Genomic DNA, 57671 nt, shown 5'->3' with positions numbered 1-57671 from the left:
TGATACAGGATGAGCCTTACGGACCTAGATGACGCTATTCGCGTGTTTTTAGCGATTAGGGCATAGTTTCGGACTCCAGTGCAGCTATTCATTAGAAAAAGGCATATCTATGGTGCTTTTTGTGCCAATAGCGACGATGGAGTCCTTTAGTAGTCCAAATGTGCGATTATACTGCGAATAAGGTCATCTGGGTCCGATAGCTACTGCAACCCCATCCGCTGCAAATCCATCTGTTGCACACCTAGTTGCTGCACACCTAACTGCTGCACACCTAGTTGCTGCACACCTAGTTACTGCATACCTAACTGCTACACACCTAACTGTTGCACCCCATCTGCTACGTTCGCATACCGCAAACATTGGAACATCGCTGATCTGTATCTTGTTTTTGGGTACCTGCTTCAGCGGATTTTCATATCCATTGATATACGCTGAGCCTAACGGACCCAGATGACGCTATTCGCGTGTTTTTAGCGATTAGGGCATAGTTTCGGACTCCAGTGCAGCTATTCATTAGAAAAAGGCATATCTATGGTGCTTTTTGTGCCAATAGCGACGGTGGAGTCCGATAGTATCGTGAAATTGGCATTTTTCTGCGAATAAGGTCATCTGGGTCCGATAGAAGCTACGTCCGTGCAAATATGATCTAATCGCTCGAAGTTTGATGTTCATCCCGTCAAGTAGCCTCTTGCACACAAAAATGATCTAATCCCTGGAAGTTTGATGTTCATCCCCGTCAAGTAGCTTCATGCACACAAAAATGACCTAATCGCTCGAAGTTTGATGTTCATCCCCATCAAGTAGCTTCATGCACACAAATATGATCTAATCGCTCGAAGTCTGATGTTCATCCCCGTCAAGTAGCTTTATGCACACAAAAATGACCTAATCGCTCGAAGTCTGATAATCATCACTGCCCAGTAATCAGCATTTCTGAGCCTGAGTTAGCTTGCGAACCCAGCGACGTTATTTGCAAATTTATTGCGATTGGAGCACAGTTCGGGCCCAGTGCAGTTATTCGTTAGAAATAGGCCCATATGGGATGTTTTTTTAAGACAATAGTAATTATGTAGTTCGATAGCGGCTGCATCCGTTACCTAATCATTCGGAGTTTGGAGTTTGGATAAAGGGGGAAGGAACAACAAACAACAAACAAGGGATGCTTCAGTAGCCATATGATGGCTATTGAGGCATCCCTTATTTGTTTATAAAAATGAACTTAGATACCTGAGGAAAGGGAAGAGAGGCGAAGGGGAACTTTGGGACTGTAGGAGCGATAGCAACCGCTGCTAAGATTTCCATGGGAAAGCCATCTTCGTAAGCATAAGCTTCTCCGTATCTCAGCCGTCATAAACGGTAGCTGGAAATCCAAATATTCATCGCAGCTGCGACTGACCCTTAACTCTAAAACCCTCAAGTTCAATTTATATTATTGTGCCGCGCTAGACGAATAAGAGGCGGAGCCAGTTACAGGTTGAGCGATAGCTTTGTATCCATCTGGCAGATAAGTGGCAACAGATGCTTTTGTGATCACCTGCGCGTACATTTTCCCTGGTTCAGGAGCAGTCACGTTAAAGTAAATCACAGCTGTATTGTCTTTACCAAATTCGATTCGCTCAATCACCAGCCCATACCCGGGGTTAGGTAGATTATTAACGGTAAGGGTGGCTTTATTTACGCCTTCACCCGCTTTGGTCAACGTAAACTCTGTTTCGTAGGTTGGAGTAGTGGGACTGCCATTAGATACAATTACACGTTTAGCAAAAGCGGCTGCATCATAGATCAGAGCGGCTGCTTCAGAGCGGGTAATAGCATCATTCGGCCGGAAACTACCGTTCTTATCGAGTGTGGCAATATGTGTATTCAGCAGGATCTGGAGACTATTTATAACCTCTGTAGAGAGTTTATCGCCATCCTTAATGTCTACATACATCAGCGTAACAGGGAAGTTACCTTTACTTTGCAACGCTTGCGTCAATAAGTGCGCGAACTGAGCACGGGTGATAGTTCCATTAGGATCCACTGTCCGGTCGAGTGAAAGGCCATTTTGCTTGGCAGTCAGGAAAGCCGAAGCATACCAGGCCTTGTCGTTCACTTTATCAAAATAATCACTGGCTTTGGAAGAACTACTACCTGCCGCTGGTTGCGGAGTCAGATTCAGACCCCCAACGATGAATTGTATCCCTTGCGCAAAGCTTACTTTAGATTTAGGAGCAAACTTATCTTTTTCTACTCCGTTTATAATCCCCTCTTTATGCAAAGAGTTGATTTTTGCTTCCGCAGGATCACCTTTCAAATCTGAAAAAGCAAAAGCGGATGCCCCAAAAGACACACTCGCTGCCAAAATGCCGCAGGCTATAGTCATTTTTTTAGCGTTATTTATGAATAATGGTTTTTTCATTTGCGTCACCTCCATACTCTTAGATGGTAGATTAGACCAAAATGTTGCATAGAATTTAAAATATTATAACGGTTCAAGTAAAATATTATCCACGCAGTAGCGATTCGGCACCATCTACATAAATTTCAGTTCCCGTCACATGAAAAGATTCATCCGATGCGAGAAATAATACCAGATTGGCAACCTGCTCAGGCTTACCCGGTGCATTTTCCAGCGGATGATTACCTTCCGGAAACTCCACAGGAATCTTCACTTCTTGAAGATCATCGCTTTTATACGTATTATCTCCAATTTGTGTATCGATTGATCCAGGACAGATGGCATTTACACGGATGCCGTATTGCGCCAGCTCTAGTGCAGCCATTTTCATAAAAGCAACTTGTCCTGCCTTGGAAGATGAGTAAGCGGAAGCGCCAATGTTCGAGAATACTCGGTTGCCGTTAATGGAGCTGGTGATAATGATGCTGCCGCCATTTTCTTTCATGTGGGGGATGGCGTATTTTACTGTGGCAAAGGTGCTGCGTAGGTTGGTATCCAGTGTCTGGTCCCAATCTTCGATTTCTAGTGTTTCGATGGGAGACCATGTACCATTAATGCCAGCATTGGCAAAAACAATATCAATCTTCTCGGCCGCCTCTCCAACCTTACGAATACTTTCTTCGACCAGACCTGGATTGGAGACATCGCATTCAATTACTGTTGCTGTACCGCCAATAGATTCAATCTCACGTTTAGTTTCATAGGAATCCTCGGGAGTGCGGTCAAGCATATATACCTTAGCTCCCTGTTGGGCAAACCGTATCGCTGTAGCTTTTCCAATACCGGAACCAGCACCTGTAACCACTGCAACTTTATCCTGTAAACGTTTATCTGTCATGATGAATTTCCTCCTCGGCGTTAAATTTCTTATATTAGTAATTACATACCCGGCATAGCTGAATCTAACCATTTGAACTGGAGGGTGGAACAACGTGGATGGATATATTACTATGGAACATAAGGATGTAAATAATATAAATTCAGATAAATTTAGATAAATCTAGCTCATGATAGGGGAACTATAGATGATTCAGCAGCAGGGAGCAGAACGGATTAATGTGGGGATATTTGCCCATGTGGACGCCGGGAAGACAACAACAACGGAGCATATTTTGTATGAAAGCGGTCGCATTCGAGCGCTTGGCAGCGTAGATACGGGGACGGCATTGACGGATTCTATGGATGTGGAGCGGCAGCGGGGGATCTCCGTACGGGCGGCATTGGCTTCTTTTGCTTGGAAAGGTGTGCAGATTAATCTGGTCGATACCCCGGGGCACGTCGATTTTCTGTCCGAAGTTGAGCGGTCTTTGCGGGTGATGGATTGTGCGGTGCTTGTTCTTTCAGCCGTGGAGGGTGTGCAGGCCCAAAGCGAGATGATCTGGAACGCGCTGCGCAAGCTGGGAATCCCCACACTTATTTTTGTGAACAAAATGGATCGTGTAGGTGCTGACCCTGAAGCTGTGCTGGCAGAGGCGCGAAATTATTTGTCTAGTGATATTATTCCAGTTCAGCAACCCATCGGCAAAGAGAAGGAGTACATAGGAGCAAGAGATTTATGGGAGAATGAAGCTGATGCTAACAAGCGAACAGAATTATTAGAGGCTTTAGCTGAACGGGACGAAGAGCTGTTGGAGAAGTATATGTCAGGTAGTCCGATTGATTTGGCTGAATGGAAAAAATATATGAAAACAGCTTCCTCATCAGGTCGCTTTTTTCCGATGGTTTATGGCGTCGCCGCCAAGGGGCTTGGGATTAATGCCTTGCTGGATGCGATGGTTGAGTATTTTCCGCGCGCTGGTGGGAATGTGGAGGGTCCGGTGTCAGGCATCGTATACAATATTCAACGTGATAAAAGTATGGGACGGATGGCGTTTGTCCGCCTTTATGAAGGGACGATTCGTAACCGCGATACGCTGTTGAATTATACGCAGGATATTCAGGGAAAAGTGACCCAGATCCGCAAGGTCGAAGGTGGTCGGACCGAGGATGTTGGAGCGCTTGAAGCGGGAGATATTGCTGTTATCTATGGTCTTTCCGGGGTGCGCATCGGAGATGTGCTCGGCCATCCGGGGGCCATTCCGGAGGAGGCGAAGCTGGCTGTACCGCTGCTAACGGTGCGTGTATTCTGGGAGCCAGATATGGATGACCATAAGGTTATCGGGGCGCTGCAGGAGCTGGCGGATGAAGATCCGCTTTTGGATGCGCAGTGGCTGCAGGATGAGCGGGAGCTGCATATCAAAGTAATGGGACCGATTCAGCTGGAGATTCTGAACAGTGTTCTGGAGGAGCGATATGCGCTGAAGGTTACTTTCGGTCAGCCTTCTGTCATTTATAAAGAAACGCCAGCCCGTGCAGGGGAAGGTTTTATCGCCTACACGATGCCGAAACCGTGCTGGGCGATTTTGCGGTTTCAGATTGAGCCTGGACCTCCGGGCAGTGGTTTAGTCTACGATTCGATAGTGCGGAGTTCCGATCTGCTGCCGCAATACCAGAGCGAAACCGCACGTCGTGTCCCGGAAGCCTTGCAGCAGGGTTTGTATGGCTGGGAGGTTACCGACCTTAAAGTGACCTTGACCGAGGGACAGCATCATGTATGGCATACCCATCCGCTGGATTTTGCTGTGGCGACTCCGATGGGAATTATGGACGGACTCGCTCGGGTAGGCACTAAGCTTCTGGAGCCGATTCTGCAGGTTCGCATCGTGGTCCCTGAGGAGAATGGCGGCCGGGTGATGAACGACCTCGTGCAGATGCGCGGCACGTTCGAGCCTCCCGTGCTGCAAGGCGAACGGATGATTATCGAAGGACGTCTGCCGCTGGCAACGTCACTCGATTATCCTGTCAGCTTAAGCTCCTACACGAAGGGGCGCAGCACGTTTACTTCTTTTTTTGCCGGCTATGAAGAATGTCCACCAGACGTATCTGCTGAGCGCACCCGCCGGGGCGTGAACCCACTTGATCAGGCGAAATATATATTAAGCGTGCGAAAGGCACTGCAAGGGTAAATTGAGGTAGAAGGACTATTGAGACTAATAGGCAGGGTGAAGACAAAGGAGCGTGTCAGCGATGTTAGTACTAAGATATACTCAGAAATTATTAAAAGATATGAAAGTAGCTCCAGTAGAAGTAGAAGACATCTCCTCCTTTTTTAGTTGGCACGTGAATATTATGCAACTCAGAAAAAAACATATTTTATTTGTACATGATGCAAGCCGGTTATGTATATTATTGGATGGAATAAGAAGTGGTCAAGCTGATAAATTGGTTGAAAAGTTCAGAATAGAACTTAAGGAGTATTTATTGCAGGAGGGTTTTAAGAAGCAGCTCATAAATCAGTATTTACTAGAGGCCGGAGAAATCACTATATCCCGTACAAATAATAAAAGTGTACTTGGAACAATGAATGAAATAACACTATACAATTCGGTAGCTCAAAGTGATTTCAGCTTGCTTGAGAGGAATAAGTGGTTGAACACTATTATATATAAACCTATTGATTATAAAGAGCCCATTAATGTCTTTAGAGAATCCTTAAATAGTTACTATTCATAAGCAAGTACTGTCAATCTTGGACTAGCTGAAGCTTTTATCGGAAATCTGAGGGGGAAATAAATTGAAGATTAGAGAAGCAACAGCTAGTGAAATAGACGGGATCGCTTTTGTCCACGCTGCGAGTTGGAAAACCACGTACAGAGGGCTAATTTCGGACGAGTTTCTCGATAAAATCACAGTGGAAGCAAGAAGAAAGCTCTGGATTCGGAATTTTGAAAACCCCAATAAAGACGAGGTTATGTATGTGGCCGAAGATGGGGCTGGGACGATTATTGGTTTTGCAAATGGAGGAGCGCGAAGAGGGTCAGATCTCTCTGATCTCTATGATGCGGAGCTATATGCACTCTATTTGCTTAAGGAACAGCAAGGAAAGGGTCTTGGAAGGCAACTCATAAGAAGCGTAGCACAGAATTTATTGGAGAAAAATTATAGCTCGTTCATGACTTGGGTGGTAACAGGAAATCCCGCGATTCATTTCTACCACAAAGTGGGTGGGCAATCTGTTGCGACAAAAGAAGTGAAGATTGGGAATGAGATTGTTGAAGAGATCATGATCGGGTGGAGGGATATTGGGGTTGTTGGGGATTAAGAGCCAAGGGGAGCGATGTGCAGAAGCTTTTAACTGTATTTTGTACAACTATAATCCTGCAAATAACCCGCCAAAGGATATAACTGTATTTCGTACATCTATTTTTGTGATTTAATACTCTATGGGCACATTTTATAGTTTTTAAGTGTACAGAATACAATTAAAGTCCTGATGATCCCCTTTGGATGCGGAATAAGTGTATGAAATGCAGTTATTTTACGAGTTCATTAAGCTCCGTGCACAAAACTATCTAGAGAAGGCCAGGTTTTTTTCGCTAAAAAATAGGATGAGTTAAAGGTTGTGAGAAAGTGAGCGATAAACAAGCACGGCTATTACGTATGGAGCAACTGAAAAAAAGAGTGAAAATAGAAAACCCACTAGGTTCTCTTTACAGTGAGTGTATCGAAGCTTTAGGTCCCAACACAAGAATATATAGTTTAGAAAAGTCGTCCGAGATTGTATCTATGATGGAGAGTATAGTTAATTTCACACAGTGGGCGCGGATTGACTGGGAATCTATTGATCAAAAGAAATCCTTTAAGACGCCGGAAGAATTGAAAGACATAGAATCTATTTTATTGCGTGATAACTATTTTATTGTGTGGAATGAGATCAATCTTCCGGTAGTGGAAACTAATTTAAATAATATTATAAATAACTTCAATGATGTTATTGCTGTTGGATTTGATACATGGATTATAAATATGGATAAAGGAATTATCATTGAAAGCTATCACGAGGGGGATCTGACAGTGGGTTGGATCACGCCTCCCTCACTACCAGCTTAACCATAGGCTCTAATGGATGCATAGAGAGTGAAAAATGTACGTAATTCACACTGCGCTAATAACCTCAAGTTTATTCTTCCTACACGGAACAAGCTTACATTAAGTATAAGAGTTTTAATATAAAGTATTAGCCTATAGACTCTATTCCCCCTCAGACTCAGCCTTCTTCCGCGCCCGGAAGCGCCGCACCTTCATAAGGTTGCCACAAGCTTTGTCATCGCAGTACCGCTTGGAGCGGTTGCGTGTATCATCGTAATAGACCCAGAGGCAATCGGGATTCTCGCAGATGCGGAATCTGGTGGGTTCTTTTTCAAGCAATGCCTCGGCAAAAGACGCCGCAATCTCCGCCATCACCTGTTCCCAACCGCTATGGAGTGGCAACAGCTTTATTTCCGCTTGCTCGTCGCTTTTCCATACAATTCGCCGTGTAACAGGACCCTTGTCCAAATAGATATTGAGCTGTTCAAGCATTTCTCCATACACCGTGTTTCCTTGCACAATAGCCTGTACCCAGTTCCATAGTAGTGAGCGAAGCTTTTTAAGCTGCGCCATTTCTATCGTGTTCGGCATCTGTGTTTCTAAAAGAGAATACTCCTTCAGCCATTTAAAAACCCATTCTTCTTCATCGAGCCTGTCCCGATCTTTATTCTTATCACCTGTTCGCCAATCCCGCCAGTAGCTGTTAATGAAATCCTCCCACAACACGGTCTGTTCATCCTTTCCGATTCAACGCTCATTACAAATCATTGTAACAGTTAAAAATAAGTTTAGCTAGTTACTTGAATACAATCTGGAAATATGCTACATTTCTTTTGTAACCACTATATTATGGTTTAAGTCGTTACATATTAGTTCGCTTTGAAGTAGTTCTTTTTGAAGCTACACCATGAAGTTTATGTTTACACAAATTTTTAGGAGGTTGAACATGCAAAATAAAATCAGTGAGGTCTTGCTCCAAAATTGGGATTATTGCATGGATATCGAGGATTGGGCTCCGCCGCTTAGCGATGCGCTGGAAGGTGTGGATAGCAAACAGGCTCTCTGGAAGCCAGAGGGTGGGGCGGCCAATTCTATCTGGGAAACGGTTAACCATCTAACTTATTATAAGGTGCGTTTGCTGCGAAAGCTAAAAGGGTTGCCCAAACAACCCGATGCTGAAAGCAACGATGATACCTTTACTGTAACAGCTGAAGGAGAAGAAGCATGGGCGAAAGCCGTTGCAGACCTGAAGGACGTGCATGCTGCTCTTAGAGAAATCATTGAAGCGTTGGAAGAAGGCGCGTATGATTGGGGCGGTTCGGGTCATGCGCCAGGGGAAGAGGTAATGAGCCTTATCTTACACGATTCTTACCATACTGGACAAATTATTATGCTGCGTAAATTGCAGGGTTCATGGGTGTCCAACCGTAGTTTTAATTAGAACCTCCACATTTAAAAATACAAGCCGTACACTGCTATTCCGGTATAACCGGGTCAGCGGAGGTACGGTTTTTTTGTGTGCAACTCTGGTAGGCACGAGTATATATTCTATATTGTTTTTTTTGGTTGATTTGGATAAATTAAAACGCGATATGGATATGGGCTCAGAAACTAATCACTGATATCATATAATCCACAGGCTGAATTAACAAATAACTAGAGCTGCAGATGATTCCTGAAGATTTAAGGGTCATCTTTTTTGATGAGGAATCAAGTTTATCAGGCGGAAGGGAGTGTAAAGATTGACGAGGTTTGGACAGTTAAACACATTGCGTAATCAAATTTTCCTGGGTTTCATGTTTGTCATGGTGATCGTGCTCGCCACGGTTGGTTTTTTTATGTACGGGCAAGTTTCGGTTCTATTACGCAATAGTGCGGAGAAGCACATTGAACAGACTGCAGTTCAGGCAACGGGCAAATTGGATGTACTGATCCGGCAGATTAATACGTTGACGGCGCAAGTGGCAACCAACGCCTCCATTCAGCGATTGCTCGCTCAAGAGGCTGAAGGAAAGCCGATCAGTTTCGCCGAACGTCAAACCATCCAGCAGGAAGTACGTAAATATGAGGCGTATGCGACAGGGATTCGTTCCATTGAGCTGTATGCAGGTGATTATCAGAAATTACTTTCGGTTGATGACGCCAGCCTGAACAATCGAGTATCCGAAGAATGGATCAGCCGGGTGGACGAGGGCAAAGGACGTCTCGTATGGTTTGGACTTGACCCGCGGAATTCGGATATCGTCATTGCGATTCGTAATATTAGGCTGATTGATCATTCATTCACGAAAGCTGGCTATATTATGGTTCAAATTGAGAAAAGTTACTTCCAGCTTACGGATGAGGTGGACAGCTCACAGGCGGAAACGCGTGAATTAATGAGATTATTTGATGAAGCGGGACGGCAAATTTCTTCCGATTTTTCCGTAAATGTCAATGCAAATAAGATACTGGATCATGGAGGAGAAAAGGTTGAGGTTGGCGGAGAAGACTACATTGTAATTCAGAAGCAGTCCAAGGCAACAGGTTGGAGGCTAGTAATCCTCACTCCAGTTGACTATACGACAGAGGGGATATCTGTCCTTCGTACAGCGATCATCGTATCCGGTGTTGTTGGCAGTTTATTGTTTCTCATCTTTACTTTTATTTTATCCACGATGATTACAAGGCCCATACTGAATTTGATAAAAGTGATGCGCGGTTCGCGATTTGGAACCTTGAAACCGATTTCAGTCACTTCTACCACTATGGAGATCAATGAGCTCAATAATACTTACAACCAGATGGTTCACTCTCTGAATGAACTAATTGAAGTCGTCTATCAGAAGGAGATCGTCCAGAGTCGCACAGAATTAAAGGCACTTCAGGCTCAAATCAATCCGCACTTTCTATTTAACACATTAGAAGCATTCTACTGGGCCCTCGATGAAAAGGGTGAGGAGGAATTAGCTCAAATTGTGGTTGATATGTCGGGGCTTTTTCGTTATGTCATCAATCGAACTGATGATGATGAATGGGTGACTATCGGCGATGAGCTCGACCATGCCGAAAGATATTTGAAGATTATGGAGATGCGTATGCTCGACAGGTTATCCTGGCGGATTGAGTCAGATGAAGCTTGCCGAAGTGTCCCGCTACCGAAGCTGTTAATCCAGCCTCTTGTCGAAAATGCGATTCTTCATGGCGTAGAGCAAAGGGTTGGACCGGGGACAGTCATGCTAATTGTCAGACCTTCAAGTCGTCCGGGATATACATTGGTTACGGTAACTGACGATGGTCCAGGGATGGATGCAGCAAAGATATCGTCTATCTATCACACCATGGAGAAGGGGAGCATGAGGTCTTCCAAAGGGACTGGGATTGGTATTGCTAATATAGAGCGGAGACTGAAACTCAGTTACGTAGACAATACGGACGGGCTTGAAATACGAAGTGAAGAAGGTTATGGAACTAGCATCTCTTTTGAAATACCGAATGAACCTGGAGAGGGGAAAAACACGTGAAAACTATACTCATCGTAGATGATGAACCGAGAACAAGAGAAGGGGTTCGTAAAACATTAGAAGCCTGGTCATCCGGTCAATATCGCATCGAAACCGCAGCAAGCGGTGTTGAGGCACTGGCATGGCTGCAAAATAACGAAGTTAATCTGCTTATTACCGATGTGCGCATGCCTGAGATTGGAGGGCTAGAATTAGTTGAAAAGCTGAACGAAATGCCTCATCCTCCAGTGGTTATTGTGATCTCCGGCCATCCTGAATTTGACTATGCACAGAAAGCCTTGCAGTTTGGTGTAGTTGAATATTTACTGAAGCCACTCGACAAAACGAAGCTGGTCCGAGCAGTGGAATTAGCATTGAAACGCAAGGATGATATTTATCGAATCGAACGAATGGAGAAGCTGATCGATCCCAAGCTTATGGAAACGGTACAGCAGGAGAAAGTGTATAGCACTCAAGTGCGTGAGGCACTCCAATACTTAGACGAACATCTTCACGAATCGATATCCATGCGTGATATAGCGGATCAATTACACATGAATGCCAGCTATTTCAGCGTCCTTTTCAAAGAGCAGACGGGACTGACTTACAGTGAATATGTAACGAGAAGGAGAGTACAACGAGCCAAAGAACTACTGGTGAGCACCCGGTTGTCTATTGCTGAAATCGCGGAACAAGTAGGCTATCAAACAGCCAAATATTTTGTGAAGGTATTTCGTGCACTCGAAAATGTTAGTCCAGGGCAATACCGCCAGAACGTCATGACCACGGAGGAAAGAATCCAATAATAGTGGTATTAGTCCCAATCCTTATGACCTTACGACATCATGGGATCCAAGCTACAATTTAGTTAAGCGGTTACAAGGCCGCTAGACAACAATAGAAAAGGGGTTGTAAGCGTGCGCAATAAAAAATGGACAATATTGTTCTTAACGATGTGCCTCGTTCTTGTCACAGCTGGTTGTGGTCAAAAAGATAACAATGCAGGTGAATCTAAAGGTAGTGCAAATGGGGGAAGCGACAAAGTCACCGTTAACTTCATGCATTTATGGCCAGAAGGTGTTTCTGCCGGACAAAATAAAATTGTTAATCAAATCATTAAAGAATATCAAACAGAGCATCCCAATGTTGTAATCAAGCAAGAGGTTCTGGACAACGAGCAATACAAAAATAAGCTGAAGGTATTATCTGCTTCTAACGAATTGCCAGACGTTGGGGTAACTTGGGCCGCTGGCTTTTTACAGCCTTACGTTGAAGGAAATCTGTTCGCACCTGTAGATGACTTGTTGAATGGTGAATTAAAAGACAAGTTCGTCGCAGGAACTACAGAAGCTTATGCTATTAACGATAAAACGTATGCGCTTCCACTTGAGTTTAACATCGCACCTATCTACTACAATAAAGCTATTTTTGAAAAGTATAATCTTGAGGTTCCACAAACCTACGATCAGTTTAAGCAAGTTGTAAAAACACTATCTGATGGGGGCATTGCACCGATTGCTCTCGGCAATAAGGATCGCTGGACAGGATCGCTTTGGTATATGTATCTGGCTGATCGGATCGCAGGCCAACAGGCACTTGCAGGTGCGATCAGTGGATCAGGCTCATTTATGGATGAAGGATTAGTAAAGGCGGCATCAGAGGTCCAATCACTTGTAGACAGCAATGCATTTGTTAAGGGATTCAACGGTTTATCAAATGAAGAGGCAAAATCAGAGTTCGTAAATGGCAAGGCGGCAATGTACATGATGGGATCATGGGATCTGCCAAACTTCACAACGAATGAAGAAATTCCACTGGAATTCCGTAATAGTGTTGGTTTCTTCAAATTCCCGACAGTTGAAGGCGGGAAGGGAGACATTAACAGCTGGGTAGGTGGACCAGGTGTAGGATTATTTGTTGCTGAGAACTCTGAGGTAAAAGAAGAAGCAAAATTATTCGTCGAGTATTTCGTATCCAAATGGGGAGAGCAATCCGTAACTGGAGCAGGCGTTATTCCAGCTACGAAGGTGGACACCGCCACACTGGATCTACCACAGCTCTACATCGATTTGTTTAACGAAATGAACAAAGCTAGCAGCATCACTTTATTCGCAGATGTTCAAATGCGTGCCAATGCAGCAGAAACGCATCTGAATATGATCCAGGCTCTTTTTGGCAAAGCGGTGACGCCAGAGAAGTATTCCGAGGAGCATGACGCGGCCATCTCTAAAGGCAACTAAAGCTTCGACAACTAGGCGAAGGGGACAATTAGCTTATCCGGCAGCGTGATGCCGGATAAGCCTTTCCTCAAACGGTTTATGAAGGAAAGGAGTAGGACACTTTGGATAAAGTGATGTCTAACAAAAAAATAATCGCGTTATATGTATTTCCCGCCTTGCTTCTCATTCTGGCTATTGTATATATTCCGATTGTTCTAACGGGTTATTATGGACTGAATAAATGGAATGGCATAGGTGCTCTGACTTTTATCGGATTTGATAACTATAAAGCTTTGCTAACAGACCAAACCTTCTGGAATAGTGCTTGGCATTCTCTGCAGTTAGCGTTGTTTTCTACCCTAAGTCTCATTATTTATTTGGCAATTGCTATGGTATTAGCCGCCCGGATCAAGGGAGCTAACTTGTTTCGCAAAATATATCTGATTCCGATGCTGCTATCGTCCGTTGCGATTGCGCAGCTTTGGCTAAGAATTTATCATCCGACGAACGGAATTGTGAACAGCTTATTAGTATCCATTGGTTTTGCTAATCCTCCTGCATGGCTTGCAGAGCCTACATTAGTTTTGTTTGCTTTATTTATTCCCATTCTGTGGCAATATGCTGGTTTCTATATTCTGATCTATTACGCAGCACTCAAGAATATCCCGACCTCTCTGGAAGAGGCAGCAAAGATTGACGGAGCCTCTGCCTTACAAATCGCTTGGAAAATAAAGCTTCCACTCGCAATGGAAGTCATTAAAGTTACGATTGTTCTGGCCGTTGTAGGTTCTCTGAAGTATTTTGACTTAATCTTTGTTATGACGGATGGAGGTCCTAATGGCTCTAGTGAAGTGATGGCGTCTTATATGTATCATCAGGCTTTTCGGGCTTATGATTTTGGCTACGGGAGCGCAATTGGTTTCTTCCTGCTCGTCATCTGTCTCGTCATTACTTGGGTCATTCGCAAATTAACTGCTACGAAAGATTCGATCCAATACTCATAAGGAGGGGCGCTTCATGATGTCTGGAACTGCAGGAAGGCTAGAAATCGGGCCAAAGACAGGCGGCGCTGGCACGGAGATCACACGTAAATTAGGCTACTCATTGCTATATATCGTGTTGATTGCCGTTGCTGCTCTGCAATTGTTTCCGCTTGTATGGCTGCTGTTTTTCTCATTAAAAAATAATCAGGAAGTGTTCAACCTTCCTGCTCTATCGTTGCCGATGAATCCTCATTGGGAGAATTACGCGAAGGTCTGGAATGTAGGGAACATCAACGTGTATTTCTTCAACAGCGTATGGATTACCATCGTGGCTACGGTGTTAACGGTTATCTTCGGGAGCTTGGTTACGTATGCAGTTACCAGAATGAAATGGAAGGGAAGCTCGTTCGTACTGGGATTGTTTATGGTAGCGATGATGATTCCTGTTCACTCCACGCTTATTCCGTTATTTAGTATATTCAATAAGATTGGCTTAACGGATCACCCTTTGTCACTTATTTTGTCTTATGTCGCTTTTAACATGCCGATAACGATTATGATTTTGCTGGGTTTCTATTACGCACTGCCACGCGAAGTGGAAGAGGCTGCAGTAATTGATGGTTGTTCCGTGAACAGAATGTTTTTTAGAATTATACTTCCTATGACAAGCTCGGTGATCGCGACTACAGCCATTATTAATATGATCTATAACTGGAACGAATTTATTTTTGTAAACACATTTATTAGTTCTGATTCTTACAAGACGCTGACCGTGGGGGTGCAAAACTTCATTGGTCAATATACGACGGATTGGGGTGCGATCGGGGCAACGCTTATGATCAGTATTTTGCCTATTCTGATTACATTCCTGTTCCTCAGTAACCGTATCGTTGAGGGAATTGCGGCGGGTTCGGTTAAAGGGTAAGTAGAAAGAAGACCTGAATTTCTCAGCTCGAAAAGCTGAAGAGAATTCCGGTCTTTTTTTAATCCAATCTAGAATTTTGATTCAATCTTGAAAGCCTCGGGTTAATGGAGGCTATCAAAGATGAACATTCGAAAGGAGAGATTGCTGATGGAACCGGGCTATAAGGATAGAAGTGTTGAAGTGGAGCATAGGGAGGTACAACGGAAATCGGATTCCAGCGTTGTCGCATCTACCTTTATTAAATATGCTGCTTACATTATTATATTTTTTGGTTTTCTGTTCTTTTTGGTTAAATATGTATTTCCTAAGTTTTAATAAGGATTGATTCTTAAGGCGGAGTCTTATTGTTTCTCTGCGATGATCTTTTTTATTACTGCTATAGTTTCTGGTGCAGCATTCTCCAGCATAAACTCAATTGCAGCGAACTGCCGCATAACGTACCTGTGCTCAAGCTTTTCTAAAGGGTTGAAAAAGCCTTCCGGATAATCGATAATCTCCAGATCCCGCTCCGTGACCTGTCCTATGTATTCAAAGGCGTATTCGAATGTACCTTCCGAAATATATAAATCGACGATTTCTTCAATTCGCTTGCGATCAATATGATCCACGACAGTTAGATAATTAGGTGCACTCCAGTAGGCCCCATTTAGACAAGCACCACTTTGGATGTAGTCTTGTCGGATCGCTTCGATGTTCTTGAAGGTGTAGAAATCCGATGCCCAGCGGGAGCGGTCAGGGAATGTGACTATGACATAGAGATTATAATTGTCCTCTTCCTCAGTCCCACTTTCCGGAGACAGCTGTATATGTCTTGTTCTACTGATCATAATTATAAGTCCCCTTTCTTAACAAAAACGGCTACCGTCTTTTTAAAAGACGGTAGCCGCTGCTTTAAATATGTCCTAGATCTTAATCATCCGAGGCTATAACTTCATCTCATTACTCGATTCCGCAGAATTACGATAAAAGAACCAGCACTCATTCAGCAGCTTGATCTGACGGCGGTCTTTTTTGTAATAAGCTTTCATTAGCTGATGGCAGAGCCACTGTGGCAAGCGAATCCCTCCTCTAACAACTTACGTAAGTTAGAATATGGAGAAATAAGCCTAAAGGTGCGGATTACAGTAGGCTTTCTGCTTCCTCTTCGTACCACTGCTCCAATTGAGCCTGTAGTGCTCGTATCTCAGTAAGCAGGGAGATCAGTGGGTAGTTCTTCTGCTCTTGAACAGAGGCGAAGGCTTGTTCCAATCTATTGATATAATCCAGACCGGACTCCAGGGAGTAATCCTCACGTAACAGATCCAGCGAATCGCACTCGGCGATGGCTAAGGGCAGATCCGGAACATTATCGGCTGTCAGCTTGTCGATTTCTTTGTTCAGGCGTAAATTGAGCGCACTTAGTTGGTACGCATATTCCTCAGGCATTTCCACGAATTGTAGTTCTTGATTTTGCTGCAAAATTACATACCGCATTTTCGGCATTGTTCATTCTCCCTCCGTACTTGTCTTCCTTCTTGACAGTTTAGCCTATGCACAAGTTACAATTCAAGTAGAGATCTTAATTCCCGTGGAAAGGACTTGTGATAGAACGCTATGGAAACTATGAGCAACGAAGAGCTACAGCTGTGGATTGAGCAGGTATCACGGGACAGCTTTGGCGTGCCGTTTAGGCATAAGGCGAGCTTTAACAGCCGGTTGTCCTCAACGGGTGGCCGATATTTTACCAAAAGTCATAATATAGAGATTAATCCCCATCAGCTTGCCATGTTTGGCAGAGAAGAGACGGAGCGGATTATAAAGCATGAGCTCTGCCATTATCATTTGCATTTGGCTAAGCGAGGGTATATGCATCGTGACGCTGATTTCAAAAGCCTGCTGGCGCAAGTCGGCGGAAGCCGCTACTGTCAGACACTGCCGGGTGCAAAAGCTCGGAAGCCGCTGCCCTATCGATATAAGCTTGTATGCAGTGCCTGTGCCATGGAGTATCCGCGTAAGCGAAAAGTAGACCCTAAGCGTTATCGCTGCGGTAAATGTTCGGGCAAGTTGAAGTTATTTATTTTATAACCAAACCTAATAATCCGACAAAAGAAACAGCTTGCTGAGGCGAAATGATACATCCTTCTAAATCTTTGATATCCACGATCAAGCCACTGAACTCGCAGTCACTAAGGTCGATCCCATTAAGCTTTGATCCTGACAATGTGGCTTGATCCATATTACACTCGCTGAAGCTGATTTTTTGGAAATTTGACTGATAGTAGTCGGAACTCATTAATGAGCTGTTCTCAAAAGCAACCTGCTTCAGATTAGCGAATCGAAACGTAGCAAAATCCCCGATACAATCTACTACACGAACATTCTGGAATCTGCCTCTTGTAAAGTCTGTGCCGATGAGCTTGCAGTTTCTAAATTCAGTTCGATGAATAATGCCATTCGTAAAATCCACATTAGATAGATCACAGTGATCAAATATCACGTCCATAAGCTCGATCCCAGTTAGGGAGCACTCCGTAATCGTTACATTTTTAAAAATCACGCGATCAAAGCTGACCTTATTAGCCTCTTGATTATCAATAACCGTATCGCTGATGCTGCAACAGCTGAATTCGTCTTTAGTTTGCAGTGAATATATTTGCTCAGGAAGAAGAGAGTCTGGATCTGCTATTTTTGGCGAATCAATTTTGAAATTCATATGTACCTCCGTTTGTTTACTCCTTGCGGGTAGCTAAAACTAACTATCATCGCGTTAAACCGATTTGTCAATCTTCATGAAGGTTGTAGGGATTGGATATCCGTACAAATACACCTTTTTCTGGATAAAATCGCACATCGTTTTGTAAGCGTTCCCAAACTAATATGAAAAGGAAGTCCATATTAATTAGAGGGGGCACATGTATGAAACGAATCAGGTCCGCAATGGCGGGTCTGCTCGCGCTGCTGCTGATTTTTTCAAGCTTGCCTGTAATGGGAACCGGTAGTGGTTCCGTGGGAGCAGAAGGGGTTGGAGGAACAGGCGCTGAGCAAATTCCATCAGGTACGGTACTCATCAAGAATAAGTGGAAAAACAACTTTTTATATGAGACATCCGCAGGAATCGTGCGTTATGGCATGACCAATCCAGCCGATGCTTCAGCGCATTGGACGGTTGAGACGGTGAACGGGCTGTCACGAATCAAGAATGTGAAGACAGGCCATTACATTACAATGGCTGGTAACAACGGCAAAGAGGATTCACTTAAGGCGGCAGAACACCAAGGTTCAGGAAGTGTTGCGGATCAGTGGCTAATTGATACTTCCAATCGCAATGGATACATGATCATCCGAAGTGCGACTGTGCCAGAGGGGAAGTTGGTTATCCACGAGGAGAATCAGCTTGGTTATGCGCAAGTAAGCTCGGATATCAATGTTACGTTTGAGAGTCCGCAGTGGGCTTTTATAGATCTAAATGCAGCACCTGTACGGCTAGAGAGTCGTCTCCGCCCCGGTCAGGTAATGTATGAAAGTGAAGGGAATGTTCTTTACGGTAAACAGCCTGTCAGCAATGAAGCGGCCCAGTGGTATCTTGAATCAGGGACGGATGACGGAACAGTAATGATTCGCAACCGTGCGACAGGTCATTATATTAAGCAAAATGAAGTGACCTGGGCTGGGGTTTTTTCGCAGGAAGTCGATATGGATCACGTGAAGCTAAGTGAATGGGTCCAAGAGCATGCACCAGGCCCTGATGGGACGGGCTTCATTACCCTTCGTAACAGTGGTTTAACTGAAGAGGGGAGTCCATTATGGCTAAATCCACAATTCAGCGATGACAATAATGTGCGATCTAACAGCTGGCCGGGTTCAGCCTCTAATCCAAGCGCGCAGTGGAGAATCGTGCCTATTTCCGAATTACAGCCTGTACGACTGGCAACTTATACGGATGCACAAGTGGCTACAGATTTCTTATATGAATCCGCAAACGGCGAGCTTAAGCATGGAATTATTGCGCCAGATGCCGCTAACACCTCTGACTATCTATGGTATATAGAAGATTATGACGGTAATAAGCGTATCCGTAATGCGGCAACCGATCATTATGTTTCTTATAGTGAAGGTACTGCCAAGGCCTTGCAGATTAGCGGAAGTCAGCCGTCGGATCAATGGATTTTTAATGATTCCGATGATTATGATGATTACCAGACGCTTCAGAATCTCGAAAGCACAGGCATTTATTTGTCTACATTGGGTGGAGAACATGCGGGTGCGATTGGGGATGCGACTTCTTTGAGCGCTCAGTGGCAGCTTTTAGATCCTAACACACCGACTGACGGCACCGGGCCCTATTACCGGATTCAGAATGGCTGGAAGTCATTTTATTGGTATGAGAGTGTTGATGGTCTTTTAAAATATGGAAATATGCAGAAGGACGGCTCCGATCAGTGGCTCGTGGAGAAATATAACGGCCGCAAGCTGTTCAAAAACAAGAAAACAGGCCATTACATGAACACGATGAATATGCCAAATGGCCACCTTCAGGTCACAGAGCTTCCAGACAGAAATCATGTGGAACGAGAATACATCTGGACAGGCAAAAATGTTGGGAACAACACCTACGTAATCAGTAGCGTTCTCGACAAGGAACCTAATAAAATCCCAGAGAAGTATATTTCACTTCAAAACCTCACTAAATATGCTGAGTACGGAGTGATCAATCCAGGTTGGGGCAGTCCGCAGTGGAGATTTGTTCCGGTCACCGAGAAAAAACAAGATTTGTTCCGTTTTCAGCTAGATGCTGTAAATGGAGAGGATCAATATCTTAAGGACGGTCCTTTGCTGACTTCTTCAGCCGCACTAGAGGAATTGCCAGAATCCAAGACGGTTACTGAAGCTGTCTATGCTGACCAGGACTCTGCACACTCTAACCAAAATCTTGCACCTCTAGCAGCTGCCAACGAGGATGTAACAGTAGGCCAGGCTACTTATGGTCCACTTGATTTGAATGACGATTCCTTTGTCTGGCAGTTGCAAGAAATAGCGGGCAGCAATGGATCGGTGAAGATAAAAAATAAAGGCACTGGACGTTATCTCTCCCTTGAGCATATAGGTGGGGCTGTAGATGAGATTGATCCTAAAGTTAGCGTTCAAACTTTGCAAACAGTGTACGATGTATGGGCCAGCATTAAGTGGAAGGTTGATATGCAACCGTCCGGTGTGACTACCATTATGAGCTCATGGGCTGGTCACTATATCTATGGTGCGCCGGATGATAACGGCAACCCAATTCTCCGAATCAGTAAAGCTGCAGATACAGCGGAAAAAAGCAGTGCACATTTTACTGCTGAAGCGGTTGAAGCGATTGCTCCGCCACTGCCTGATTACCCTGTAAGATTCAAGAATGCAAGCAGCGGAGAGTATTTATACGAAAATGAGCGTGGGGTTGTTCTGTATGGGCAGCCGTCAGCAGACAATGGATTTTCGCACTGGAATGTAACTGTACAGGAGGGTAAACAGACGATCACCAACCGGGCAACAGGTCATTTTTTAACGCTGAATGGTGATTATTCATATTTGGAGAGCAGTAGTACAGAACCTGCTGTAGACGGAGCCTCTGCCTGGGAAGTAAGCTTGGCTTCCGATTATACACATTACACCATTCGTAGTCTCTTTGGAGAATACGACGATGAATTAATAAACATTGCCAATAAGACAGGATATGCTGAACGTGCGCTTTTGCTAGAAAGTGAGGGTACGGCACTATGGACACTTGAGGCGGCTCCACAGGAGTTTACTACTCCATCTGGAGAACTGCGCAATAACAATACAACAACTCCAGTTCAAAATGATACCAACATCATAACCATTGTACCGAAAGGCATGGCTGGTAAAGTATTGGCCGAAAAAGAGGGGGCTGTCCTATATGCAGATGCTTCCGATATGGCGGCTCAATCCCAGTGGCTGGTCCAGGAGATAAACGGACGCAAACGGATTATGAATGTTCAGACACAACATTATCTTTCGCTCAATGAATCGGGCCAAGTGGTCTTGTTAGCTGCTGGAGATACAGAAAGATCCCAATGGAAGCTGGAAGAGAAGTTAGGTTATGCTCTTCTGCTAAGTGCGAACGGAACAGGTCTTCTTTCTCACAGCACATCGGCTGTTCAGCTTGGTTCTGCTGCAAATGGAACTGATAGTGAGCTCTGGAGCTTCTTACCTATCCCTGCTGATGCAATTTATGCAGGAGGAGAAGCATTCAAAGGGGAACGTGTTATACGGTTTGCAGTCAACGCCCAGCAGGCTGGGGAATACGATGCTGTTATTCGATACAAAAATACCGCTGCTGCCGCAACGGATCTGGCACTAGAGGTGAATGGATTAAACGAAGGGGGCAAGGTTAGTCTTGGCAAGTCTGCCTCTTGGAAGACTGTAGTGGTAAAATTGCAGCTTCGTGCAGGCATCAACACGGTTTCTCTAAGCAGTGACAACGTGGATTGGAGTAAAGTAACCCTTGATAGCCTGACCGTAAAAAACAGCGTTAACAAAACATACCGTGGAGCAACGGTTCCATATATCAGCTATGAAGCTGAGGATGCGGCAACAAACGGAACGCTGATTGGCTCGTCGCGGAAATATCTCAGCATGGCTTCCGAGGCTTCTGGACGACAAGCGGTGGCCTTGAAGAATACGGGAGATTATCTAGAGTTCAAGCTTGCAGAATCAGCTAACTCCATCGTTCTTCGATATTCTATTCCTGATAGTCCAGATGGGGCTGGTGCGGAAGAAACCTTGACTCTATATGTGGATGGAATTAAGAAGCAGCTTAAGCTGACATCCAAATATGCTTGGGAATATGGCAGCTACCCATGGTCAAATGACCCTCGCCAAGGCAGTGGACACCGCTTCTTTGACGAAATCCATGCTCTGATTGGTGATGCTCCTGCCGGAGCAACTATTCGCTTAGAGAAGGGAACAGGAGACAACGCAGCTTCTTACGTCATTGACCTGGTGGATATGGAGCAGGTTGCCCCTGAGTTGGCTCGCCCGGACGGATTTATTTCCGTAACGGATTTTGGAGCGGCAGCGAATGATGAGGGAGATGATACCGCAGCCTTCAAGGCAGCCCTTGCCGAAGCGAATGCGACAGGTAAAGGTGTGTGGTTCCCGGCGGGTACCTTTAATGTCGGTGAGGGTCTGCTGGATCTGGATACCGCTGAAATACGTGGTGCCGGCATGTGGTATACGGTCCTGAATGGAGCTAAGTTTTATGGTCACGGCGGTAAGGTTGGCGTTTACGATCTGATGATTGAAGGCGGCATTAACGAACGGGATGATGAAGCGATCACCAACGCTTTCCATGGTGCTTTTGGCCAAGGTTCGATTATACAGAACGTTTGGATAGAACATACCAAAGCAGGCTTGTGGTTAACTCAGCCGATGGGTGAAAAGGCGCGTACGAATGGTCTGTACATGGCAGGTCTGCGGATCCGCAATCTTATGGCAGACGGGATTAACTTTGCCGTAGGGACTGGCAACAGCATGATGGAACAAAGTGACATCCGCTATCCAGGGGATGATGGAATCGCAATGTGGTCGTTTACAGACGGCAAGTTGACGGATGTGAATGGTACGGAACGTACACCGAGCTATAACAACACGGCACGTTTTAATACGGTATCCTTGCCTTGGTTAGCGGATAACATTGTAGTCTTTGGGGGGAAAGATAACAAAGTCCAGGACAACGTGGTAAAAGACACTGTGACTAATGGAGCCGGGATTGCAGTGTCCACCCGTTTCACCGCCGAGCCATTCCAAGGAACAACGATTGTGGAGCGAAATACCTTGCTTAGAACTGGCAGCTACGATTCCGGTTACGGCGTGAATCTGGGTGCGTTATGGCTTTATGCTGGTGAGAGTGATCTGAAAGGAAAAGTACTCATTCGCAACAATACAGCATTGGACAGCACTTATTCGGGGCTGATTGCTCAAGGTGATCTAGAGGGAGATACTCTCACTTCCATTGATGGAGTAGTGATGACGAATAATGTATTAGATGGCGCAGGTACAAGCGGTATAGAAGTTACGAAAAATCTGAAAGGGAGTCTGCTGGTCGACAACATGATTATTCGTGGCGAACGGATGAACCTACTGACCAATGCCTCTCCTGACTTAAGCATTAAAGAACAAAATCAAGGAATAGCCTCAGCCATTAAACCGTTCTCTATCAAACTAGCAGATGGACAGAGCGGGCCTGTGGTATTAGAGCAGGGTAAGTCAGCTACGCTTAAGGTACTAGATAAAGAAGGCAGAGATATTACCGCACAAGCTACTTTAAATATTATGAGCAATGAGATTGCTACATTTACCAACGACAGTCTTAATGGAATTAAAGCGGGTATCACAGACTTCACGGTAACTGTGGGCAGCGAGAAGAGGGTCTATACAATTGAGGTGCTATCACCTGGCGGGACAGATCCTGTAGACCCGATCGATCCTGTGGATCCAACAAGTACTCCCAGTCCGACGAGTACTCCTAGTCCAACGAATACTCCAGAACCAACAAGTACTCCTGGTCCAACAGACCCTACAGGGTCAGTGAACCCTATTCAAACCGGCACACCGACCGCTACACCAGCACCTACGCCAGCAGCTAATCATGATGCGCTGCTAAAAGCTAAGGCGACTGCTGGGCAAGCTGTTATCGAGATATCAGCTAACGGTGACGGCACAGCCCGGTTTAGTGCAGATGCTTTACGTAAGGCGGCGGCACTTAGCCCGAAAGCTGTGCTTGTTATTGAAAGTGGAGGGATGAGCTACCGCTTCCCGTTAGAGCTTGTGGAGAGTGTGCTCAAAGCCGCACAAATGCCGACAGGCACACTGGAGTTCAATGTAAATTCGCTAAGCGGAAAAGGATTGGAACAACTGCTTGCCAAAGCTAAGCAGCAAGGCTTTACTGTGCAAGGAACACCGGCTAATTTCACTCTAAAGGTAACGGATGGAAAAACCTCTGTAGCAGCAAGCGGGTTCGGCACCACTTATGTAGATCGTACATTTATGCTTAAGGAGGCGCTGGATGCGAAGACAGGTGTAGTCCTTATATACGATGAACAGACGGGTTCCTTCCGTTATGTACCTGCATTGTATGAGCTCGTTAATGGGATGACCAAGGTTACGGTTAGGAGCAGTATTGCGAGCGGTGTATTTGTCGCTGCGCTGCACCCTGTGACTTTTGGAGATATTTCCACACATTGGGCGAGAAATGAGATTGAGAGACTTGCCAGCCGACTGATCTTGACCGGACAATCCACAGATACCTTTGCACCTCAGAAATCTGTCAGTCGTGCCGAGTTCGCAGCTATGCTGATTCGATCGTTAGGTCTTGTAGCTGCGAACACGACGAAGACCTTCAGTGATGTGTCCGATTTATCTTGGTATGCAGCGGACGCCAGAGCTGCTGCAGCCTTAGGACTGGTTCAAGGCTATGAGGATGGAAACTTCCGTCCGAACGCCCCTATTACACGGGAGCAAATGGCTGTTATGGCAGCCAGAGCAATGAAGCTGCTGAATCTAGAAGCTGAAGGATCTAGAGCAATCGTTGCTACAGATGTTTTCAGAGACGCTTCAACTATTTCCTCATGGGCTAAAGAAGCAGTGTCTGACCTGGCTGCAAAAGGCATTATGAAAGGTCAACCATCAGGCAGCTTTGCACCTAGCAGTGATACTAGCCGTGCAGAAGCCGCCGTAATTCTTGTACGGTTGCTTAGAGCAGCTGAATTATTGAATTAACTACCGCGGTAGAAACTACAATATGGCATAAGTAAAAGGACAGCAGAGCAGCGATCCTCCGGTTATTGGAGGATCGCTGCTCTGCGTTTTTGACGATGGCTGGCCTGCTATAAAAGCTTATGAGCAAGCAAAAGCTCATTGACTTTGAGTAACCCATTCACTTGCATACACACCAACACCAACACCAACATCGACACCTGCACCAACACCAACATCGCCGAGCTATCATTGGCTGAGGCTTACGGACCCCAATGACGCTATTGGCAAGTTTTTAGCCTTTTGGGCAGGGTTTCGGACTCAAGTGACGCTATTCGTTCGAAAGAGGCTCATATTTGGTGCTTTTCGTGCCAATAGAGGCAATGGGGTCCGATAGTATGCCAAATATGCGATTATGCTGAGTATAAGGTCAACTGGGTCCGATAGTAGCTTCATATCCGATTCCGATACAGCCTTATTTTAGCTTTCCCATCGATAGATTGACTCTGTAATTTCCGAACTTCAGCAGTTCGTCGAGAAAGCTATTCAACTCCTCTTGGCTTCCGGTACGAACACGTATCCAGTAGCAGCCTTCTCCGCTGACCCTATGTATTTCTTTTACACTATCATGCTGCTTTGCGAATGTCTGAAAGGTTGGGTGAACCGTATTCGAACCCAAAAAAACAGTAATAAAGGCATGAATAGTCTCCCCAACCTTATCAGGATTCCAGCGGACCGTGCAGCCTTCAATCACTCCGGTGTCCTGCATTTTGCGAATACGTGCGCCCACAGCCTGACCGGTCATATGCACTTGCTGCCCAATATCTTTGTGACTGATCGTGGAATCTTCAATTAGAAGCTGCAGGATGCGAAAATCCACATCATCTATAAAATAAGAACTCATTATTATCTAAAATCCTTTCTGCGTGAAAGTAGAACGGGCCAATCTTTTTCCAATCTCAATGTATTCTGTTTCAAGGTCCAACTATAATTAATTGTAGCAGAAGATATCTGAAAGAAAGAAGGGCTTCCGATGAAAATACAGCATATCCGCAACGCGACCCTATGGCTAGAGTATGGTGGCAGTACATTTTTAATTGATCCTATGTTGAGTGAACAGGGTGCTAATCCACCTATTTTTAATACTGACAATGATCGCCGCAATCCGCTCGTTCCTTTGCCGGGAGCCGTAGAACAATGGCTGAGTCCTAATGCAATTCTTGTCACACATCTTCATCAGGATCATTGGGATGCTGCTGCCATTTCTTTGTTGCCGCATGATCTACCACTATTATGTCAGGAAGGAGATGGAGATAAATTAGCGAAGCAGGGGTTTGAGCATACCACGGAAATTAGCGGTTCTCTGACGTTTAATGGAATAACTATAACACGTACTGATGGACGGCATGGCACTGGAGTGACTGGTAAACTTATGGGTAAGGTATCCGGGTTTGTGTTTCAGGCGGAAGGCGAACCTGTTCTATATGTGGCTGGGGATACGATTTGGTGTGATAAGGTGAAAATGGCATTGGATGTTTTTAAACCTGAGGTGACCGTTGTGAATGCTGGTGGTGCGCAGTTTTTAAGCGGATGCCATATTACAATGAATGAGCAGGATGTCGTAGACCTATGTGAATATGCTCCTTCTACTAAAGTGATTGCTGTGCACATGGACGCCATTAACCATTGTTTGGTTACCCGAGATAAGCTAAAAGCTCATTTAGAGAAGGAATCGTTGGGGGATCGGGTACAGCTTCCGCAGGATGGAGAATGGTGTAATCTATAGACGAAGAGGGATGAAAATCTCTTTAAAAAATCTAGCAAGCGGCCGAATCATAGCATAAATTTGAAAACGATCACAAAAATTATTTTGCCCGCTTGACTAGACCTTGAAATCATGATAAATTAATTCATGTTCACTTGTAATGTTCCCTGATAGCTCAGTTGGTAGAGCACTCGACTGTTAATCGAGTTGTCACAGGTTCGAGTCCTGTTCGGGGAGCCATTTTCATGGAGAGATACCCAAGTGGCTATAAGGGGACCCTCTGCTAAGGGGTTAGACTGCGTAAGCGGTGCGTGGGTTCGAATCCCACTCTCTCCGTTCTGAATTACATAAGAAGAGCTTCCATTCTGGGAGCTTTTTTTTTGTTGTGTAAATTTATTTTTCGGTTGCTATATGCGATTCTGAGAACGGTGAATTCAATATTTTGGAAGGGGAATGGAGTGGAGGGATCGAATGTTTATTTGATAAGTGTGAAGAGTTTAAAGGAGGAGCATGAAAACTATAAATCAAATACAAACAAAACCGTCAAGCCGATATGATAGTTTTGATCCGGATCAAGAGGGAAATAAAAATACTATTTTTGCCGACATAATAATTGATGATAGGTCTCTTTACCAAATGTTAAAAAAATATGATAGGGTTCCTTCCCTCGGGTGGGGTAGTGAAGAGCATCAAAGGAAAATGATTAATTATTTTTTGTTAAACGAAATGCATGAATATTTGTACTACAGGTACCCAATATTAGTCTGTCCCTGGTGTGGCGATGAAGAATGTGGCTTTATATCCGTATTTATTGAGAGAGAAGAGGATCTTATTATATGGAGAGATTTCAAATTAGAATCCGGTAATAAGACTATTGATATAGGCCCTTTTTGCTTTAAATGGGATGAATACGAAAAAGTTATTAAAGAGACATTTGGAACTGCGGGGATTCAATAAAGTAAACCTGAAAACCCATGGAAGAGATGTGCTCAAATAATTTATATGAGAAAGATCTATGAGTGAATCCAATAACTACATGATCAAAGGAGTGGAATCAACATGGAACTGTTTAAGCAGATCCCCTTGTACAGATTTTTGGCATTATGCAATGAAAGTGGTATGGAAAAAAACATATTAGACTGCGGGGCGGGAGGGGATTCACCTCCACTAAGTTTGTTTGCAAACTATGGATACAGTACATACGGTATTGAGATGAATGACGAACAAATTAAAAGAGCTAGTCAGTTCGCAACTGAAAGAGGACAGAATCTAAATATACAACAAGGCGACATGAGACAGTTGGCACTAAGTGATGAGTCGATGAGTTTTGTGTATTCATATAACTCTATTTTTCATATGAGAAAACAAGATGTGAAAAAAGCGATAAATGAAATGAAACGCGTTCTAAAACCTAATGGATTATTATTTGTAAATTTTTTAACCCTAAAGGATTTTAGAGTCGGCGATGGAGTTGATTTGGGGGATAATCAGTTTGAACAAATAGAAGACGATGAATTCGTAATACACTCTTATTATGATTATCATGAGGCGGATTCTATGTTTGATGATTTGCAGTTAATATACAAAGAAGATCGAGTACTGGAAAGAAAGTTTGAAGGCGAATGGATACGACAAGGATTTATCGATTACATATATAAAAAATAGCTGATGCTGAAGAATATATTAGTAGCTCCGAAAAAACTAGATAGCTGCGAACAATACGTTCACGCTGTGGACCACGAGGTGTTGGTTCGATAGAAGGTAAAGGTTTGAAGAAGAGTTAGCCAGGTGGACAACCCCACGAGTCTAGTGCAAACGACTGTTTCCTAGGGTGATTTAAGCCGCTTGAATGTCAATCAGCGCTTGATGCTTGTTCGCAACCATTATACTTCGGGGGGGATTTCAGATGGATGTAATTATAAATAACTCAATGATTCAGTTGATTCAAGGAGATATAACTAAATTAGATGTTGATGCTATCGTCAATGCAGCAAACACAAGCTTGATGGGTGGAGGCGGATGAATCTAATGAAGTAACAAGTATTGCGATACCTAATATAAGTACAGGAATATATAATTTTCCGAAAGATCTTGCTTGTAGCATAGCTATAGATGAAGTTTCAAAATATATTATAAATAATAAGTCGGAAATAAATAAGGTTATTTTTATATGTTTCGATGAAGCGAACTATGAACTATATAAGAATGAATTAAAGAGATTTTGTTAGAATTTTGATGTTTACCAAAAAAGGAGATGTGCCAATGAATAACAGATCAGATTTGCTAAATCAGTTTAAGGAATGGAATGGATTTGTTCTAGAAATTATTGATTTAGATTGGAAAACACCCATCGCTGAAGGAAAATGGACCGTTCATGATGTTGTTAGTCATATTTTGTTATGGGATAAATACTTCTATGAATCGACGATCGAACCGATAGCATACGATAAAGCGATAACACTTCAACTTATTGATTTCGATCAATTTAATAATGATGCTGTTACATATGGTAAAACAAAAACCAAAGACGAATTAATAGAATTGACTGTGAAGTATCGTAACTTAATATTAGATTGTATAAGTAGTCTTGAGGAGGGAAAATACTCAGGCAAATATGTGGACGGAAGGTTTTCCTTTGAGTCCTATTTAAAGGATTTTATATCGCATGACCTACATCATATGATGCAGATTAAAGAATTAAACAAGAAAATGATGAGTAATTGACTCGTGACGGAAGTGCAAAGAATGGAGCTGACCACCCTAATTAGCTTTCTCTCACTCGATTATTGTGTGGGACAGAGTTTTTTTTCGCAAAAATAGAGATACAACTTGACCAGGAACTCATAATAAACTCGAAAAACACATATCCAAAGAGACAAATGTTATATTATTTATCATTAAATGCAATCTGTAGGTAAAATCAAAGACTCCCCCTCTGAAAATCAAACTTTAAAAATCTCCATAATTCTCCTGTTTTCTTCTCTTTACCCACTTTCTATCTATATACGTCCCAAAGGATTAACTCAAAATGTTATGTAATATAACATTAAATATTGAATATTATAGTAAAAACCACAAATTTTACTGACGCATGTATAGTACTGTGTTAATATAAGTGACATAAAACGATGAAAATGAATGTAAGCTAAAGAAAGGTGTTTTTAAAAATAAATATGGGGATTGGGGGACGGCGATGGAGTATTTCATTCAACAGTTAATTAACGGGATTTCTGTAGGGAGCATCTATGCTCTGATCGCACTAGGGTACACCATGGTTTACGGGATTATTAAATTGATCAATTTCGCCCATGGGGATGTGTTTATGGTTGGGTCGTTTATTGGATTGTTCAGTGCCAGGTACTTGGCTTCAGCAGGGCTTCCTCCGATACTGGTCTTACTTATCTCATTGGTGATTTCTATGACGATCAGTGCGTTGCTGGGGATGTCAATCGAACGGCTAGCATACAAACCTCTACGAAAAGCTTCGCGAATCGCTGTGTTGATTACTGCAATTGGCGTTTCTTTTTTGCTGGAATACAGCGGTGTGTTTGTGCTTGGTCCTCAGGCTAAAGGATTTCCGGAGATTCTTAATAAGCAGCAATACAACTTGTTTGGTTCCTCGATTCAGGTGGACTCCAATCAAATCATGATCTTGGGGACGACGGTTATTTTGATGATCATCCTTCAGTATATTGTGCACCGAACAAAGATTGGTAAAGCGATGCGGGCCGTTTCTTTTGATATGGAAGCAGCACGGTTGATGGGGATTAATGTAGATCGGACCATTTCAGCCACCTTCGCTATAGGATCTGCACTTGCGGCAGCAGCAGGCGTTATTTTCGGAATGACTTATAATTCAGTGGATCCGATGATGGGGGTGCTTCCGGGGCTTAAAGCTTTTGTGGCTGCGGTTCTAGGTGGCATTGGCAGTATTCCTGGTGCTCTGGTAGGGGGACTTCTGCTGGGCACAGTCGAGACAGAGGTTTCATCTCTGGGATACTCTTCTTGGCGTGATGGTGTGGCATTTGCTGTACTCATCCTAATCCTTATCTTTAAACCATCCGGGCTATTTGGTAAAAATGTCCGCGAGAAAGTGTAGGGAGATGCCTATGAAGAAGATAAACAAGTCATTTTGGATAGGCATTGTATTTTCTGTCATGCTATATATCGTCATTCAAATTCTTCTAACAACGGGAATATTTGATGATGTCATGGAGTCTACGCTAATTCTAATTTGTATAAATGTCATGCTGGCGGTGTCTTTGAATCTGATTAATGGGATAACGGGGCAATTCTCAATCGGGCATGCTGGATTTATGTCTATTGGTGCTTACGTTTCTTCCATTTTAACTTTGAACTTTGAGATGCCATTCGTGCTGGCGCTAGTGATCTCTGGACTGGTTGCTGCATTTTTCGGTGTACTTATCGGGATTCCGACCTTGCGGCTGAATGGAGACTATCTGGCGATTGCTACGCTGGGATTTGGTGAGATTATCCGGATTGTCCTGCTCAATACAGAATATGTGGGCGGAGCTTCAGGCCTAAGCGGCATTCCTAATCAAACGACTTGGGCGATTATGTTTCTGTTCACATTGGTCACGATTGTTGTGATCAATAACTTTATACGTTCCACTCACGGCCGGGCTTGTATAGCGATTCGGGAGAATGAAATTGCTGCTGAAGCGATGGGGATTAATACAACCTTGTACAAAGTCATTGCTTTTTCCCTTGGAGCATTATTTGCGGGAATAGCGGGTGGTCTCTCTGCTCATAAGTTCTACGTCATCAATCCTGGCAGCTTTAATTTTCTGAAATCATTCGAAATTCTAGTCATGGTAGTGTTAGGTGGGCTAGGAAGTACAAGCGGGGCCATCGTGGGTGCGATTGTACTGACGGTGCTCTTCACGGTGCTTCAGGAATATCCGGAGCTGCGGATGATTATTTACTCGGCGATTCTAATTCTGATGATGATTTTTCGGCCTAAAGGGCTGCTTGGCAGCACGGGTTTTTCTTTCTTGAAATGGTCTAAAAAGGAGGTCAAGCCAAGTGACAGCATCAACAGTGGAAGTGCTTCTTGATGTTCAACAAGCAAGTCGTGCATTTGGCGGGCTTAAGGCGCTTAACGAGGTATCTCTCCATATTAATAAAGGCGAGTTGATTGGGCTCATCGGACCTAATGGCGCGGGAAAAACAACCCTTTTTAACTTGCTGACAGGTGTATACCCGCCTTCCAGTGGCGATATTATCCTCAGCGATCAGGCAGTAGGCGGGATGAAGCCTTATCGGATTAACCGAAAAGGGGCAGCGCGGACATTTCAGAATATCCGTCTATTTACTTCTATGACGGTGCTGGATAACGTTAAGATCGCATTTCACCAGCATGCCAGACATTCGATGTTCACTTCCATGCTTCGTCTGCCTAAGCATTTTGTAGAAGAAAACGAAATTACGCAAAAGGCTATGGATATTCTCAAAATATTTAATCTTGCCGATCAATGTGATGAATGTGCCGGGAATCTTAGCTATGGAAATCAAAGGCGTTTGGAAATTGCGCGCGCGCTTGCAGCAGGACCTAAGCTTTTGCTATTGGATGAACCAGCCGCAGGGATGAACCCGAATGAAACTCGGGATCTAATGAATCTTATTGCCTGGATCCGTGAAGAGTTTGAGCTGACGATCCTGCTTATCGAGCACGATATGTCCCTGGTTATGGGGGTGTGTGACCGGATTTATGTGCTGGATCGCGGAATGTTGATTGCTGAAGGTACGCCCGTTGAAATACGGAATCATCCCAAAGTCATAGAAGCCTATTTGGGACAGGAGGCGTAGTGGACCATGCTTAGCGTACAGGGGATCAATGTATATTATGGGGCTATTCATGCCTTGAAGGATTTAAGTATGAATGTAAAAAAAGGCGAGATTGTAACTCTAATCGGCGCAAATGGAGCAGGCAAGTCCACGTTGCTTAAGACGCTTTCGGGACTGCTGAAACCCAAAACAGGCAGTATAGATTTCATGGATAAATCTATTACGAATCAGAGTGTTCAGTCTATTGTAAAAAAGGGGCTTATTCATTGTCCGGAGGGCAGGCGTGTATTTGCTAATATGTCTGTGGAAGAAAATCTGGAGCTAGGAGCTTTTTTACAAGATTCGGGCAGCTTAGCTGCTGATTTTGCCAAGGTCTACTCCACCTTCCCGCGTCTTTTAGAAAGAAAAAAACAGCTTGCTGGCACATTATCCGGCGGGGAGCAGCAGATGCTTGCTATGGGGCGCGCGATGATGGGGCATCCCAAGCTTTTATTATTAGATGAACCCTCGATGGGGCTTGCTCCATTACTCGTTCAGGATATTTTTCGGATCATCCAGGAAGTAAATGCCTCTGGAACAACAGTGCTTCTTGTAGAACAAAATGCCCATCAGGCGCTTAAAATTGCTCATCGGGCTTACGTTCTTGAGACGGGCAGAGTGGTGCTTGAGGGAGATGCCAAGGAATTGGCAGATTCGGAAGAGATCAGAATGGCTTATCTGGGACATTAATTCATCGGCTAGTTCACAACAGCATCACAGAAAGAACCTATAAAATATTTATTTTGGGAGGCTGGAAGAGGATGAAGAAAATCGGGGCCATATTGCTGACTGCATTGCTGGCTGGTGGATTGCTGGCAGGCTGTGGGAACAAGACAGACAACACTACTGCTGAAGGTGGGAATGCTGGTGGAGGGACCATCAAGATTGGAGCAGACCTTGAGCTTACAGGCGGCCAGGCTTCCTTCGGTGATTCTGCACTCAAAGGGGCAAAGCTGGCGGTAAAAGAAATTAATGACGCAGGTGGAATACTCGGCAAAAAACTTGAGCTGATTGAAGCGGATAATGCTTCCAAGTCGGAAGAGGCGACACGCGCAGCGCAAAAGCTGATTACTACCAATAAAGTTGTAGCTATTATAGGTGCAACTACATCTACGAATACACTCGGGATTGTTCCCGTTGCTCAAGAAAAAGGCATCCCGCTGGTTAGCTCCTCAGCCACCAATCCCAAAGTAACAGTTGATGAACGTACTGGAGATTTGAACGAATGGGTATTCCGGGCCTCTTTTATTGATCCTTTCCAAGGTGAAGTAATGGCTAACTTTGCTAAGGATACACTTAAAGCGAAGACGGCTGTTATTTATACGGATGCTTCAAGCGATTATTCCAAAGGGCTGCAGACCTTCTTTAAAGCAACGTTTACTAAGAACGGAGGCTCAATCTTAAGCGAAGAATCCTATCAACAAAAAGATTCTGATTTTAAAGCCGTATTAACACGTATTAAAGAAGCTAATCCCGATGTTATTTATCTTCCAGGCTATTATGAGGAGGTCGGAAAAATCGTAAAGCAAGCTCGCGAAATGGGGATCACCGTTCCGTTTATGGGCGGGGATGGCTGGGATTCACCTCAGCTGGCTGAGATTGCCGGAGCGGATGCCCTAAACAATACGTTTATGTCCAATCACTATTCACCTGAAGATAGCTCGCCAGAAGTAAAATCGTTCGTAGATGCCTTCAAGGCTGCTAACGGTGATCTTGTTCCAGATGGGATGGCTGCGCTTGGATATGATGCTGTGAAACTAGTGGCAGACGCGATTACACGTGCGGATTCCACAGAACCTGAGAAGCTGAAGGATGCACTGGCGGGGACAAAGGATTTACAACTGGCCACGGGTAAAATCACAATGAATGAAACGCATGACCCGGTAAAAGCAGCTGTGGTGCTAAAGTTTGTAGATGGGGTACAAACCTTTGAGGCAAAAGTAAATCCATAAGCGTTGTGATTAGAGGCGCGTACCTTTATTGGTGCGCGTTTCTTTTAGTTTAAACTTTTTTTTAAAAAAGGCTTGTCAAAATTCTTATGGTTTGATATACTCATTTTTGTTGTGACGAGAAAATAACTTGTAAAGCATGGCCCGTTGGTCAAGGGGTTAAGACACCTCCCTTTCACGGAGGTAACATGGGTTCGAATCCCATACGGGTCATATTATGCGGTAGTGGTGGAATGGCAGACACGCTATCTTGAGGGGGTAGTGGGTGTATACCCGTGGAGGTTCGAGTCCTCTCTACCGCATACAAATAAAAAGTAAGAAACCCTTTGTTCGCAGAGGATTTCTTACTTTTTTTTATAAGATTAGAAGTGAAATTCAGTGACGTCAGGTCATCTCTTAAAAGCCCCAGCATACTGGGGATAGAGCTGTCTTATGCAGTCTGGGCAGATATCATGAGTGAATTGCAAAGAAAGCTGATGCTTTAAGAAATGTTCAATGGTGATCCATTCATCCTTAGGATTACGAATACATTTACAGGAAGCACAGATTGGGATTAGCTCAAAAGATGATGGTAAGGTTGAACGGAGGTTTATGATCTCCGGATGAAGAGGTTCTTCTTTATAGGGGCCCACATCATATAGTGAAATTATAAAAGTGGCTTCTGGGTGCGGATCTGAGAGAAATGGGTAGATCTCCAAACGGAAGATTCGTTTCCCTTTATTAGCGGTTTGTATGGAGAATTCGGAAGTATAAACCTGATGCTCTCTGCGGAGTATATATTTCACTGATTCATAAAGCTTGGCCCATTGATCGGGATCGACAATCACATCTTGCATGAGCTCTGAGTAATACGCGCCAATCCATTTCTTATTAGTAGAAAGACCATATTCATGACTAAAGGCCTTCCACCTGCTGTTGGTGAACTGGATAATCCCATGACTGTTGATTACCACCGCATTGTGCGGTAAAGCTTCAAGTGAATGGATAATGGAAGATGATAAGCATTTTGACAAAAGTCACCGCTCCCTCCTAGAGATCATTCAGGATGATAAGTTAACAAAGGGGGCCAGACGTTATTCTACAGATACTTGTCACCTGAGTCGCCTCTTATCGTCACTCCAGCCATATGATATAATCGGATAATACATAACAATACTAATTATATACTTTTTTACGTTATTTTGCAATAGGTAATTACGTAAATAAGTAATTTATTTTTAGATGGAGGGCGATTCACCGATGCAGACCATATACGAACGTATAGAATACCTGATTAAGCAGAAAGGTTTGACCAAAAAATCATTCTGTGAGCAGTTAAATATCAGCACAGGTAATATGGGAGATTGGAAGCGGGGAAAGACTACTCCAGGAACACATAAGCTGATTGAGATCGGTGATTTTTTTCATGTTAGTCTGGACTGGCTCATTCTCGGCAAAGATACACCGGATACTGTACGAGAGAGCGGCGTAGACTATGATTTGAGTGATGTTCAGCTATCGGAAAGCCGAGTAGATGAATTACTTCCAGCAGAAAAGAATTTTATCAAGGAATATATAGCTTTTGCTGAATATCGTAAACAGAAAATGGTCGACGAAGAATCTTAAAATCTGCATCTTTACTTTTGAGAAAAGTACATTTATAATAATGAATGTTGACCTCAAACAAATTTATGTTCTATGTTTTACACACCGCGCGGTAGTGGTGGAATGGCAGACACGCTATCTTGAGGGGGTAGTGGGTGTATACCCGTGGAGGTTCGAGTCCTCTCTACCGCATACAGAATGAAGAAAGAGGCCTTGCGATGCAAGGCTTCTTTTTTTGTTCAATCCTCAATCACACAACCTACTTCTTTACAAGCGGCACGCATAGATTGGCTTCGAATCCTTCATCATCCGGACCGGACTTTTCCGTGTATTGGATGTAAAAGACTCCATCAGGGTTGAACTTATAACCGGAATCCGGCAGCCATTCATTATATATATAATTCCAGGTATGTTGAAAAGCCAACTGAGGGAATCCGTTAGCAGTAAATATAGCATAGGTAGACGCAGGAAGTTTCTTATGAACAAGGCCTTCAGGGATACAATCTAACTGCTCGACTTCAACACAAAGGAAAAAATCAATATCCCATGCGGTATGCTCCCACAGTTTAGGCACGGATGTACGGTTCTGAAATAGACCGAGATAACAACCGCTGCTTTGAACTTTTGTGGGTATAGTATCAAATTTTGTATCAATATCCAGCTCGCCAAAAACATATTCCCAAAGATTCGCGTATGGCTCCCCGGATGAGTTTACATTTGCCCAGCCAATAACATTTAGTTCGGGTATATCAAGCAGTTGAACAGTCACCGATTGTCCCTCCCAGCAAAAATATTTCAACAATATTATAAAATATTCCAAGAGATTAAAGGGTGCTGATATATAGCGATATTATGACGTTCTTTCTAGTTAAAAAGGATACTTTACCGCATAACAACAGGGGGCTGTGTGATGTGGTGAGTATCCTTTTTCTAATGAATTATTTCAAAAGCTTGGAGATATCGGATTCGATCTGCTGTGGAGTGGTTTTAGGAGCAAACCGTTTTAGAACACGGCCATCTTGGTCAACCAGAAACTTCGTAAAGTTCCATTTCACGCTTTTTGAGCCTAAGACACCAGGGGCTTCTTTGGATAAGTATTTGAATAATGGATGTGCTTCATCGCCTTTTACGTCAATCTTCTCGAACATAGGGAAGGTTACCCCATAATTAATCTCGCAGTATTCCGCAATTTCATCACTTTCGCCAGGCTCTTGTCCAGCAAATTGATTGCTTGGAAATCCTAAAACTTCGAACCCGCGGTCCTTGAATTTCTCGTACACTTCCTGAAGACCTTTATACTGGGGAGTAAATCCACATTTGCTGGCAGTATTCACAACCAGGAGTACTTTACCCTTGTACTTTGACAATGATTCCTCTTCACCCTTAAGAGTGTTGACCTCAAAATCATAAATACTCATGGATGACACCTCCATAGCTAATTTAAGTTTTTAACAATTTAATTGTACACTATTTATGGTCTGGAGCCAAATAAGAAAGTATTATGAATCATTCCTCATCATCGTTTCAAATCATACCTGTTGTTTAAAGTATAAAGTATGAGCATGACCAATACAGCTTGATGAAGGAGAAGATGACTCATGAAAGCATTATACACAGCAACTACAACAGTCCATGGCGGTCGTGAAGGCTCCATTGAATCCTCGGATGGCGTGTTAAAGCATAATCTAAGCATGCCTAAAGAGCTTGGAGGGCCGGGAGGTTCCGGTACCAATCCAGAGCAACTATTCTCGGCTGGTTATGGAGCGTGTTACGAGAGTGCACTAGCGAATATCGCCCGTAAAGAGGGCGTGAAACTCCATGACGTGGAGGTAACTTGTAATGTGTCCATTGGGAAGGATGACAGCGATGGAGGCTTTAGACTTGCTGTGAGAATGGATGTGAAGCTGCCAGGGATTGAACACGACAAAGCAGAGGAACTGGCGAAGAAGGCTCACGAATTCTGTCCTTACTCCAAAGCAACCAGAGGTAATATAGAGGTTGAATTAAAGATTGTCGATTAAATGTATCTGTATATATTTTATGGAAATAATGGCTAAATAGAGACGTAAATCATAAAAGAGTAATAAATAGCTGCCGTGTTAGGCGTCTTTGGTTGACATCACCCTTAAAATTCTTTAATATGTCTAAGTATCTGAGAATGTGCCTGCGTGTGCAATTTACAACCAAAAATTTAAATAATGGGTGATGAAGATGTCTTACAGACCGAATATTACGAATGTGACCAAAGCCAGCAGCAACGATAAGGAAGGATTGTACGAGTTCATTATCAAGCTTGCTGATGGAACGGAGTGCCGCGCGTTTTATCATCGGTTTCCGGAATGGAAAATGACGAACATCAGCCGCCTGCTTAAAACTCCATGTCCAATTTGCCGCAAAGATTTCATCTGCAAATGCATGGAGGCATTCACTGCTGATTTCGAAGGGCAAATGATCGGGGATCAATGGATTGAGAAAGCAATCGCAGAATAATTAAAGAACGGCACTTGATGGCGCGGGAGGTTATCCCGCGTTTTTGTTTACCCAAAAAAGCAGAAATTTACGCCTTTAAGACGGAGGGGGAGCCATGAACGAGGAACTGAACCTTATGAAAGATAAGTCTATCGTGTTGATAGACGGAGTGTGTCATCTTTGCCAGGGGGTAGTTCGTTTCATTATCCCGCGTGACCCCGACGCTAAATTTCTATTCGCACCATTACAGAATGAGATTGCGGCAAAGCTAATGAAAGAGTCCGGACTTCAGCCTGGACAATTAAACACAGTGATTTTACTGGAGAACGGAGTGTATTATACAGAGTCGGCCGCTGTGCTAAGAATTGCCCGTAAATTGAGATTTCCTTGGCCTGCCGCATACGTGTTCATCTTAGTACCACGCCCATTGCGCAATGCCCTTTATCGGTATGTAGCCAAGAACCGCTATCGTTGGTTCGGACGTGATGAGCAGTGTATGCTCCCTACCCCAGAGATCAAACGGAGATTTTTGTAATCCATAATTTGGGAGAATGTTATAATGAAACTATAAATGGGTATAGTTTTTTCATATTATGACTAGGGGTGAACGAATAGTGAAACGGAAAGGGCTTCTGTTTTTTATAGTCATGTTATTATCTTTAAGTATGATCGGTACGGCCTCAGCTGCCCCCAAGCTTCGCATTATGGTGAACAATTCAAGTGTGGATGTTGGTGTGCAAATCGTGTCGGGGAAGACGTTGGTTCCGCTGAAGGCTTTTGAAAGATTCAAGAATACTTCTATTCAATGGGATGCCAATACCAAGCAAGCTACGATTGCTAGAGATTCTATGAAGATTAAGCTTACGGTTGGCTCACGGACGGCTTGGAAGAACTCGGATGCTGTACAACTGGATGTATCGGCCAAAATAGTGGATGGAAGAGTAGCGGTACCCCTGCGGTTTATTGCGGAGGCTCTTGGAGCGAGAGTAACAGTAGATGCTGCTACGAATACAGTCTGGGTTCAGGAACGGGCCAATGCTAAACTTGTGCAGAATTATAATAGTAATGACTTAGTTGTTTCCCGCATAGCTGCTCTGCAATTCCCGGTTGAAGAAAGAGAACCCTCCAAATTGACGGGTGATAATGAAGCATTGTCAATGACGTATTATTTTCCTGAAGGCAGATCTGATGGTTATTTTATATTGTATGGACATTTCGTAAAGTATTATGAGATCAAGGATAATATTGTAAAAGTAGTTTGGGAAGCTGATCTGGATATGTCCAAAGAGGCTACAAATAAAGATTTTACCGCGATATTCGGTTACCCAGTTGCGAAGGAATATGGTAAAGCACCTGTTCTAGCTCCATCCTATGCCTCTTTTTATACGAGTGTTTGGGGAAGTCAGATTATTTATGGAATGGTTAATGCGGATGGAACTACTAAAGTTTCAGGACAGTCTCTGTACTGGGGGAATAATGAACCTTTTGTCGTAGCTATTCCCGGAGAGACTAAGCTTTAAGCAATATACAAGTCATATAAATATGGAGATGAATGATGAACAAGGGGAAGCCTAAAGGTTTTATGCGTTTTGATTGGCCTTATCATTTTGTAACTATGCCGCTAGCGCTGATTATATTTGTGTGGTCGGGAATTTATGTCGTTCAGGTGTTACGTGATGATGGTGCTTTAACAGTGCCCTTGCTATTATTTGGTTTATCTCTATGCCTGTTATTTGCGATTACTCGAATTCGAATTTATGCCACAAAAAATCAGGATCGAGTAGTGAGGGTGGAGGAGCAGTTCCGGTATTTCCGATTGACAGGCGAAGCATTAAATCCAAAGCTTGAATTAGCTCAGATTATTGCACTTCGGTATGCAGGAGATGAAGAGTTTCCGGCACTATGTCAGCGGGCGGTGAAGGAAAAGCTTAGTCCTGCCGATATCCGGTCTGCCATCAAGAATTGGCGTGAAGATACGATGAGAGTCTAAAAACCACTTGATGTGCGAAAAAACTTATTGCTGCCTTCTTATATATATGCTACTATAGCTGTAAATTAAAGGGATAGTAACGGAAGCACCGTTCAATGTACCGTATCCACGGTTATTGTCGGTGCTTTTTTGCTGTCTTTTTTTTGACAATATTTATAAATTTCTTGCGAAAGGAGAGAGGTTTTATGGCGGCAAGGATTGTACTCGCAGTGCGTGAAAGCCAATATATCGAACCATTGCTACACTATCTTCATCATAGTGAGTATGGAGAAATGCTGCGAATCACGGCTTTTAGTCGGCTGGATGCTTTTATCGATTTTATGAGGGGAGAGGATATGCCGGATGCTGTTGTAGGTGACGTTACTTTTATCGAGGCTTGGCTTGTGGAGGGAAGAACTAAGGTGCCTTGGGCAGTTTTGAGTGAGGAGGGAGCTTATCTTAGCAGGAGTTCTAAAAGCCTGGCTGGAGGCATCATGATTGCGAAATATCAGGCACTGCCTTCTCTGCTGGGAGCATTTATTCAACTATGTGAAGTGAAACGAGCTAGAGGTTCCTCTGTATTAGATGAAACGCTGCTGCTCGGTATCGTCTCCTCAAGCGGGAACACGGGCAAAACCACAGTAGCTATGAATATGGCTAAGCAGCTAGGTGAATTGGGGCTTTCGGTCTTTTATTTGAATCTTGAAAGTGTGGACAGCAGTGGATTATTTTTACGGCCCCCTGCAGGAAATACGCCTGGACTAGAGCGGCTCCTTTATGAAATCAAAGCCAGCCGGGATAAGGGCGGAGCCGATACGATTGATTTGGGGCAATACGTGATTAGGTATGATCACCTTCGAAGTGCTGCTTTTAGGCCAATTATTAATGTAAAAGAAATGCTGCAGATGACTACGCAGGATACGCTAGATTTGTTGGCGCTGTTGGTTGCGGAAAGAAATTTTGACGTAGTTATAATAGATACCGGCAGTATTGAAGAAGAACGTGCCAAAGCTGTGTTACATAAATGCGGAATTCTATTGTGGGTAGTTAGAAATGACGAGGTAAGCATTCATAAGACCATGAGATGGCTATCCCATTGCAATGCTCCTAATTCTGGTATGCCCAGCCAAGTGATGGACAAAAGTAGATTTGCCGTGAATTTTGCCGCAGAGGGTTTAGAGGTGTGGGCACCTCCGGAAGGAATTACCGTTGAAGGTGTACTTCCGTATATCCCATCTTGGACGCTGCAGCACCGTGAGGAGCTTTTTCTGAACTCACCACAATTCCAAAAGGAGATCTTACAGCTGTGCAAGCAGATTATAGAACCGTCGCTTCCGCAAGTATTCACTGGTAAGGGTTTACATGAATGAGGAAATGTTTAAGGCACTTCGCAGTGACATCCGGGCAGGATTAGATGTTACTTCTGCAGTTGGAAATCGTGAACTCACCCAATATATTGAAAGGACAATTTTGGACAGCGAAAATCTGCGTTATTTAACAGCACAGGAGAAACATGAGCTCGTGAAGAGATTGTTCGATTCTTTTCGAGGATTGGATGTACTCCAGCCCTTAGTGGATAATCCGGCGATCACTGAGATTATGATTAACAGCCATACTGAGATTTTTGTAGAAGAGGAGGGGCAGATTCGTCGTCTCCATTTGGAATTTGAGTCCAGCAGCAGGTTGGAGGATATTATCCAAACGGTTGTATCCGGTGTGAACCGGGTTGTAAATGACTCTTCTCCTATCGTTGACGCTCGGCTAAAAGACGGATCGCGTGTAAATATCGTGCTTCCGCCGGTAGCTCTGAAAGGCCCGGCGATGACCATTCGGAAATTTCCTGAAACACCGATGACGATGCAGGATTTAGTCCGTCGTGAAGCTTTAAGCTTGGAAGCCGCAGAGTTGCTGCAAATTTTAGTGGCTGCTAAATACAATATTTTTATTAGTGGCGGGACAGGCTCTGGAAAGACTACTTTTCTTAATGCATTATCTCAGTATATCCCCCCACAGGAGAGGGTCATTACGATAGAGGATTCCGCTGAACTGCAGATTGTAACCGTGCCGAACCTTGTTTCACTGGAGACCAGGAATGCTAACACGGAAGGTAGAGGGGAGATTTCCATCCGAGATTTGATTCGTTCTTCTCTGCGAATGCGCCCTAACCGGATTGTTGTGGGGGAGGTACGGGGAGCGGAATGTCTCGATATGCTGCAGGCTATGAACACCGGACACGATGGAAGCTTGTCTTCCGGCCATAGTAACAGCGCACACGATATGGTCAGCCGACTGGAGACGATGGTGCTAAGTGCTGCGGAGCTTCCGGTAGCTGTTGTTCGCCAGCAAATTTCATCCGCAATTGATATCTTCGTACACTTATCACGTCTCCGTGATCGTTCCAGGCGGGTGATGGAAATCAGTGAGGTTGCGGGGTTGAAAGACGGGGAAGTGATCTTGAATCCCTTATATGAATTTCAAGAAGCTGGTGAACGAGAGGGAAGGGTGCAAGGGGGGCTGCTTCCCTGTGGTAACCCATTGTTGCATACAACGAAGCTTAGGATGGCTGGTGTAAACTCCTATCCATTGGCTCAATAGAGATTCAAAATTCCAGAAGGGGGGAGGTCATGCTTAAGTTTAAATTTGTTGCTGCAAAGCCTGTAGAAGCGGATCCTGACGGTCCTTCGTTATTACCAGATTATAAGGTATACGAATTGACCTTGCTGCAGAGGATTCTGACCCTTACTGCAGGTGGACTGCTGATGTATGGAATTGGATATCTTTTTTATCATCATTGGCTGCTGTCGTTGCTGCTTATGCCTGGCGGAGCTTATGCCCCGCATATGCTGCGTAACTATCTACTGAAAAGACGTCGAAATGCACTGAATTTACAATTTAAGCAGACGTTATTTTCGCTGTCTTCCTCCCTTTCAGCTGGGCGTTCGGTGGAGAATGCATTCCGAGAGGCGGTTCAGGATTTACGTATGCTCGACCCGGAGGGAAGCAGTGATATGATCTCCGAGTTAAACATTATCTGTGCACGCATGGAATATGGACAGCCTGTGGAAGAAGCGCTGCGGAACTTTAGTGAAAGAGCGGGAATGGAGGACATCGAGCGATTCGCGGATGTGTTCTCGGTCTGTAAGCGTACTGGTGGTGATCTTGTAGAAGTGGTGCGCCGTACATCAACGATTATCGGTGAGAAGCTGGATATTCAGCAGGATATTGCTGTAAGTATTGCTCAGAAGAAATTTGAGGCTAAGGCACTGCTTATAGCTCCGCTGATCATGGTGATGTTTATGAGTTTGACGGCTGGAGAATATATGGAGCCAATGTATACAGGAGCGGGTATAGCCATATCGACATTAGCGCTTGTTGCTTTATTCCTATGTTATCTCTGGACTACTAAAATAATGGACATTCCACTGTGAAGGGGGTGAAATCATGCGCTGGCTATGTGCGGTGGTTACTGTTATTTTGCTGATAGTCTGGGTTCTACTGCGAATTCAATGCGGCAACAGATATGTCGCGTTACGCAGTCTTCCTATGGAAGGATTACGGCTTCGGAAGTTAGGCGAACCGTTATTACTGCTTATTGAGAAGAGTGGTATCGCCAGTCGGTTTCCCTCACTGTTGTTCAGAATTCAGCGTTCTCTACAGCGCAGTTATGGGATGCGTTATAGCGCAGAGCGGACCCTGCTGTTCATGGGTGAGATGCTAAGTTACAGCTGGCTGTTGCTTGTAGGTGGAAGCTTGATTACAGCATTTAGTGGCGAACAGGCAGGTATGATATTGGGTGTGTTTTTGGCAATTGCTCTACCAACCGCTATGGTCAGTGATCTGCACAAAAAGGTGAGAGTTAGGGAGCAGAATATTATGCTCGAATTGCCAGAGCTGCTGAACAGTATTGTGTTGTTGGTTGGCGCAGGAGAGACCGTGCAACGAGCTATTATTCGCTGTGTGGAAAGCCACCGGGGGGATACGAATCATCCTCTGTATAAGGAGCTAATGACTATGACTAGTGAATGGGAGGGCGGATATTCTTTCCAGCAGGCGTTTGAAAATTTCAGCAAGAGATGCGCTGTGCAGGAGGTATCGGTATTCACAACGACAGTTTTGCTGAACTATCGCAGAGGTGGAGCGGATTTTGTGCTATCGCTACGTGATCTGTCGCGGATGTTGTGGGATAAACGAAAGGCTCTTAGCCGGACGCGCGGAGAGCAAGCATCCTCTAAATTAGTTTTTCCGATGGTAGTTATCTTTTTAATAGTAATTGTACTGGTGGGAACGCCAGCATTTTTGATGTTAAAAATGTAGGAGGCTGAAGCTGATGGTATCAACAATGTTGGACAGTATGAAGAACTTTTGGGAAGACGAGGAAGGTTTAGGAACTTTGGAGATGATTTTGATTATTGCTGTCTTGATTGCAGTTGTTCTTTTGTTTAAGGACAAAATTCAAGAGGTAGTAGAAGCCTTAATTAAAACGGCGGGTGAAAAGAGTCAGGAAGTATTCGATTGAACAAGCTTAAGGGTGATCAAGGCAGTTTTACTATTGAAGCGTCACTTCTGTTGCCGATCGTCATGTTTATTACGATGCTTCTTTTGTTTTTTTGCTTGTATAGCTATCAGAAGTCCATGCTGTTGCAAGTGGCCTCAGGAGCTACTGAGCGGGCGGCTTACAACTGGGACAACAGTCACAAGGAGGTCTCTGGTTCTTACATGGCTGGTGAGTACGACTCCCTTTATTGGAGAATTGGGGATGATGCCTTGTTAGCCTCATTATTTGGTGGAGAAGCTGGCAGTGCTGGCGTGACAATAGAGTTGCCCGGTGAAGTATCAGAGAAGAGTGAATTGCCAGTGCTTAAACTGGGCCATTCGTCTACTATGATTCCGGACAATATGCCAGGAACTATGCGTTATGCTCACAGTCTTACAGGACGGAGAGTAAAGGCCGAGCTAAATCGTCTACTGAGCTTGCCTGTGCTTGATAGCGTTCTATCGGATGAGGCTAACCCAACTGTTGAAGCCCAGTCTATCATTGTCGAGCCTGTTGAGTTTATTCGTACGGTCGACCTGATGCGTTATTTTGGAGCTAAATTTAAAGGGGGCTCTGAGGGTAGTGGATCTGCAGTTTACATGGATAAGAAGGATGCTTCTGCTATGCTGACCAAGCTTCAGGATAAGTAAAATCTCTGTTCAAGGGAGGGGGTTTTAATGAAAAGTATAATTACGGGTTGTCCTGCTAAGGGCAAAACAGAAGGCTCAGTTACAATTTTTCTAATCATGGTGCTGGCTTTCGTCTTTCTATTTACTGCTGTGCTGATTGATTATGCGCGAATCGCTGCGTTCAACGTTCAGGAGGAACGATTAGCGAGAGCCAGTATCCGCTCTGTTATGTCTTCATATCATGTTGAATTGCGTGAGAGATACGGTTTATTTGCATTCGGTGATAGTGATGGTGATATGCTGCTGTCCAAAGTGCTCAATGAAAATTTGCATAAAAGTGGGCGGGGGGATACGTTCAATCTCTTACCCTTTGCACTGGAATCCTCCTCTTTGGAATGGAGCCGGCCGCTGGGAAGTTATGATGTTTTTCGTCATCAAATACTGGAAGAGATGAAATATAAGGCTCCGGTTGATTTCGCCTTGGAGCTGGCAGGTAAATTCAAGCCGCTGTCGGGCGTAATGGCAGAGGCCTCAAGAGCTACTGAATTACTTAGTAAGCTGCAACCTTTATATGATGAACGTGAAGAGAATTTGGATCTAATGTTAGAGCGGAGAAGCCAAGCGGCGGAGAGTGGAAGAAGAGTACTGCTATGGATTATGAATCCGCCCGGAGATTCTATCTCGGCCCATTTGCTCGGAAGCATGCAAGCAGCCGCGGATATACCAGCACAGTATAGTGACTATCTTGGGAAATATTACGAAGATCTATATCGTGATAGTAAAAAGCCTGCAAAGTACACTTATCAGTTGGCACTTTATCAGAGCCGAACTTCAGAGATGTTGTCGCGGCTCCCATCCTTATTAACAACCTTTCATGAAGAACATGGACAATCAATGGAGGAAGCGAAGGATGCGTTAAACAAAGCGCAGCAATTGAATGACGAGATGAGAGATGTTTTGGCAGCTTCCCGAATAAGTGGCGTAAATCTGGCAGACGATCCTGCTAAGGACTGGGATATTCCGGGAAACTCGGGGGAAATAAGCGCTGAGCCACTTAAAAAGCTGCATGAACAGGAAGATGCCTTGATCCTCTCTTCGGCTGACATTAGTAGTATGGAGAATGGTTTATTTATGCAGCAAAGTGCGTACGAGTCCATTGAACCGACGGTAACAGGATTATCAGGAGTGTTGCATGAAGCTTTGGGAGTCAACGGCGATTCCTACCAAATGATTTCCTCTGTTCTAGGGGCTTCGCATGTAGTGGACAACTATTATAAAAAATACGGTAAGAAGGGAAGTGTTATCGCTAGTGATTTGGCTTTTCTTGAAGAGCATCGCAGCTCGGATAAAGCACGTAAGCAAGTAGAGTGGGAAGCCAAATCCAAGCTGGGCGAGGTTAGAGCACTGCTGGACAAAATTAGAATGCTAGGTAGCGGAGCGGCAGCTTCAATGGAACGTTATCAAATCCTTCATCAATTTTATGAGGACAATGTTTCATTTAACAACGGATTGGAGTCTCAATCCTCTGATAAATCTGAAGTATCCTCAGATCCCTATGCTGCTGGAAGCTCGGCGATGAAGGATATTGACGGGATTTATGCAGCAATGAGTGGCATTATGGGGGGCGCTAGAGACAGGCTTTTTCAAACAGAGTATTCCGCGCTTTATTTTCAGCATTTTGATGTTTCAAAGTTAGCTAGTCTGGCACTGAATTCTCTGGAAGACACTAGTGAGCTCACAGATCAGCTTGATCCTCGCGCTCAGGAGCTGGAATACATTTTATACGGATTTCATAATCCCGCAGGGAATGTGGCCGCAGCCTATGCCGAAATATTCGCGATGAGGTTGTCCATTCGCACAATGGAAGGATTTATAGAAAAGGCAACCTTGGGAAATCCACTGGCTGTTCTAGCGGCGGCACTGTTGTATGGAATCCAGCATGCCATTCAGGATATGTTGCAGCTTTGTGAGAAGGATGCGATTCCTTTATCCAAATATATGCCGGCGCAGCTGACTTACCGTGATCATCTGCGACTGTTCATGATAATGCATGGAGGCGGGGAAGTGCAGCTATCGCGGATGCTGGCTCTGATTCAACTGAACACAGGAATAAATCCAGAGGAAAGAAACACCTATGTATCATCGGACATTAAGCTCCAAATGCAGTTATGGTTTCTGCCAGGTGTAGTTAAAATGTTGAATTATACTGCTGCTTTTCCGGGAGAGGTACAAGGGAATAAGTATCTGAGGGCAGTAAAAACTGATTATTCTTATTAGCGGGAGGTCGGTAAGGAGATGGAGGATGGGTATGGAATCAGAGGGAAGGACAAGGAAGAAGGTAGCATGGTAGTAGAAGCGGCGATGGTTCTTCCGTTCTTCCTGCTATTCGTCCTGTTCCTGATTTCTATCGTACAGATGACCTTGTATTCGACAGCTTTGCAAAGTACAGCATCAGACACTGTAAAGTCTATTTCAACTCATATGTATCCTGCGGCTTTGGCGGTGCAGAAATGGGGAACATCCAGCGAAGTAAGTGATGATTCAGGAGGGGATGACAGTGATCATTCTGCTGGCCTGAATTGGACTCTTCCTCGCTTGTCACTTACTGATTGGGGCGATAGTTATGCTGAGTCTTTACCCAAGCCGTTAAATGAGTGGGTTATGTCGGCTTTAGAAAGTGGTGAGGGACCGTTGCAGAAGCTTCAGGCAGAGACTAGTGAAAGTGTACTTGATCTTGCGATCAAACCTTTATTGAAACCATACCTGACATCAGATTTACTGGATTATGAGCGAATTCATGTATCTAATGTTATGGTGCCGGAGCTAAAAGAGGGTACTCGTCCCTACCTTGGGCTAGTGGTTAGTTATAAGCTGCCGATGAAGGTCCCCTTTCTAAACCAAAGTATTGTTTTAGAAGCAAGTGCTGTTGAACGTCTCTGGATCGGGGATACGGGAGAAGGCACAGCCAAGGAGGGGAACGGTACTGGCCAACCAGATGAATTCATTGAAATCTTAGAAAAGCCGAACCCGGCTGTAGCGAATAAGCAAGGCAAGGTTCGTGCCAGAATACCGCCGAATGCTTCTGCCAGCTTGTCAGTCTTTTATAAGAGCGGGGGCAGTACTGCCAAATATTTAGGCTGGAAACAAGCGGATGAAGATGGATATATCGAGTGGGAATGGAAAATTGGTGTAAATACCACACCGGGCTCGTGGCCGTTTGTTATACAACTGGATGATGGTAGATCTGTTGAGGTTATGTTCACAGTAGTGAAGTGAAAGGGTGGAAAAAGGAGTGTAATAAATGGCAGAGTGGACATTTTGGGGATGTCTACCGTTTTTAGCAGCGGCACTGATTACAGATTTAAAGTCGATGAGAATACCAAACTGGATCACCTTGTCAGGCTTGCTCACCGGTCTGCTTGCACAAGGGGTGATCAATAGCTGGCATGGACTGCTGAGGGCTTTCGGGGGAGCTGCTGTAGGATTTACAGTCCTTCTGATCATGCATTTAATAGGGGCGGTTGGCGCGGGGGATGTTAAGCTTTTTGCTGGAATCGGAGCGTGGACAGGGATGTTGTTTACGCTGCAAGTCGTCATGTACTCCGTACTATTTGGTGCTTTAATAGGCTGGTTAATTGTTTTAAAGAGACGGGAGGCGGTCAGTCGTTCGCGTAAGATCATCAGCAGAATTTCTGGATTTATTTTATGGAAGAGCCCGTTTCTATTAAAAAATAACGATAGTGAACTGTTGAAATTTCCCTTCATGCTGGCTGTTATCCCTGGTTCCATATGCGCTTATCTATACTTTTAGTTCGGGAGCTGATGTTTGTTGTTCGGATTAACCCGTGATTTTATACAACAGGATGGTATATATATGATCCTTGGTCAACCCGAAGGAATACCTGCGGAGAAGCTTAATTTGATTCAGGCACGCATGCTGATGAACACCGACATTCCTCATCATTTGAGGCTGTTACTTAGAGAAATAGATTTGAAGGTTACTATGGAATACGCTGTTTTACGCAAAAAAATGCTTAGTCATCTACTCAAAGGAGAGAAGCTAAGTATGAACTCGTTTTTCGGGTTATTGCTGCAAATTGCCCAAGGCATGGAAGATGGCAGGTTATATATGCTGCGGGCGGAACAGTATGCTTTGCATGCAGATTACATTTTTATTGAAGGGTCGTTACAGAGCGGTAAAGTATACCTGACCTACATACCCATTCAGGAGAATAAGTCTGGTTCAAAGCTTGGAGAGTCACTCAAGTCACTAATCATGGTGTTAATGGCATCTATCACAGAGCTTACTGGCAGTGGTGTGCAAAGACTATTGCAATATTGCAGTGAAGAGGGATTTACTCCAGCTGGCTTAAAGATTCTTTTATCAGAGTTGCTGACAGAAAGAGAGCCCGTTACACCTGAAAGACAGCTTCATGAAGGCGTAAAAGAATATCTAGTGAAAGAGGCAGCAGCTCCACCATTAAGAAAAATATATGAGCATCGCGAAGATAAGGGATTGGAGCAGCCGACTGCTACTCCTTGGATCAGCAGCTATCCTAATCTTAAGATAAAAGAGGAGGAGAGCCTGTCTCTAAGCTTGGAGGATGAACAGGTAACGAATCCGCAAGCCTCAAGCTCAAGAACCTATATAGTGCTAGGGTGTCTATTAGGCGATGCACTCCTGTGGAAGTTTCTATATTTGGATAGTCCAAAGCCGTTATGGCTTGCCGTCTGTGGAGTTGTGACGATTGTATTGGCTGTTTTAAGCTGGATGGTTTGGAGCGGAAGGCTAAAGGTTGGTAAAGAAGATGAGGATTGTCTGAGTGAGGATTCTGAAGATACTAACTGTAATCCGAGTCGGAAAGAATTGGAGTGGAATTTTGGCAGGAACCCTGTGGCTTGTACACGTCCTCCAGCAACAATCCCAAAGGTAACTCCGCAATTCTCAGATTCAGCAGCTAACGTTGCGGTAACCCGTCATGAATCACTAGCAGAGGAACATTGTTCTGTTAAAGCACAAGAAGCCATAGCACCAACAACTTTATTATCACAGGAGAAACCGCCTAAGCAAGGACGACAAATCGAAAAGCTGGATCGGAGTATTCCTTATCTCCAAAGAAACGGTGAGGAGGGTGAAGAGGCGGAAATGATCGAGTTAAATCGAACTAGCTTCATTATCGGCCGATCGGCAGAGGTGGCTCAATATGTGGAAAGATCAGAAGGAGCCTCTAGAGTACACGCTGAGATATCTAGAAGCACCAGCGGATATATTCTGAAGGATCTTGACTCCAGAAATGGAACGCTTTTTCAAGGTGAAGCCATGATCCCGTATAAAGAGTATCCACTAACAGAGGGGACCACATTTAAAATTATAAAAGGAAGCTACACATTCCATATAGTATGAAGGTGAGTTCCAACGATGAATGTGGCTCTACAATTTTTGTTTTTTCAAATCTTCTAAAGCGACTTGAAGTGTAGGGAAGGTAAAGTCAAAGCCATGATTTAATGCCGCTGCGGGCAGGACGCGCTGACCTTTGAGTAAGATTTCGGATAATTCTCCGACTGCTGTTTTTAACAGGAAGGCTGGCAAAGGGAACCAGTGCGGCCGTTTGTAGACTTTGCCAATCGTCCTGCCGAACTCTTCGTTCGTTACCGGATGTGGAGCAGTCGCATTAACAGGTCCGTTAATCGTGGGATTTTGCGTACAGAAATCAATTAGACGGACGATATCCGTCAGATGAATCCAAGAGACCCACTGCTTTCCGGAGCCAATGTTACCGCCAAAACCTAATAAATAAGGCAGCTTCATTTTGGGGAATGCTCCGCTCTCATTGCCGAGCACAACTCCGGTACGCAGCTTGACCACGCGGATACCATGGTAAGTTTCATCTGAAGCCTCTTCCCATGTCTTAACTACTTCTGAAGGGAAATCCATGACCTGGGCTGGTGAGGACTCACTAAAAGTATCCTCTAAAGAGGTACCGTAAATCGCCACGGCGGAAGCCTGAATGATTACGGAGGGCTTTTGCTTCATTTGATCTACTAATTTAGCTGCTGTGGAAACGGTTGCAAGTCGGGACTGCATAATCGCTTTTTTGCCACTTGGACTCCAGCGCTGGCTAAGGGAAGCTCCGGCGAGATTAATTAGGGCAGCTGCATTTTCCACTGGAGCGGGATTAGAACTTAGACTGTCCCATGTGTGGTAACTCAGCTTAGGATGAATTGTTGTTGCGTCTTTTGGTAAATTCCGACCTACAATAGCAACTTCATTACCTGCTTGCAGCCAGTATTTTGCTAGTTCGCTACCTATAAAACCGGTGCCGCCACATATCACATATTTCAAAGGAGGGCCTCCGTTCTAAATCGTACAATTCATTAAAAATTACTTAAACAAATGCTGGTAAGCAGAGTAATCGATTTTATTCTTTTCGAGAAAATTGACAAGAAAACGGTTATCGCGCCGCGGTGTGGCAACTATGTAACCTTTAATGCAGTGATCGCGAGTAACTTCTTTTGCATTACTCTCGACGGCGATTTTTCCGATCTCGGCAGCAATAGAATGCTTCGCAATATCACGAAATGGACCAGGTACAGGCTGAACAAGCTGGTCCAAAAAGGCTTTTGTTTCGTCACTCCAGAGCGGGCGGCTACGTTCCACCCAGTAATTTTGCCAGTCTAGCTTTGACTTTCCATCAGCTTTGGGCAGGACCTTTAGGAATTTGCGGAACATAAAAAAACCGCCGATACACATGGAACCAAGCAGCATAAATGTCCAGAAAGCGATAGAGTTCATAAACCAATTGCTCGGTGTGGATAATAAACCAAGTCCTGATTGGATAAACATGCATACACCACCTTTTGGCAATGAGGATTCTCACACGAATTATTCTCATATTAAAGTATAGCTTATTTCCAAAGTTTTGCGAAGCAGAACCCGGCATATTGGCCTCGTCTAGATTTATTTTTCCGATCACGGTAGAATAGGGGTTAATTCGTGAAGGAAAGAGGGAAGAAGTATGCTGAAAATAGGTTCACATGTGTCTTGCTCGGACAAGGGTCTTTTGACCGCAGCAAATGAAGCAAATGAGTATGGTTCCAGCTCGTTTATGATATATACAGGAGCGCCGCAGAATACGCGCCGCAAGCCGATTGATGCCATGTATCCCAACGAAGGGAAGCAGGTTATGAAAGAGAATGGTGTAGAGGAGATTGTTGTCCATGCACCTTACATTATTAATCTCGCTTCCTATAAAGAGAATACGTATCAACTGGCTGTTGATTTCCTGCAAGAGGAAATTCGCCGTACCCATGCACTTGAGGTCAAGCATATTGTATTACATCCAGGTGCGTTCACTGATAAAGATGCTGAATATGGTATTCAGCGGATTGCAGATGGCCTGAATGAGGTGCTTGGAGGCACGAACGAAACGGAAGTGCATATCGCTTTAGAAACTATGGCTGGTAAGGGAACAGAGATCGGCCGCAGTTTTGAAGAAATCGCTTCTATTATTGCAAAGGTCGAACATAATGAACGTCTATCGGTCTGTCTTGATACTTGCCACATTCATGATGCTGGCTATGATATCGTTAATGATTTGGACGGTGTTCTCAACAAATTTGATGAGACTATCGGATTGAACCGTCTTGGTGTAATCCACATTAATGACAGTAAAAATCCATGTGGCGCTCGCAAAGACCGTCACACTCCAATTGGCTCGGGTTGGATTGGCTTTGATACGATTAACAAAATCGTACATCATGAAAAGCTGGAAGGTCTGCCTTTCATTCTGGAGACCCCGTGGATTGGTAAAGATGCTAAGACACAACGTCCGATGTATGAGGTGGAGATCGCTTTGCTGCGTGGTAACGTAGCTGAACGCTTTGGACCGGAATTCGTGCAGGATGTTGAAACATTACGTGAATTTTTTGCCAAGCAGGAGATTGATTCCCGTCAATATGTACTTAATGTCTGGGAGCTGCTGAAGAACGATGCCAAAGCTAAAAAAGCTGATCCACGTGAACCACTGGAGCGTTTATACGATGAAGTTGTCGCTGCCCAGCTGTTCCCGCAACTAAGCGAGGAAGCTATTAATCATCGTTTAATTGCTTGGTTAGCAGGCAATTAAGCTCGTGAACGCTTAAGCTATACTTCAGATTGCGTATGTAGATGAGAGGATGGGAAGAGGGTCATGGAATTACACGTAAAAAGAAACAATTCGTCGGGTGTCGAGCATTATTCCAACCGGGCACGTATGCTTATTTCCTGCCCTGACGGACCGGGAATTGTGGCGGCTGTATCACACTTTCTGTATCAGCATGGCGCAAATATTGTGCAGTCGGATCAGTATACGATGGATCCAGATGGTGGAATGTTCTTTATGAGAGTCGAGTTTGACCTACCTGAATTAGGCGATCGTCTGGAAGAGATTCGCTCTCAATTTGGCGGAGTGGCGGAGCGTTTTAAGATGGACTGGAAGATCTTTAATGTTCGTCATAAGAAGAAACTTGCCATATTCGTCTCTAAAGAAGACCATTGTCTTGTTGAACTGCTCTGGCAGTGGCAAGCGGGCGATCTCGATGCCGATATTGCCCTCGTCGTTAGTAACCATTTGGATATGAAATCTTATGTCGAGTCGTTTGGCATTCCATTTCATCATATTCCAGTCACAGCGGATACTAAGGCTGAAGCAGAAAAACGCCAGTTAGAGGTCATCGGAGACGATATCGATGTGATTATATTGGCACGGTATATGCAGATTATCTCGCCGTCCTTTATTGAGCATTATCGCCATCAGATTATTAATATTCACCACTCTTTCCTGCCTGCCTTTATTGGCGGCAATCCATACGCCCAAGCGTATCAACGTGGGGTGAAAATAATCGGGGCAACCGCTCACTATGTTACTGAAGAACTAGATGGTGGACCGATTATTGAACAGGATGTGCAGCGGGTAAGCCACGGTGATGATGTTATTGAGCTGAAACGGATTGGACGTACCATTGAACGTGTTGTTCTGGCTCGTGCGGTGAAATGGCATATCGAGGACCGGATTCTCGTCCATCAGAATAAAACTGTAGTATTTAAATAAAGGTATTCTCCGGTGAAAGCAACGGTTATGCCCGAGGGCTTTCACCGGAATCCTTTAATTTAATAGTTCACTAAATCTCTATCAGGTAAAAAAGCATTTTACCAGCAGCTTGGCTATTTATGCCAAGGTGCTTTTTGTCGTTCTCAAAAATCATGTAGTTAAGGAGGTGGAAGGTTTGGCGTTACAGCGGGGACGTTTGTTAAAACGTAATTATTTTTTCGCAAGTCTCATTTTGATTACTGGATTCGGGGGATTGCTAGGTTATGATCTCTATTTCAAGCCCTACGTGCTTTCCCAAACCGTGGTCAAAGTTAAGGTGCGAGCTGGGGAATCTCTACCTAAAAATTATGAGCTGAAAGCAAGTGATTTGTATCTGGATTCTGTTCAGACCAAGGATATACCTTCTGGTGTAATTACGGAAATCGCACAAGTGGAGTACAAAATTACGAATGTGAATCTGACTAACGGTAGTATTTTGACAGCATCACTGGTGGATGTTAGTGATTTAGAGCCTTTGCAGGATGAAGGTATATTTCCTATTCCGAAGGAGGCTATTTATGCCATCAATGGTTCGTTGCGAAGCCGGGATAAGGTAGACATTTATCTTGTAGAAGGTGAGCGAGAGAAGCAGCGAGAGGCGCTTGGTTCAAATACAGTTAAAAAAGAAAACGAGGAACAGGTGAAAGAACAAAGCTTGCTTAGCGATCCTGCTAAAGAGATCTTTTTATCTGGAGTTACCGTGAACTATGTGCGAACAGAAGACAATAATGATGTGCAGGATTCTGAGAAAGGCAACAACAATAACCGATTCACTTCTACTGGCAAGGTAGCGACACCAGAATTGAAGCTGAAGAAAAGTGAGGGTCAACGGCTAGGGCAATTTTTGGAGCAGGGCAAAAAGCTGTGGATCGTACGGGTAGAGTAGGGGGAGATTGCCTTGAAAATATTTAGTCTGGGCATAGATCAGTTAACGATTAATGATATCAAAAACGCGGGATTTAATGTAGTTACACAAAACGTGTATCCCGATCCGGCGCATACCGAAGGTCATATGTTAATGGTTACTAGTGACCAGGTACCTGTTCAAGCGCTTAGCGAGCTGCGATACAAATATCCAAGCTCTATGATCCTGTATTTATATCTGCAAAAGGGAATTCGCGGCTATCAAGCTGTGCATATGTTATGTGAAAGCTTAGGTTTATATTTTATTCCTCCTCGTTCTACCTCGTCAGCAGTGATAGAGAAGATTCGTTTTATCCTGGAAGAGGATGTCGAGGAACGGAGCAATTTGGTTGGCTTTTTTGGCTCAGGTCCAGGCATTGGCTGCACGAGTGTGGCGAAGCTGTTCGCAAGACGAATTGCTGCGGCAGGTCTACGTGTTCTTGTACTTGGTTTGGATTTATATGACCCCGGGTATGACCGCAAAGCGACGATAAGTCTAGACAAACTGCGCCCCAAGCTTACAGGGAAGATGATTCATGATGAAGATTTCGAGCAATTGATTAGGCAGGATGGCTATTTGTATCTACCGGGGAATTACGACTACTTAAGTGTCCAGGATTATCTGGAGGAGGAGATCGAATATTTCTTGGCTAGAGCTGGAGCAAATGCGGATGTGGTTATTGCTGATTTCGGTTCAATTCCCGAGAGTGCTGCGTGGTATGTCGGTATGCAAAAGTCGTCGTTACGCATGATTGTCACTCATCCTAAACATGAACACAGATTAGAACCTCTATTCGAGCTTGCGGGGCATATAGATCTGCGTCCGCATGATTTCCAGCTGATCATTAACCGCAGTAATGTGGAGGAAATATCTTCGTCCAAAAATATGGCCCTTAGATTTGGCACTGAAATCTTGCTGGAGCTACCGTATTACCAGCCCTTGCAGGAAAGCTTGCCTCTAGGCAAAAAAGAGCTACAGCATGTGGATGATAAGGTACATTCTCTATTGGTGTCGATGGGATTAGCGCCAGAGGCCAAAAAGAAAGGGATATTTCTATGATTGAAACTCTCGCGAGTCGTCCACTCTTTTCTCTAAAACAAAGCGTGCTGCGCACTAGCAAACCGGGCAAGGAAGATTTTTATGCTTTTTTACAAAAAATGAAAACCGAGATGAACGAAGGGTTAGAACGTGAGGATGACGCTTACTTCGAGCTAAATGCAAAGGCATTAATTGGCGATCCGCAGGCAGTTAGCTTTTTTATGAATGAGATTGAGAAGTACTTACGAAAAACACCTTTTACTGGAAAGGTTCCAGAAGCGTACCGAACGGCGGCAGAGGCCCTGTATCACGAGTGGAAGGGTTTTGGACCAGCGTATCGTTGGTTTACTGATCGTGCATACAGCGAGTCAACCGGATTACAAATGATTGGGAAGCAAATTTTTTATAACCATAAAGGTGAGTTTATAGCTTACCCGTATGAGATGCCTTCACTGGATCGGGTGGAGCAGCTGAAGCGTTCCTTGCTAAAAAGTGATCCCAATAAAAAGCTGAACAAGGATAATCCTTCGGTGGAGTTCAAAATGGATGATCCGCTTTGGCCAGGTAGATTTATTCGGCTTGCGATTTGGGTATCACCTAGGGTCTGGGAGGGTTTTACTACGATATCACTGCGGCGACAGGTTGTGGAATTTCTGGATTTGGAGGATCAAGCGGGTACGGAATGTATTCCTGCCGAGGCGGTTGAGTTCATTCGGGCGTTATCGTCCACGTTTCGCAATACCATTATTGCGGGTGCTGTAGGGTCAGGAAAAACAACCTTTGCCAATACGATCGTTGGTGAGCAACTGCTTGGCTCTTCATCCTGCATGGGAGTAGTGATGATAGAGAAACATCCGGAATCCATTTTACCGTATCAAATTAAAGGGCATCGAATTATTCCAATTCAAGCTGCGAATGAGGAACTGATGGAGGTGGGAGTAGAGTCGCTGCGGCATGACCCAAATATTTTGTATATGACAGAGATGCGTTATAATTCGCAACAGATCAATGATTCTTTGGGGTTTTCCCCACAAGATCCCCACACTATAAACCATTCATGAGCTTTTCAAATTTTTCAGGAGCTTCTTTTCTTCTCTTTTTAGTTACGTGTAGGTAAATCAGACGGGTTACTTCGTCACTACTATGGCCCATACGTTTTTGTA

General features: G+C 44.2%; 58 protein-coding genes and 5 tRNA genes (1 of these 63 running past the window's edge). 49 read left to right on the top strand and 14 right to left on the bottom strand.

The features are described from left to right. Positions 1 to 1429 precede the first annotated feature (1429 nt). Both MKY14_RS21845 and MKY14_RS21840 read right to left on the bottom strand, forming a co-directional pair. Complete coding sequence (locus MKY14_RS21845; protein ID WP_340977325.1) at positions 1430 to 2401, bottom strand: S-layer homology domain-containing protein; 972 nt, start codon at positions 2399 to 2401, stop codon at positions 1430 to 1432. An 85-nt stretch (positions 2402 to 2486) separates the two neighbouring features. Then, the gene (locus tag MKY14_RS21840) at positions 2487 to 3278 is read right to left on the bottom strand and encodes an SDR family oxidoreductase (RefSeq protein ID WP_076309577.1); all 792 of its coding nucleotides are present in this window, start codon (positions 3276 to 3278) and stop codon (positions 2487 to 2489) included. Between the two features lie 187 nt (positions 3279 to 3465). Between MKY14_RS21840 and MKY14_RS21835 the strand changes: the two genes are divergently transcribed. From MKY14_RS21835 to MKY14_RS21820, 4 genes are all read left to right on the top strand, one after another. Further along, positions 3466 to 5445, top strand: a complete 1980-nt coding sequence (locus tag MKY14_RS21835) for a GTP-binding protein (protein ID WP_076309578.1) — start codon at positions 3466 to 3468, stop codon at positions 5443 to 5445. 61 nt (positions 5446 to 5506) lie between these two features. Further along, positions 5507 to 5992 (top strand): DUF6933 domain-containing protein, encoded by a 486-nt coding sequence (locus MKY14_RS21830; protein WP_076129525.1) that lies wholly within the window; start codon positions 5507 to 5509, stop codon positions 5990 to 5992. Positions 5993 to 6053: 61 nt separating this feature from the next. Further along, positions 6054 to 6581 carry a GNAT family N-acetyltransferase gene (locus tag MKY14_RS21825; protein ID WP_076307104.1) on the top strand — a complete coding sequence of 176 codons (528 nt, stop codon included), beginning with the start codon at positions 6054 to 6056 and terminating at the stop codon, positions 6579 to 6581. A gap of 308 nt (positions 6582 to 6889) precedes the next feature. Next, a complete protein-coding gene (locus tag MKY14_RS21820; RefSeq protein ID WP_076303353.1) occupies positions 6890 to 7369 on the top strand; it encodes a CDI toxin immunity protein in 480 nt (159 codons plus the stop codon). Positions 7370 to 7510: 141 nt separating this feature from the next. Here the strand turns inward: MKY14_RS21820 and MKY14_RS21815 are convergent, their stop codons facing one another. Further along, a complete protein-coding gene (locus MKY14_RS21815) occupies positions 7511 to 8074 on the bottom strand; it encodes a CGNR zinc finger domain-containing protein (protein WP_076280200.1) in 564 nt (187 codons plus the stop codon). 220 nt (positions 8075 to 8294) lie between these two features. On the opposite strand from MKY14_RS21815, the gene MKY14_RS21810 reads away from it, so the two are divergent. The 7 genes from MKY14_RS21810 (at position 8295) to MKY14_RS21780 (ending at position 15272) form a co-directional block, all read left to right on the top strand. Beyond that, complete coding sequence (locus tag MKY14_RS21810) at positions 8295 to 8789, top strand: DinB family protein (RefSeq protein ID WP_036686798.1); 495 nt, start codon at positions 8295 to 8297, stop codon at positions 8787 to 8789. Between the two features lie 301 nt (positions 8790 to 9090). Further along, positions 9091 to 10851 carry a cache domain-containing sensor histidine kinase gene (locus MKY14_RS21805; RefSeq protein WP_038569068.1) on the top strand — a complete coding sequence of 587 codons (1761 nt, stop codon included), beginning with the start codon at positions 9091 to 9093 and terminating at the stop codon, positions 10849 to 10851. Continuing rightward, a complete protein-coding gene (locus tag MKY14_RS21800) occupies positions 10848 to 11636 on the top strand; it encodes a response regulator transcription factor (protein ID WP_038569070.1) in 789 nt (262 codons plus the stop codon). Before MKY14_RS21805 ends, MKY14_RS21800 begins: the two co-directional genes overlap by 4 nt. A 111-nt stretch (positions 11637 to 11747) precedes the next feature. Beyond that, entirely contained in the window at positions 11748 to 13070 is a 1323-nt protein-coding gene (locus MKY14_RS21795; RefSeq protein ID WP_038569072.1) for an extracellular solute-binding protein, read from the top strand. 101 nt (positions 13071 to 13171) lie between these two features. Further along, positions 13172 to 14053: a carbohydrate ABC transporter permease gene (locus MKY14_RS21790; protein ID WP_036686803.1), complete on the top strand. Its 882-nt coding sequence runs from the start codon at positions 13172 to 13174 to the stop codon at positions 14051 to 14053. 13 nt (positions 14054 to 14066) lie between these two features. Then, positions 14067 to 14957, top strand: a complete 891-nt coding sequence (locus MKY14_RS21785) for a carbohydrate ABC transporter permease (protein ID WP_076219626.1) — start codon at positions 14067 to 14069, stop codon at positions 14955 to 14957. Positions 14958 to 15077: 120 nt separating this feature from the next. Continuing rightward, the gene (locus tag MKY14_RS21780; RefSeq protein WP_036686806.1) at positions 15078 to 15272 is read left to right on the top strand and encodes a hypothetical protein; all 195 of its coding nucleotides are present in this window, start codon (positions 15078 to 15080) and stop codon (positions 15270 to 15272) included. A gap of 26 nt (positions 15273 to 15298) precedes the next feature. Here the strand turns inward: MKY14_RS21780 and MKY14_RS21775 are convergent, their stop codons facing one another. From MKY14_RS21775 to MKY14_RS21765, 3 genes are all read right to left on the bottom strand, one after another. Continuing rightward, entirely contained in the window at positions 15299 to 15784 is a 486-nt protein-coding gene (locus MKY14_RS21775) for a hypothetical protein (protein ID WP_076280204.1), read from the bottom strand. 96 nt (positions 15785 to 15880) lie between these two features. Then, positions 15881 to 16012, bottom strand: a complete 132-nt coding sequence (gene cmpA / locus MKY14_RS21770) for a cortex morphogenetic protein CmpA (protein WP_094903512.1) — start codon at positions 16010 to 16012, stop codon at positions 15881 to 15883. A gap of 64 nt (positions 16013 to 16076) precedes the next feature. Beyond that, entirely contained in the window at positions 16077 to 16439 is a 363-nt protein-coding gene (locus tag MKY14_RS21765) for a hypothetical protein (protein ID WP_036686808.1), read from the bottom strand. A 120-nt stretch (positions 16440 to 16559) separates the two neighbouring features. On the opposite strand from MKY14_RS21765, the gene MKY14_RS21760 reads away from it, so the two are divergent. Beyond that, the gene (locus MKY14_RS21760; protein ID WP_081383508.1) at positions 16560 to 17021 is read left to right on the top strand and encodes a SprT family protein; all 462 of its coding nucleotides are present in this window, start codon (positions 16560 to 16562) and stop codon (positions 17019 to 17021) included. Here the strand turns inward: MKY14_RS21760 and MKY14_RS21755 are convergent. Then, positions 17011 to 17649: a pentapeptide repeat-containing protein gene (locus MKY14_RS21755; RefSeq protein ID WP_076282038.1), complete on the bottom strand. Its 639-nt coding sequence runs from the start codon at positions 17647 to 17649 to the stop codon at positions 17011 to 17013. The genes MKY14_RS21760 and MKY14_RS21755 overlap by 11 nt on opposite strands. A 203-nt stretch (positions 17650 to 17852) precedes the next feature. Here MKY14_RS21755 and MKY14_RS21750 point away from each other — a divergent pair, with 203 nt between their 5' ends. After that, complete coding sequence (locus tag MKY14_RS21750) at positions 17853 to 24716, top strand: S-layer homology domain-containing protein (RefSeq protein WP_340977323.1); 6864 nt, start codon at positions 17853 to 17855, stop codon at positions 24714 to 24716. Between the two features lie 451 nt (positions 24717 to 25167). On the opposite strand, the gene MKY14_RS21745 is transcribed toward MKY14_RS21750, so the two are convergent. Beyond that, entirely contained in the window at positions 25168 to 25596 is a 429-nt protein-coding gene (locus MKY14_RS21745) for an Lrp/AsnC family transcriptional regulator (RefSeq protein WP_340977322.1), read from the bottom strand. Between the two features lie 129 nt (positions 25597 to 25725). Between MKY14_RS21745 and MKY14_RS21740 the strand changes: the two genes are divergently transcribed. From MKY14_RS21740 to MKY14_RS21675, 14 genes are all read left to right on the top strand, one after another. Beyond that, entirely contained in the window at positions 25726 to 26478 is a 753-nt protein-coding gene (locus tag MKY14_RS21740) for an MBL fold metallo-hydrolase (protein WP_340977321.1), read from the top strand. A gap of 143 nt (positions 26479 to 26621) precedes the next feature. Continuing rightward, a tRNA-Asn gene (locus MKY14_RS21735) sits at positions 26622 to 26697 on the top strand. Positions 26698 to 26704: 7 nt separating this feature from the next. After that, positions 26705 to 26793, top strand: a tRNA-Ser gene (locus tag MKY14_RS21730). A gap of 174 nt (positions 26794 to 26967) precedes the next feature. After that, positions 26968 to 27414 (top strand): oxidoreductase, encoded by a 447-nt coding sequence (locus MKY14_RS21725; protein ID WP_076220227.1) that lies wholly within the window; start codon positions 26968 to 26970, stop codon positions 27412 to 27414. A gap of 102 nt (positions 27415 to 27516) precedes the next feature. After that, a complete protein-coding gene (locus MKY14_RS21720; RefSeq protein WP_076304486.1) occupies positions 27517 to 28122 on the top strand; it encodes a class I SAM-dependent methyltransferase in 606 nt (201 codons plus the stop codon). Between the two features lie 344 nt (positions 28123 to 28466). Further along, on the top strand, positions 28467 to 28685 hold the full coding sequence (locus MKY14_RS21715; RefSeq protein ID WP_445252417.1) for a macro domain-containing protein: 219 nt from the start codon (positions 28467 to 28469) through the stop codon (positions 28683 to 28685). 34 nt (positions 28686 to 28719) lie between these two features. Further along, the gene (locus MKY14_RS21710; protein ID WP_340977319.1) at positions 28720 to 29181 is read left to right on the top strand and encodes a DinB family protein; all 462 of its coding nucleotides are present in this window, start codon (positions 28720 to 28722) and stop codon (positions 29179 to 29181) included. A 469-nt stretch (positions 29182 to 29650) separates the two neighbouring features. Next, positions 29651 to 30556 carry a branched-chain amino acid ABC transporter permease gene (locus MKY14_RS21705; protein ID WP_038569087.1) on the top strand — a complete coding sequence of 302 codons (906 nt, stop codon included), beginning with the start codon at positions 29651 to 29653 and terminating at the stop codon, positions 30554 to 30556. Between the two features lie 10 nt (positions 30557 to 30566). Then, a complete protein-coding gene (locus MKY14_RS21700) occupies positions 30567 to 31535 on the top strand; it encodes a branched-chain amino acid ABC transporter permease (RefSeq protein ID WP_340977318.1) in 969 nt (322 codons plus the stop codon). Continuing rightward, a complete protein-coding gene (locus MKY14_RS21695) occupies positions 31504 to 32286 on the top strand; it encodes an ABC transporter ATP-binding protein (protein ID WP_340977317.1) in 783 nt (260 codons plus the stop codon). Before MKY14_RS21700 ends, MKY14_RS21695 begins: the two co-directional genes overlap by 32 nt. A gap of 6 nt (positions 32287 to 32292) precedes the next feature. Beyond that, a complete protein-coding gene (locus tag MKY14_RS21690) occupies positions 32293 to 32994 on the top strand; it encodes an ABC transporter ATP-binding protein (RefSeq protein ID WP_340977316.1) in 702 nt (233 codons plus the stop codon). A gap of 71 nt (positions 32995 to 33065) precedes the next feature. After that, entirely contained in the window at positions 33066 to 34256 is a 1191-nt protein-coding gene (locus MKY14_RS21685; RefSeq protein ID WP_076099058.1) for an ABC transporter substrate-binding protein, read from the top strand. A 138-nt stretch (positions 34257 to 34394) separates the two neighbouring features. Continuing rightward, a tRNA-Glu gene (locus MKY14_RS21680) sits at positions 34395 to 34466 on the top strand. 6 nt (positions 34467 to 34472) lie between these two features. Beyond that, positions 34473 to 34555: transfer RNA gene (locus MKY14_RS21675), tRNA-Leu, on the top strand. Positions 34556 to 34642: 87 nt separating this feature from the next. Here the strand turns inward: MKY14_RS21675 and MKY14_RS21670 are convergent. Further along, complete coding sequence (locus MKY14_RS21670) at positions 34643 to 35266, bottom strand: hypothetical protein (RefSeq protein ID WP_076128220.1); 624 nt, start codon at positions 35264 to 35266, stop codon at positions 34643 to 34645. A gap of 226 nt (positions 35267 to 35492) precedes the next feature. On the opposite strand from MKY14_RS21670, the gene MKY14_RS21665 reads away from it, so the two are divergent. Next, positions 35493 to 35858, top strand: a complete 366-nt coding sequence (locus MKY14_RS21665; protein ID WP_036681672.1) for a helix-turn-helix domain-containing protein — start codon at positions 35493 to 35495, stop codon at positions 35856 to 35858. An 88-nt stretch (positions 35859 to 35946) separates the two neighbouring features. Further along, positions 35947 to 36029: transfer RNA gene (locus tag MKY14_RS21660), tRNA-Leu, on the top strand. 67 nt (positions 36030 to 36096) lie between these two features. Here the strand turns inward: MKY14_RS21660 and MKY14_RS21655 are convergent. Together MKY14_RS21655 and MKY14_RS21650 are read right to left on the bottom strand one after the other, a co-directional pair. After that, positions 36097 to 36606 carry a GyrI-like domain-containing protein gene (locus tag MKY14_RS21655; RefSeq protein ID WP_076099056.1) on the bottom strand — a complete coding sequence of 170 codons (510 nt, stop codon included), beginning with the start codon at positions 36604 to 36606 and terminating at the stop codon, positions 36097 to 36099. Positions 36607 to 36775: 169 nt separating this feature from the next. Then, entirely contained in the window at positions 36776 to 37255 is a 480-nt protein-coding gene (locus MKY14_RS21650) for a glutathione peroxidase (RefSeq protein ID WP_038569095.1), read from the bottom strand. A gap of 180 nt (positions 37256 to 37435) precedes the next feature. On the opposite strand from MKY14_RS21650, the gene MKY14_RS21645 reads away from it, so the two are divergent. From MKY14_RS21645 to MKY14_RS21575, 15 genes are all read left to right on the top strand, one after another. Beyond that, a complete protein-coding gene (locus MKY14_RS21645; protein ID WP_036681676.1) occupies positions 37436 to 37858 on the top strand; it encodes an organic hydroperoxide resistance protein in 423 nt (140 codons plus the stop codon). A 190-nt stretch (positions 37859 to 38048) separates the two neighbouring features. Next, complete coding sequence (locus tag MKY14_RS21640) at positions 38049 to 38327, top strand: hypothetical protein (protein WP_036681678.1); 279 nt, start codon at positions 38049 to 38051, stop codon at positions 38325 to 38327. Positions 38328 to 38421: 94 nt separating this feature from the next. Beyond that, on the top strand, positions 38422 to 38841 hold the full coding sequence (locus MKY14_RS21635; protein ID WP_076099055.1) for a thiol-disulfide oxidoreductase DCC family protein: 420 nt from the start codon (positions 38422 to 38424) through the stop codon (positions 38839 to 38841). Between the two features lie 79 nt (positions 38842 to 38920). Next, positions 38921 to 39826 (top strand): copper amine oxidase N-terminal domain-containing protein, encoded by a 906-nt coding sequence (locus tag MKY14_RS21630; protein ID WP_076099054.1) that lies wholly within the window; start codon positions 38921 to 38923, stop codon positions 39824 to 39826. Between the two features lie 35 nt (positions 39827 to 39861). Next, positions 39862 to 40296, top strand: coding sequence for a DUF6526 family protein (locus MKY14_RS21625; protein WP_076099053.1), 435 nt, complete (start codon positions 39862 to 39864; stop codon positions 40294 to 40296). 185 nt (positions 40297 to 40481) lie between these two features. After that, positions 40482 to 41645 (top strand): hypothetical protein, encoded by a 1164-nt coding sequence (locus MKY14_RS21620; protein WP_076185824.1) that lies wholly within the window; start codon positions 40482 to 40484, stop codon positions 41643 to 41645. Further along, positions 41638 to 42870 carry a CpaF family protein gene (locus MKY14_RS21615; RefSeq protein WP_076099051.1) on the top strand — a complete coding sequence of 411 codons (1233 nt, stop codon included), beginning with the start codon at positions 41638 to 41640 and terminating at the stop codon, positions 42868 to 42870. The genes MKY14_RS21620 and MKY14_RS21615 overlap by 8 nt, the downstream gene beginning before the upstream one ends. Before the next feature lie 29 nt (positions 42871 to 42899). Further along, a complete protein-coding gene (locus tag MKY14_RS21610; RefSeq protein ID WP_076099050.1) occupies positions 42900 to 43703 on the top strand; it encodes a type II secretion system F family protein in 804 nt (267 codons plus the stop codon). A 10-nt stretch (positions 43704 to 43713) separates the two neighbouring features. Then, entirely contained in the window at positions 43714 to 44589 is an 876-nt protein-coding gene (locus MKY14_RS21605) for a type II secretion system F family protein (protein ID WP_076099049.1), read from the top strand. 13 nt (positions 44590 to 44602) lie between these two features. After that, complete coding sequence (locus MKY14_RS21600; protein ID WP_036681690.1) at positions 44603 to 44791, top strand: Flp1 family type IVb pilin; 189 nt, start codon at positions 44603 to 44605, stop codon at positions 44789 to 44791. After that, positions 44788 to 45459, top strand: a complete 672-nt coding sequence (locus MKY14_RS21595) for a TadE family protein (RefSeq protein ID WP_340977315.1) — start codon at positions 44788 to 44790, stop codon at positions 45457 to 45459. Before MKY14_RS21600 ends, MKY14_RS21595 begins: the two co-directional genes overlap by 4 nt. A 27-nt stretch (positions 45460 to 45486) precedes the next feature. Next, a complete protein-coding gene (locus MKY14_RS21590) occupies positions 45487 to 47715 on the top strand; it encodes a hypothetical protein (RefSeq protein ID WP_340950398.1) in 2229 nt (742 codons plus the stop codon). Between the two features lie 18 nt (positions 47716 to 47733). After that, a complete protein-coding gene (locus tag MKY14_RS21585; protein WP_340977313.1) occupies positions 47734 to 48714 on the top strand; it encodes a TadE/TadG family type IV pilus assembly protein in 981 nt (326 codons plus the stop codon). 25 nt (positions 48715 to 48739) lie between these two features. Further along, positions 48740 to 49249, top strand: coding sequence for an A24 family peptidase (locus MKY14_RS21580; RefSeq protein ID WP_312149731.1), 510 nt, complete (start codon positions 48740 to 48742; stop codon positions 49247 to 49249). Positions 49250 to 49264: 15 nt separating this feature from the next. After that, entirely contained in the window at positions 49265 to 50842 is a 1578-nt protein-coding gene (locus MKY14_RS21575; protein WP_340977311.1) for a DUF6382 domain-containing protein, read from the top strand. 27 nt (positions 50843 to 50869) lie between these two features. On the opposite strand, the gene MKY14_RS21570 is transcribed toward MKY14_RS21575, so the two are convergent. Continuing rightward, positions 50870 to 51781, bottom strand: coding sequence for a TIGR01777 family oxidoreductase (locus MKY14_RS21570; protein WP_340977310.1), 912 nt, complete (start codon positions 51779 to 51781; stop codon positions 50870 to 50872). Between the two features lie 39 nt (positions 51782 to 51820). Then, positions 51821 to 52282: a DUF2621 domain-containing protein gene (locus MKY14_RS21565; protein ID WP_036681700.1), complete on the bottom strand. Its 462-nt coding sequence runs from the start codon at positions 52280 to 52282 to the stop codon at positions 51821 to 51823. Positions 52283 to 52454: 172 nt separating this feature from the next. On the opposite strand from MKY14_RS21565, the gene MKY14_RS21560 reads away from it, so the two are divergent. The 5 genes from MKY14_RS21560 (at position 52455) to MKY14_RS21540 (ending at position 57569) form a co-directional block, all read left to right on the top strand. Then, positions 52455 to 53564: a deoxyribonuclease IV gene (locus tag MKY14_RS21560; RefSeq protein ID WP_036681702.1), complete on the top strand. Its 1110-nt coding sequence runs from the start codon at positions 52455 to 52457 to the stop codon at positions 53562 to 53564. Between the two features lie 63 nt (positions 53565 to 53627). Then, positions 53628 to 54527: a formyltetrahydrofolate deformylase gene (purU, locus tag MKY14_RS21555; protein ID WP_340977309.1), complete on the top strand. Its 900-nt coding sequence runs from the start codon at positions 53628 to 53630 to the stop codon at positions 54525 to 54527. Between the two features lie 175 nt (positions 54528 to 54702). Next, positions 54703 to 55452, top strand: a complete 750-nt coding sequence (locus MKY14_RS21550) for an SAF domain-containing protein (protein WP_076280070.1) — start codon at positions 54703 to 54705, stop codon at positions 55450 to 55452. A 12-nt stretch (positions 55453 to 55464) separates the two neighbouring features. Continuing rightward, a complete protein-coding gene (locus MKY14_RS21545) occupies positions 55465 to 56529 on the top strand; it encodes a hypothetical protein (protein WP_339171948.1) in 1065 nt (354 codons plus the stop codon). Further along, entirely contained in the window at positions 56526 to 57569 is a 1044-nt protein-coding gene (locus MKY14_RS21540) for an ATPase, T2SS/T4P/T4SS family (protein ID WP_340977308.1), read from the top strand. Before MKY14_RS21545 ends, MKY14_RS21540 begins: the two co-directional genes overlap by 4 nt. On the opposite strand, the gene MKY14_RS21535 is transcribed toward MKY14_RS21540, so the two are convergent. Then, positions 57553 to 57671 carry the 3' portion of a tyrosine-type recombinase/integrase gene (locus MKY14_RS21535; RefSeq protein WP_340888881.1) on the bottom strand. It continues 1093 nt past the right edge of the window, so only the last 119 of its 1212 coding nucleotides appear in the window; the start codon falls outside the window, past its right edge — the gene reads right to left on this strand; the stop codon is at positions 57553 to 57555. The two genes, MKY14_RS21540 and MKY14_RS21535, sit on opposite strands and share 17 nt — an antisense overlap.

It is taken from the genome of Paenibacillus sp. FSL R5-0887, from assembly GCF_038002305.1.
Lineage (GTDB): Bacteria > Bacillota > Bacilli > Paenibacillales > Paenibacillaceae > Paenibacillus_AQ > Paenibacillus_AQ odorifer.
The sequence above is the reverse complement of the archived record's forward strand: the minus strand, read 5'-3'. Positions and strand labels throughout refer to the sequence as shown.

Coding starts and splice junctions, on each gene's coding strand:
- MKY14_RS21845 (WP_340977325.1), bottom strand. CDS start 2,401: ATGAAAAAACCATTATTCATAAATAACGCTAAAAAAATGACTATAGCC.
- MKY14_RS21840 (WP_076309577.1), bottom strand. CDS start 3,278: ATGACAGATAAACGTTTACAGGATAAAGTTGCAGTGGTTACAGGTGCT.
- MKY14_RS21835 (WP_076309578.1), top strand. CDS start 3,466: ATGATTCAGCAGCAGGGAGCAGAACGGATTAATGTGGGGATATTTGCC.
- MKY14_RS21830 (WP_076129525.1), top strand. CDS start 5,507: ATGTTAGTACTAAGATATACTCAGAAATTATTAAAAGATATGAAAGTA.
- MKY14_RS21810 (WP_036686798.1), top strand. CDS start 8,295: ATGCAAAATAAAATCAGTGAGGTCTTGCTCCAAAATTGGGATTATTGC.
- MKY14_RS21785 (WP_076219626.1), top strand. CDS start 14,067: ATGATGTCTGGAACTGCAGGAAGGCTAGAAATCGGGCCAAAGACAGGC.
- MKY14_RS21780 (WP_036686806.1), top strand. CDS start 15,078: ATGAACATTCGAAAGGAGAGATTGCTGATGGAACCGGGCTATAAGGAT.
- MKY14_RS21775 (WP_076280204.1), bottom strand. CDS start 15,784: ATGATCAGTAGAACAAGACATATACAGCTGTCTCCGGAAAGTGGGACT.
- MKY14_RS21765 (WP_036686808.1), bottom strand. CDS start 16,439: ATGCCGAAAATGCGGTATGTAATTTTGCAGCAAAATCAAGAACTACAA.
- MKY14_RS21760 (WP_081383508.1), top strand. CDS start 16,560: ATGAGCAACGAAGAGCTACAGCTGTGGATTGAGCAGGTATCACGGGAC.
- MKY14_RS21755 (WP_076282038.1), bottom strand. CDS start 17,649: ATGAATTTCAAAATTGATTCGCCAAAAATAGCAGATCCAGACTCTCTT.
- MKY14_RS21750 (WP_340977323.1), top strand. CDS start 17,853: ATGAAACGAATCAGGTCCGCAATGGCGGGTCTGCTCGCGCTGCTGCTG.
- MKY14_RS21745 (WP_340977322.1), bottom strand. CDS start 25,596: ATGAGTTCTTATTTTATAGATGATGTGGATTTTCGCATCCTGCAGCTT.
- MKY14_RS21740 (WP_340977321.1), top strand. CDS start 25,726: ATGAAAATACAGCATATCCGCAACGCGACCCTATGGCTAGAGTATGGT.
- MKY14_RS21725 (WP_076220227.1), top strand. CDS start 26,968: ATGAAAACTATAAATCAAATACAAACAAAACCGTCAAGCCGATATGAT.
- MKY14_RS21720 (WP_076304486.1), top strand. CDS start 27,517: ATGGAACTGTTTAAGCAGATCCCCTTGTACAGATTTTTGGCATTATGC.
- MKY14_RS21710 (WP_340977319.1), top strand. CDS start 28,720: ATGAATAACAGATCAGATTTGCTAAATCAGTTTAAGGAATGGAATGGA.
- MKY14_RS21705 (WP_038569087.1), top strand. CDS start 29,651: ATGGAGTATTTCATTCAACAGTTAATTAACGGGATTTCTGTAGGGAGC.
- MKY14_RS21700 (WP_340977318.1), top strand. CDS start 30,567: ATGAAGAAGATAAACAAGTCATTTTGGATAGGCATTGTATTTTCTGTC.
- MKY14_RS21690 (WP_340977316.1), top strand. CDS start 32,293: ATGCTTAGCGTACAGGGGATCAATGTATATTATGGGGCTATTCATGCC.
- MKY14_RS21685 (WP_076099058.1), top strand. CDS start 33,066: ATGAAGAAAATCGGGGCCATATTGCTGACTGCATTGCTGGCTGGTGGA.
- MKY14_RS21665 (WP_036681672.1), top strand. CDS start 35,493: ATGCAGACCATATACGAACGTATAGAATACCTGATTAAGCAGAAAGGT.
- MKY14_RS21650 (WP_038569095.1), bottom strand. CDS start 37,255: ATGAGTATTTATGATTTTGAGGTCAACACTCTTAAGGGTGAAGAGGAA.
- MKY14_RS21645 (WP_036681676.1), top strand. CDS start 37,436: ATGAAAGCATTATACACAGCAACTACAACAGTCCATGGCGGTCGTGAA.
- MKY14_RS21640 (WP_036681678.1), top strand. CDS start 38,049: ATGTCTTACAGACCGAATATTACGAATGTGACCAAAGCCAGCAGCAAC.
- MKY14_RS21635 (WP_076099055.1), top strand. CDS start 38,422: ATGAACGAGGAACTGAACCTTATGAAAGATAAGTCTATCGTGTTGATA.
- MKY14_RS21625 (WP_076099053.1), top strand. CDS start 39,862: ATGAACAAGGGGAAGCCTAAAGGTTTTATGCGTTTTGATTGGCCTTAT.
- MKY14_RS21620 (WP_076185824.1), top strand. CDS start 40,482: ATGGCGGCAAGGATTGTACTCGCAGTGCGTGAAAGCCAATATATCGAA.
- MKY14_RS21615 (WP_076099051.1), top strand. CDS start 41,638: ATGAATGAGGAAATGTTTAAGGCACTTCGCAGTGACATCCGGGCAGGA.
- MKY14_RS21610 (WP_076099050.1), top strand. CDS start 42,900: ATGCTTAAGTTTAAATTTGTTGCTGCAAAGCCTGTAGAAGCGGATCCT.
- MKY14_RS21600 (WP_036681690.1), top strand. CDS start 44,603: ATGGTATCAACAATGTTGGACAGTATGAAGAACTTTTGGGAAGACGAG.
- MKY14_RS21590 (WP_340950398.1), top strand. CDS start 45,487: ATGAAAAGTATAATTACGGGTTGTCCTGCTAAGGGCAAAACAGAAGGC.
- MKY14_RS21585 (WP_340977313.1), top strand. CDS start 47,734: ATGGAGGATGGGTATGGAATCAGAGGGAAGGACAAGGAAGAAGGTAGC.
- MKY14_RS21580 (WP_312149731.1), top strand. CDS start 48,740: ATGGCAGAGTGGACATTTTGGGGATGTCTACCGTTTTTAGCAGCGGCA.
- MKY14_RS21565 (WP_036681700.1), bottom strand. CDS start 52,282: ATGTTTATCCAATCAGGACTTGGTTTATTATCCACACCGAGCAATTGG.
- MKY14_RS21560 (WP_036681702.1), top strand. CDS start 52,455: ATGCTGAAAATAGGTTCACATGTGTCTTGCTCGGACAAGGGTCTTTTG.
- purU (WP_340977309.1), top strand. CDS start 53,628: ATGGAATTACACGTAAAAAGAAACAATTCGTCGGGTGTCGAGCATTAT.
- MKY14_RS21540 (WP_340977308.1), top strand. CDS start 56,526: ATGATTGAAACTCTCGCGAGTCGTCCACTCTTTTCTCTAAAACAAAGC.